Origin of the sequence: Marivita cryptomonadis (assembly GCF_002115725.1) — a bacterium.
Taxonomy (GTDB): domain Bacteria; phylum Pseudomonadota; class Alphaproteobacteria; order Rhodobacterales; family Rhodobacteraceae; genus Marivita; species Marivita cryptomonadis.
Genome location: NZ_JFKD01000002.1, coordinates 1 through 57,671 on the forward strand (window position 1 = coordinate 1; position 57,671 = coordinate 57,671).

Annotated in this window: 52 protein-coding genes (1 of these 52 running past the window's edge); 27 read left to right on the forward strand and 25 right to left on the reverse strand. The window is 58.8% G+C overall.

Going from position 1 to position 57,671, the window contains the following annotated elements; translation table 11 throughout:
• The 7 genes from MCRY_RS23100 to MCRY_RS01855 form a co-directional block, all read left to right on the forward strand.
• Window positions 1–455, forward strand: a 455-nt coding sequence (locus MCRY_RS23100; RefSeq protein ID WP_217808227.1) for a hypothetical protein, incomplete at its 5' end; no start/stop codon positions are given.
• Between the two features lie 481 nt (window positions 456–936).
• On the forward strand, window positions 937–1,551 hold the full coding sequence (locus MCRY_RS01825; protein ID WP_085627776.1) for a ribonuclease D: 615 nt from the start codon (window positions 937–939) through the stop codon (window positions 1,549–1,551).
• Window positions 1,552–1,568: 17 nt separating this feature from the next.
• Window positions 1,569–2,162 carry an LPS export ABC transporter periplasmic protein LptC gene (locus MCRY_RS01830; RefSeq protein ID WP_085627777.1) on the forward strand — a complete coding sequence of 198 codons (594 nt, stop codon included), beginning with the start codon at window positions 1,569–1,571 and terminating at the stop codon, window positions 2,160–2,162.
• Window positions 2,162–2,644 carry a lipopolysaccharide transport periplasmic protein LptA gene (gene lptA, locus MCRY_RS01835; protein WP_085628142.1) on the forward strand — a complete coding sequence of 161 codons (483 nt, stop codon included), beginning with the start codon at window positions 2,162–2,164 and terminating at the stop codon, window positions 2,642–2,644. Before MCRY_RS01830 ends, lptA begins: the two co-directional genes overlap by 1 nt.
• Window positions 2,644–3,402: an LPS export ABC transporter ATP-binding protein gene (gene lptB / locus MCRY_RS01840; RefSeq protein WP_085627778.1), complete on the forward strand. Its 759-nt coding sequence runs from the start codon at window positions 2,644–2,646 to the stop codon at window positions 3,400–3,402. Before lptA ends, lptB begins: the two co-directional genes overlap by 1 nt.
• Before the next feature lie 225 nt (window positions 3,403–3,627).
• Window positions 3,628–4,191, forward strand: coding sequence for a ribosome hibernation-promoting factor, HPF/YfiA family (gene hpf, locus MCRY_RS01850; protein ID WP_085627780.1), 564 nt, complete (start codon window positions 3,628–3,630; stop codon window positions 4,189–4,191).
• Between the two features lie 42 nt (window positions 4,192–4,233).
• Complete coding sequence (locus MCRY_RS01855; RefSeq protein ID WP_085627781.1) at window positions 4,234–4,698, forward strand: PTS sugar transporter subunit IIA; 465 nt, start codon at window positions 4,234–4,236, stop codon at window positions 4,696–4,698.
• Window positions 4,699–4,711: 13 nt separating this feature from the next.
• On the opposite strand, the gene MCRY_RS01860 is transcribed toward MCRY_RS01855, so the two are convergent.
• The 7 genes from MCRY_RS01860 to cysQ form a co-directional block, all read right to left on the reverse strand.
• Window positions 4,712–6,145 (reverse strand): sulfotransferase family 2 domain-containing protein, encoded by a 1,434-nt coding sequence (locus tag MCRY_RS01860; protein ID WP_085627782.1) that lies wholly within the window; start codon window positions 6,143–6,145, stop codon window positions 4,712–4,714.
• Between the two features lie 3 nt (window positions 6,146–6,148).
• Entirely contained in the window at window positions 6,149–7,855 is a 1,707-nt protein-coding gene (locus MCRY_RS01865; RefSeq protein WP_085627783.1) for a DUF5927 domain-containing protein, read from the reverse strand.
• Window positions 7,852–8,838: a glycosyltransferase family 2 protein gene (locus MCRY_RS01870; RefSeq protein WP_409643474.1), complete on the reverse strand. Its 987-nt coding sequence runs from the start codon at window positions 8,836–8,838 to the stop codon at window positions 7,852–7,854. Before MCRY_RS01870 ends, MCRY_RS01865 begins: the two co-directional genes overlap by 4 nt.
• A gap of 67 nt (window positions 8,839–8,905) precedes the next feature.
• Window positions 8,906–10,123 carry a glycosyltransferase family 4 protein gene (locus MCRY_RS01875; RefSeq protein ID WP_138487769.1) on the reverse strand — a complete coding sequence of 406 codons (1,218 nt, stop codon included), beginning with the start codon at window positions 10,121–10,123 and terminating at the stop codon, window positions 8,906–8,908.
• A gap of 49 nt (window positions 10,124–10,172) precedes the next feature.
• A complete protein-coding gene (galU, locus tag MCRY_RS01880; protein WP_085627786.1) occupies window positions 10,173–11,063 on the reverse strand; it encodes a UTP--glucose-1-phosphate uridylyltransferase GalU in 891 nt (296 codons plus the stop codon).
• Window positions 11,064–11,170: 107 nt separating this feature from the next.
• Window positions 11,171–12,415 carry a glycosyltransferase family 2 protein gene (locus MCRY_RS01885; protein ID WP_085627787.1) on the reverse strand — a complete coding sequence of 415 codons (1,245 nt, stop codon included), beginning with the start codon at window positions 12,413–12,415 and terminating at the stop codon, window positions 11,171–11,173.
• Between the two features lie 8 nt (window positions 12,416–12,423).
• Window positions 12,424–13,221 carry a 3'(2'),5'-bisphosphate nucleotidase CysQ gene (gene cysQ / locus MCRY_RS01890; protein WP_085627788.1) on the reverse strand — a complete coding sequence of 266 codons (798 nt, stop codon included), beginning with the start codon at window positions 13,219–13,221 and terminating at the stop codon, window positions 12,424–12,426.
• Window positions 13,222–13,347: 126 nt separating this feature from the next.
• On the opposite strand from cysQ, the gene MCRY_RS01895 reads away from it, so the two are divergent.
• Window positions 13,348–14,178, forward strand: coding sequence for an ABC transporter permease (locus tag MCRY_RS01895; protein WP_085627789.1), 831 nt, complete (start codon window positions 13,348–13,350; stop codon window positions 14,176–14,178).
• Here MCRY_RS01895 and MCRY_RS01900 read toward each other — a convergent pair whose 3' ends face one another.
• The gene (locus tag MCRY_RS01900) at window positions 14,179–14,781 is read right to left on the reverse strand and encodes an alpha-ketoglutarate-dependent dioxygenase AlkB family protein (protein WP_085627790.1); all 603 of its coding nucleotides are present in this window, start codon (window positions 14,779–14,781) and stop codon (window positions 14,179–14,181) included.
• A gap of 208 nt (window positions 14,782–14,989) precedes the next feature.
• Here MCRY_RS01900 and dnaK point away from each other — a divergent pair, with 208 nt between their 5' ends.
• The 3 genes from dnaK (at window position 14,990) to radC (ending at window position 18,991) form a co-directional block, all read left to right on the forward strand.
• Window positions 14,990–16,909 carry a molecular chaperone DnaK gene (dnaK, locus tag MCRY_RS01905; protein WP_085627791.1) on the forward strand — a complete coding sequence of 640 codons (1,920 nt, stop codon included), beginning with the start codon at window positions 14,990–14,992 and terminating at the stop codon, window positions 16,907–16,909.
• 77 nt (window positions 16,910–16,986) lie between these two features.
• Complete coding sequence (gene dnaJ, locus MCRY_RS01910) at window positions 16,987–18,138, forward strand: molecular chaperone DnaJ (RefSeq protein WP_085628143.1); 1,152 nt, start codon at window positions 16,987–16,989, stop codon at window positions 18,136–18,138.
• A gap of 67 nt (window positions 18,139–18,205) precedes the next feature.
• The gene (radC, locus tag MCRY_RS01915; RefSeq protein ID WP_085627792.1) at window positions 18,206–18,991 is read left to right on the forward strand and encodes a RadC family protein; all 786 of its coding nucleotides are present in this window, start codon (window positions 18,206–18,208) and stop codon (window positions 18,989–18,991) included.
• A gap of 7 nt (window positions 18,992–18,998) precedes the next feature.
• Here radC and MCRY_RS01920 read toward each other — a convergent pair whose 3' ends face one another.
• The 3 genes from MCRY_RS01920 to secA form a co-directional block, all read right to left on the reverse strand.
• Window positions 18,999–20,558, reverse strand: coding sequence for a phosphate ABC transporter substrate-binding/OmpA family protein (locus MCRY_RS01920; RefSeq protein WP_085627793.1), 1,560 nt, complete (start codon window positions 20,556–20,558; stop codon window positions 18,999–19,001).
• A gap of 27 nt (window positions 20,559–20,585) precedes the next feature.
• Window positions 20,586–21,554: a hypothetical protein gene (locus tag MCRY_RS01925; RefSeq protein WP_085627794.1), complete on the reverse strand. Its 969-nt coding sequence runs from the start codon at window positions 21,552–21,554 to the stop codon at window positions 20,586–20,588.
• Window positions 21,555–21,658: 104 nt separating this feature from the next.
• Window positions 21,659–24,373: a preprotein translocase subunit SecA gene (secA, locus tag MCRY_RS01930; RefSeq protein WP_085628144.1), complete on the reverse strand. Its 2,715-nt coding sequence runs from the start codon at window positions 24,371–24,373 to the stop codon at window positions 21,659–21,661.
• 174 nt (window positions 24,374–24,547) lie between these two features.
• On the opposite strand from secA, the gene MCRY_RS01935 reads away from it, so the two are divergent.
• From MCRY_RS01935 to MCRY_RS23505, 4 genes are all read left to right on the forward strand, one after another.
• On the forward strand, window positions 24,548–25,399 hold the full coding sequence (locus MCRY_RS01935) for a peptidylprolyl isomerase (protein ID WP_085627795.1): 852 nt from the start codon (window positions 24,548–24,550) through the stop codon (window positions 25,397–25,399).
• A 3-nt stretch (window positions 25,400–25,402) separates the two neighbouring features.
• Window positions 25,403–26,632, forward strand: a complete 1,230-nt coding sequence (gene argJ, locus MCRY_RS01940; RefSeq protein WP_085627796.1) for a bifunctional glutamate N-acetyltransferase/amino-acid acetyltransferase ArgJ — start codon at window positions 25,403–25,405, stop codon at window positions 26,630–26,632.
• Window positions 26,629–27,027: an 8-oxo-dGTP diphosphatase MutT gene (gene mutT, locus MCRY_RS01945; protein ID WP_085627797.1), complete on the forward strand. Its 399-nt coding sequence runs from the start codon at window positions 26,629–26,631 to the stop codon at window positions 27,025–27,027. Before argJ ends, mutT begins: the two co-directional genes overlap by 4 nt.
• A 105-nt stretch (window positions 27,028–27,132) precedes the next feature.
• Complete coding sequence (locus tag MCRY_RS23505; RefSeq protein WP_275296630.1) at window positions 27,133–27,267, forward strand: hypothetical protein; 135 nt, start codon at window positions 27,133–27,135, stop codon at window positions 27,265–27,267.
• A 72-nt stretch (window positions 27,268–27,339) separates the two neighbouring features.
• On the opposite strand, the gene infB is transcribed toward MCRY_RS23505, so the two are convergent.
• The 7 genes from infB to MCRY_RS01980 all read right to left on the reverse strand — a co-directional run bounded on the left by infB (window position 27,340) and on the right by MCRY_RS01980 (window position 39,531).
• The gene (gene infB, locus MCRY_RS01950; protein ID WP_085627798.1) at window positions 27,340–29,838 is read right to left on the reverse strand and encodes a translation initiation factor IF-2; all 2,499 of its coding nucleotides are present in this window, start codon (window positions 29,836–29,838) and stop codon (window positions 27,340–27,342) included.
• The gene (locus MCRY_RS01955) at window positions 29,835–30,497 is read right to left on the reverse strand and encodes an RNA-binding protein (RefSeq protein WP_085627799.1); all 663 of its coding nucleotides are present in this window, start codon (window positions 30,495–30,497) and stop codon (window positions 29,835–29,837) included. The genes infB and MCRY_RS01955 overlap by 4 nt, the downstream gene beginning before the upstream one ends.
• Window positions 30,498–30,526: 29 nt before the next feature.
• Window positions 30,527–32,209 (reverse strand): transcription termination factor NusA, encoded by a 1,683-nt coding sequence (gene nusA, locus MCRY_RS01960; RefSeq protein WP_085627800.1) that lies wholly within the window; start codon window positions 32,207–32,209, stop codon window positions 30,527–30,529.
• Window positions 32,210–32,215: 6 nt separating this feature from the next.
• The gene (gene rimP, locus MCRY_RS01965) at window positions 32,216–32,785 is read right to left on the reverse strand and encodes a ribosome maturation factor RimP (protein ID WP_085627801.1); all 570 of its coding nucleotides are present in this window, start codon (window positions 32,783–32,785) and stop codon (window positions 32,216–32,218) included.
• Window positions 32,786–32,949: 164 nt separating this feature from the next.
• Window positions 32,950–37,032: a translocation/assembly module TamB domain-containing protein gene (locus tag MCRY_RS01970; RefSeq protein WP_171046051.1), complete on the reverse strand. Its 4,083-nt coding sequence runs from the start codon at window positions 37,030–37,032 to the stop codon at window positions 32,950–32,952.
• A gap of 1 nt (window position 37,033) precedes the next feature.
• A complete protein-coding gene (locus MCRY_RS01975; RefSeq protein WP_085627803.1) occupies window positions 37,034–38,824 on the reverse strand; it encodes an autotransporter assembly complex protein TamA in 1,791 nt (596 codons plus the stop codon).
• A gap of 194 nt (window positions 38,825–39,018) precedes the next feature.
• Window positions 39,019–39,531 carry a hypothetical protein gene (locus MCRY_RS01980; RefSeq protein ID WP_085627804.1) on the reverse strand — a complete coding sequence of 171 codons (513 nt, stop codon included), beginning with the start codon at window positions 39,529–39,531 and terminating at the stop codon, window positions 39,019–39,021.
• A 183-nt stretch (window positions 39,532–39,714) separates the two neighbouring features.
• On the opposite strand from MCRY_RS01980, the gene MCRY_RS01985 reads away from it, so the two are divergent.
• Together MCRY_RS01985 and MCRY_RS01990 are read left to right on the forward strand one after the other, a co-directional pair.
• The gene (locus tag MCRY_RS01985; protein WP_085627805.1) at window positions 39,715–39,999 is read left to right on the forward strand and encodes a hypothetical protein; all 285 of its coding nucleotides are present in this window, start codon (window positions 39,715–39,717) and stop codon (window positions 39,997–39,999) included.
• Entirely contained in the window at window positions 39,971–40,675 is a 705-nt protein-coding gene (locus tag MCRY_RS01990; protein WP_085627806.1) for a hypothetical protein, read from the forward strand. Before MCRY_RS01985 ends, MCRY_RS01990 begins: the two co-directional genes overlap by 29 nt.
• 308 nt (window positions 40,676–40,983) lie before the next feature.
• Here the strand turns inward: MCRY_RS01990 and MCRY_RS01995 are convergent, their stop codons facing one another.
• The 4 genes from MCRY_RS01995 to rbfA all read right to left on the reverse strand — a co-directional run bounded on the left by MCRY_RS01995 (window position 40,984) and on the right by rbfA (window position 44,303).
• Window positions 40,984–41,766 (reverse strand): 3'(2'),5'-bisphosphate nucleotidase CysQ, encoded by a 783-nt coding sequence (locus MCRY_RS01995; protein WP_085627807.1) that lies wholly within the window; start codon window positions 41,764–41,766, stop codon window positions 40,984–40,986.
• On the reverse strand, window positions 41,753–43,099 hold the full coding sequence (locus MCRY_RS02000) for a TldD/PmbA family protein (protein ID WP_085627808.1): 1,347 nt from the start codon (window positions 43,097–43,099) through the stop codon (window positions 41,753–41,755). The genes MCRY_RS01995 and MCRY_RS02000 overlap by 14 nt, the downstream gene beginning before the upstream one ends.
• A gap of 66 nt (window positions 43,100–43,165) precedes the next feature.
• On the reverse strand, window positions 43,166–43,924 hold the full coding sequence (locus MCRY_RS02005; RefSeq protein ID WP_409643455.1) for a phosphodiester glycosidase family protein: 759 nt from the start codon (window positions 43,922–43,924) through the stop codon (window positions 43,166–43,168).
• On the reverse strand, window positions 43,908–44,303 hold the full coding sequence (gene rbfA, locus MCRY_RS02010) for a 30S ribosome-binding factor RbfA (RefSeq protein ID WP_085627810.1): 396 nt from the start codon (window positions 44,301–44,303) through the stop codon (window positions 43,908–43,910). Before rbfA ends, MCRY_RS02005 begins: the two co-directional genes overlap by 17 nt.
• An 84-nt stretch (window positions 44,304–44,387) precedes the next feature.
• On the opposite strand from rbfA, the gene dapB reads away from it, so the two are divergent.
• Window positions 44,388–45,206 carry a 4-hydroxy-tetrahydrodipicolinate reductase gene (dapB, locus tag MCRY_RS02015; RefSeq protein ID WP_085627811.1) on the forward strand — a complete coding sequence of 273 codons (819 nt, stop codon included), beginning with the start codon at window positions 44,388–44,390 and terminating at the stop codon, window positions 45,204–45,206.
• Window positions 45,207–45,289: 83 nt separating this feature from the next.
• Window positions 45,290–45,652 (forward strand): dihydrodipicolinate reductase, encoded by a 363-nt coding sequence (locus MCRY_RS02020; protein ID WP_085627812.1) that lies wholly within the window; start codon window positions 45,290–45,292, stop codon window positions 45,650–45,652.
• Window positions 45,653–45,655: 3 nt separating this feature from the next.
• Here the strand turns inward: MCRY_RS02020 and MCRY_RS02025 are convergent, their stop codons facing one another.
• On the reverse strand, window positions 45,656–45,838 hold the full coding sequence (locus tag MCRY_RS02025) for a DUF1674 domain-containing protein (RefSeq protein ID WP_085627813.1): 183 nt from the start codon (window positions 45,836–45,838) through the stop codon (window positions 45,656–45,658).
• A gap of 79 nt (window positions 45,839–45,917) precedes the next feature.
• Here MCRY_RS02025 and MCRY_RS02030 point away from each other — a divergent pair, with 79 nt between their 5' ends.
• The 7 genes from MCRY_RS02030 to MCRY_RS02060 all read left to right on the forward strand — a co-directional run bounded on the left by MCRY_RS02030 (window position 45,918) and on the right by MCRY_RS02060 (window position 54,504).
• Window positions 45,918–47,198, forward strand: coding sequence for an RsmB/NOP family class I SAM-dependent RNA methyltransferase (locus tag MCRY_RS02030; protein WP_085627814.1), 1,281 nt, complete (start codon window positions 45,918–45,920; stop codon window positions 47,196–47,198).
• Between the two features lie 85 nt (window positions 47,199–47,283).
• On the forward strand, window positions 47,284–49,035 hold the full coding sequence (locus tag MCRY_RS02035) for a heparinase II/III family protein (RefSeq protein WP_085627815.1): 1,752 nt from the start codon (window positions 47,284–47,286) through the stop codon (window positions 49,033–49,035).
• Window positions 49,036–49,057: 22 nt separating this feature from the next.
• The gene (gene purH, locus MCRY_RS02040; protein ID WP_085627816.1) at window positions 49,058–50,647 is read left to right on the forward strand and encodes a bifunctional phosphoribosylaminoimidazolecarboxamide formyltransferase/IMP cyclohydrolase; all 1,590 of its coding nucleotides are present in this window, start codon (window positions 49,058–49,060) and stop codon (window positions 50,645–50,647) included.
• Between the two features lie 45 nt (window positions 50,648–50,692).
• On the forward strand, window positions 50,693–51,163 hold the full coding sequence (lspA, locus tag MCRY_RS02045; protein ID WP_085627817.1) for a signal peptidase II: 471 nt from the start codon (window positions 50,693–50,695) through the stop codon (window positions 51,161–51,163).
• Between the two features lie 59 nt (window positions 51,164–51,222).
• Complete coding sequence (locus MCRY_RS02050; protein ID WP_085627818.1) at window positions 51,223–51,753, forward strand: DUF3035 domain-containing protein; 531 nt, start codon at window positions 51,223–51,225, stop codon at window positions 51,751–51,753.
• Window positions 51,754–51,856: 103 nt separating this feature from the next.
• Window positions 51,857–53,200 carry a M16 family metallopeptidase gene (locus MCRY_RS02055; RefSeq protein ID WP_085627819.1) on the forward strand — a complete coding sequence of 448 codons (1,344 nt, stop codon included), beginning with the start codon at window positions 51,857–51,859 and terminating at the stop codon, window positions 53,198–53,200.
• Window positions 53,197–54,504, forward strand: coding sequence for a M16 family metallopeptidase (locus MCRY_RS02060; RefSeq protein ID WP_085627820.1), 1,308 nt, complete (start codon window positions 53,197–53,199; stop codon window positions 54,502–54,504). Before MCRY_RS02055 ends, MCRY_RS02060 begins: the two co-directional genes overlap by 4 nt.
• Before the next feature lie 85 nt (window positions 54,505–54,589).
• Here the strand turns inward: MCRY_RS02060 and dapA are convergent, their stop codons facing one another.
• Entirely contained in the window at window positions 54,590–55,465 is an 876-nt protein-coding gene (gene dapA, locus MCRY_RS02065; RefSeq protein ID WP_085627821.1) for a 4-hydroxy-tetrahydrodipicolinate synthase, read from the reverse strand.
• A gap of 131 nt (window positions 55,466–55,596) precedes the next feature.
• On the opposite strand from dapA, the gene MCRY_RS02070 reads away from it, so the two are divergent.
• Window positions 55,597–57,561: a lytic transglycosylase domain-containing protein gene (locus tag MCRY_RS02070; protein ID WP_085627822.1), complete on the forward strand. Its 1,965-nt coding sequence runs from the start codon at window positions 55,597–55,599 to the stop codon at window positions 57,559–57,561.
• On the opposite strand, the gene MCRY_RS02075 is transcribed toward MCRY_RS02070, so the two are convergent.
• Window positions 57,526–57,671, reverse strand: the 3' end of a protein-coding gene (locus tag MCRY_RS02075) for a DMT family transporter (protein WP_085627823.1). Its footprint extends 721 nt past the window's final position; the window shows 146 of its 867 coding nt (coding positions 722–867); its start codon lies beyond the right edge, outside the window — the gene reads right to left on this strand; it ends in the stop codon at window positions 57,526–57,528. The genes MCRY_RS02070 and MCRY_RS02075 overlap by 36 nt on opposite strands.

Consider the following 57,671-nt stretch of genomic DNA (forward strand, 5'->3'; position numbering starts at 1 on the left):
GGGTGGTTGACGCATGTGCAGTGTCATTGAACACCCTGTTGACCCTTTGCTCGGGCCGCATGCTGGGTGCCGCAGGCATGAAAATATTGGTTGCTCGCCGCGCTATGCTGCGAACAGGATTGATCCGATCAAGAAGAACGGTGGTCAGGTTTTCAGGCTATGTGGCAGATTTCAGCAGACGAACCTTTTGCAACTCCCAAGTGGAAGCACCAACCCCCAAGTGCCTTACGAAAATGCGGCAGGATTGTGACCTGCCAAAGCATGGTATCTTTATGGCGATATGCCTCAATTTGGTCAACTTTCGGAACGGGGGGAAACTTTTTCGTGCATTCCCAGTAAAAAGTTCCCTCTATGCGTGTTTTGCGAGTGTGTCCGTTTTGGAAAAAATCCAGCAATCAATCACATTTTCCAGCGACCCCCTAAAATGTCAGCCCTTCCTGACGTGTCGCTTCTGAGGCATAGATCGACCGAAGAGGAATAGCCCCTGACCCATCCGTTTTGTTGATGGATCGCGGTGGAAAAATGCTGCACGTGCAAGATTGATGACGACTTTTCCGGTTTCAGGTGTCGCGAAAGATAGCCTGCTATCGAAAGATAAGCCGTATGACCTCAAGTATAACCTTTTGGATACTGCCTAACACCTTTGACAATTTGCTCTGACTTTGGAGTTTCTGTGATCGATTGTTTCAAAATTCGTACATAAAGGTCAGAATTTTGGTGCGCAGTGTGATAGCGTGACAGACGATCACAGTGTGAAACAAATTGAAATACTTTTGGTATAATTGAGACTATCTTTAGACAGCGTTTGTCACGATTGAGCCCGAATCATGTCCGAAAAGTCAGAATCAGACGAAAGTGCGGCGAGCTTGGGCAGGTTGCGCCATAATCGGTGAAGGACTATCTGCCTTCAAACTTCTCTGAGCAGGATCGAACGTGATGACCCACACTGTCCATTTCCGTGACCTTCCCGATGACCTTGATTTGGGGCCCGAGGTTGCAATCGATTGCGAGACGATGGGTCTTCACCCGCATCGCGATCGTCTATGTGTTGTCCAGTTGTCCAGCGGAGATGGCACCGCGCATCTGGTGCAGATCGAAAAAGGTCAAACCTCGGCTCCCAATCTGGAAAAGCTGTTGGTGGATCCGACGGTGCTGAAGCTGTTCCATTTCGGTCGCTTTGATATTGCAGCCATGCAGAACGCCTTTGGTGTGGTGACAGCCCCGGTGTTCTGCACCAAGATCGCAAGCCGACTTGTCAGAACGTATACCGACCGTCATGGTCTCAAGGTTCTGCTACAGGAACATCTGGGCATCGATATCTCCAAGCAACAGCAATCCAGCGACTGGGGATCCGAGACCCTGAGCCAAGCACAGGTGGACTATGCAGCGTCGGATGTTCTGTATCTGCACAAACTGCGCGACGCTTTGCTTGCCATGCTCGAACGCGAAGATCGTGCAGATCTGGCGCAATCCTGTTTCGATTTCCTGCCGACCCGTGCACAGCTTGATCTTGCGGGTTGGCCGGACACCGACATTTTCGCCCATAGCTGATCGCGCGGTCATTTAATATGTATTCGCGCTTGATCGCCTGGCTGAAGATCCTGCTTCCGCTGGGTGCACTTGCGCTGTTGTCCACCATCTTTCTGTATTCGCGTGGTCCCGATCCCATAGCGACGATCCCGTTGCTGACGGGTGGGGCGGACCCGACGCTAACTGAACAGATCGGAGGCCCGTTTTACGCGGGAACCACCGAAAACGGGCAAGGTCTGACTCTGGCCGCCCGTCAGGCGCGGTTCAGCAACCCTGAAAGCTCGGGCATGATCGCGGATGACCTGCGGGCGATCATCGACGTGCGTGACGGCAATCGGATCGTCATCGACGCCACGCTTGGCCAGATGGAAGAGGGCGACCGCCTTTTGCTTCGTGACGGCGTCACTCTGGAAAGCAGTTCTGGATACACAGTGCGTACCGAAGGCCTTGATGCCGAAATTGACCGCGTTGCCATTGAAAGCACATCTAATGTCGAAGCGGATGGCCCCGGATTGACCCTGTCAGCGGGAAAACTCCGAGTTGAGGAGGATGAAACCACGCAGGACATTCAGTTGCTGTTCACGGATGGGGTAAAGCTGATATACATCCCGCAACAAGACGGGGCCGAATGATGATCCGAACAGTGATGACCGTACTTGCGGTCGGGGTTGCGAGTTTCGCGCAGGCGCAGGGGACAGAGGTCGCCTTTGGCACCGCGCAGCAAGACACATCGCTTCCAGTTGAGGTCAGTGCGGATTCGCTGTCGGTCTCGCAGAATGATGGATCGGCTTTGTTTACGGGCAATGTCGTCATCGGTCAGGGCGAAATGCGCCTGTCTGCACCGCGCGTTCTGGTGTTCTATACCGAAAACCAAAGCGGGGTTGAACGGCTCCAGGCAACCGGCGGAGTGACCCTTGTTAATGGCGATCAGGCGGCGGAAGCAGAAACAGCCGAATACGAAGTCAATCGCGGCACCATTCGCATGGTTGGTAACGTGCTCTTGACGCAGGGCGCGAACACGCTGGTGTCCGACAGTATGGATGTCGATCTCGAAGCGGGCACCGCCCTGATGAACGGTCGGGTGCGGACCGTGTTCCAATCAGGCGACAACTGATGGCGGGCCCGACCCTCTCTGTCACCAAAGGGGAAAGCGGGCTGATCGTCCGGCATCTGCGCAAGAGCTATAAAAAGCGCGTCGTGATCCGGGACGTGTCACTTGAGGTGCGTCGCGGCGAGGTGGTGGCCCTGCTCGGCCCGAACGGCAGCGGCAAGACCACATCCTTCTATGCGATTGCCGGGTTGGTGAACCCTGAAGGGGGGCAGGTGCTGATCGACGGACAGGACGTGACCTACCTGCCAATGTACCGCCGTGCCCGGATGGGGATCGGGTATCTGCCGCAGGAAATGTCGATCTTCCGCGGCATGAGCGTCGAGGATAACATCAGCGCCATTCTCGACATCAGCCAGCCGGACCGCCACAAGCGGCGCGAACGCTTGGAAGAGCTGTTGGGCGAATTTTCCATCGAACACCTGCGTCGCGCGCCTGCGCTGGCGCTGTCAGGCGGCGAACGCCGCCGTGTCGAGATCGCCCGCTGTCTGGCGGCTGATCCCAAGTACCTGCTGCTGGATGAACCCTTCGCCGGGGTGGACCCGATCAGCGTCGGAGACATCCGTCATCTGGTTGCCGACCTCAAAAAACGTGGCATCGGTGTGCTGATCACCGATCACAACGTCCGTGAAACGCTAGAGATCGTGGACCGCGCTTACATCTTGCATGATGGCAAAGTTCTGATGTCGGGTTCACCCGATGAAGTGGTGCGTAATGAGAACGTGCGCAGGGTCTATCTGGGCGACAGTTTCCGCATCGGATAATTCCCGCGCCATTTTACGGAAACCATTGACACGAAGCCCGCGCAGGATTGAAATGATCGTATGGCGTTTGAACACTCAGACCGTCAAGTTCCGCTCCGCCTGCCACCCCGGCTGGACAATGAAACACAACGGTCAGTACGCCATCTACCTTTTGCTTCCGAACCTGTCGCCCGGCCCTGCCGGTGCAGTTCGGCTGCAGAACCAAAACAATAAAAAGGACATCCTATGCGTTACCAGATAACCGGCAAACAGATTGATGTAGGTGAAGCCCTTCAGACTCATGTGCAGACCGAACTGGACGCGATGTTGGGCAAGTATGCCGGTCGTCCGACGGATGCGACCGTTGTCTTCTCCAAGAGCGCCCACGAGTTTGTTTGTGAGACAGTGGTTCATCTGTCCACCGGTTTGAACGCCACCGCCAAGGCACATGCGACAGAAATCTACGCGGCTTTCGATGCCTGTTGCGAAAAGATGGACAAGCAGCTGCGCCGCTATAAGCGACGTCTGAAGGATCACCACAAGGACCGTACGGAACCAGTTGAACTCTTTGGGGCATCCTCATATATCCTCGCCAGCGAAGTTGATACACATGACGACGAGCCTGAATCGTTGCAGCCCATTATCGTCGCCGAGATGGAGACCAAGATTCCATCCCTGACTGTGGGCGAAGCGGTGATGCAGATGGAGTTGGCAGGACTGCCCGTTCTGGTGTTCCGAAATGACAAAAAGGACGGTGTGAACGTCGTATATCGCCGCGAAGATGGAAACATCGGCTGGATTGATCCATAATACCGATATACGGGCGTCCTGCGTCCCAATAACGAGCAGCACATGAAATTTGCAGACCTTTTGAATTCAAAGGCCGTCAAGGCGGTGACAAGTGCATCCAGCAAGAAGCGCTTGATGCACGATATCGCCGACGTGGCCGAGTCTGCCTATGGCATCTCTGCTCAGCGCGCCGTCGAGGCGTTGCTCGAACGCGAAAGCCTTGGCCCCACCGGTGTGGGCCATGGCGTCGCCTTGCCCCATGCGCGGCTTGATGGGGTTGAATCGGTCGTGGGCGTATTCATCCTGCTGGAAAAGCCGATTGATTTCGAAGCGATCGACCGCCAGCCTGTGGATGTGATCTTTGCGCTGTTCGCACCCGAAGATGCAGGCGTCGAACATCTCAAAGCTCTGGCCCTTGTGTCGCGTACTCTGCGGGATCAAAGCTTTTGTGCGAAACTGCGGGCAAACCCCGATCCGGCCACGCTGCACACCATCATCACCGAAGCTGCTGCTGTCCAGGCGGCGTAAGCAGAGCGGCTGCCTAAGCAGGCATGCGGAAGTCGGAAAATCCAAACATCGTGTAGTCACGCGGATATGCGTCGCGGCATAGCTGATCCAGCGACTGGTCGTAGATCTGCGACAAACGCCGGGTGTTTGCATCTGGTGCGCTGTTAAACTCCGGGGGGGCGGTGACCCCAAGCTGAGCCGCAATCTGCGGCAATGCATCAGGCAGGTCGTCTTCGCGTAAAAGGCGGTCGGGAAGACAAAACTCTGACATCCCTTGAAGGCAGGCCACTTGGCTGGCCCAATGCGCGTCGACACGGATACTGGTCTGGCCGTTCAGATTGGCCCGCAAGAACCGCAAAAAACCCTCGAACGCGGCCTTGTGCGCAGACGGACCATAGCCGGGGTCATTTGCATCCTCTGGCAGGTCCAGACCGTGAGACCGTGCCAGTTGCTGGCGGATTTTGGCAAAGCTGCCCGGCCCAGTGTCCAGGATTTTGTCGCAAAAGGCCGCATGAGCGCGCGCCAAAGGATGACGCAGCACCGTGAAGCGCTGATGTCCGGGATTGTCCTGCAACCAGCCACGCAAGTTTTTCTGATTGAAATTCGTGACCAGTTCGGTCCCCGCACCATCCAGAGCCGCCATCCATGCCGTAACGCTGTCTTCCGGCCCCGAACGGATCGGCAGGTAGAGAAGAGGATGGCGGGCACAGGCAACATAGCTCGGTACAACGGGCCCGCGTCGCGGTTCGAAATTTGGTGTGCGCGTGAGATCAAACCGGTCAAGCGCGCGCAACGCCAATTCCATCTGGCCGTAGTTAACCACTTTATCCGACAAAGGCTGTGGGTTTTGTGGCTTGAGGTTGGCCTGAAAGACATCAGGATTGGCCTGCGCCCCAAGCCAATGTGCAAGCCCACTAAGCACTTCTGTATCGTGCAGGTCGTCATAGCCGATATAAAACGCGCTTTGCCCGGTCACTTGCAATGCGCGCATGACCTCAAGTTGAAAGCTTTGTATCCGGCCCAGATGGCGCTCGAATTCAGGCAGATCGAAATGAGCCTGCGCTTCTTTGCGGTTCTTGACGTTGGTCAGCTTCCATTGATCAGTCGCCCGCGCGATCTTGAGACTGATGTAGCTGTCCAGCGGATTGCGGGTGAGAATGATCTTTGCGCAGCGCGGATCCGACAGGATTGGTGCAAGGACCCGCGGATCATGGTCGTGGAAATAGCGGAACCCACCCAACCCATCAGTCTTTTCACGAATTGCCCGCAAAAGGCGGTCGGGATTGTCTTCGCGCTGCCGGTGGGTGATGCCAAGTATGTCATCGCGGTTCGGATAGCCGATGAAATTGGGGTTGAACGCTTCTCCGTGGCAGGTCACGCCGTTGATCTGGTTCAGGTAATCTTCGAGCAGATTGGATCCTGTTCGCATCTCGGCGAAAACGACAAACAGATCAAACGAACCAGCCACGCGTTACTTCTTCACAAGATAGGGACGGGGGCGCGGTGCGTTCAAAGCAGGGCCTTGGGCAATCGGATCGGCAGGGAAGTCACCCATCAGATAAGGGTGCATCCCCTGGTTCTTGAGGTTCTGCAAGAACTGCCCAAAGCCAGCCAAGTCCACCATTTTGGGCGCTTCGGTCAGGCGCCGGTGCGGTTGCGTACCGATTTCATCCACGATGACCTGTATCGCTTCCATCGGGCTTTCAATGAACTCCGCCATCGTCCAGATGCGCCTGCGGCATTTCGAATAAGGCGACCGCAAAGCATCCAGCATCTCGGTCTCGATCTTCTGCAACTGCGCCGCCTCGCGCCGCAATTCGGCAAAGCTCTGGTTCGACTGGAACAGCGGGATCGCCCAAGCGCCACTGATGACAGAAACCTGTGCGTTCGGGTCCTTGGCGATGTCCCACACAACGTGACGCGTGCTGCTTGGCCCAAGCTGGAAACATTGGCGCTCGCCGCGGGTGTTCCAAAGCAGGTTCGTCAGGAACATCTTGGTGTCGTAGTCGCGCAGCGTCGCGTTGTCGGACAAAGCGCCATTCATCACAGTCTGGCCATCGGCGAAATGCGCCCTGTCAGGCGCAAACAGGTGCCCATGCACCCGCGCGCCTGTGACTTGCGCCAGCCACGGTTGAAAATCGGTGAAAAGCTCTGTGAACCCTTGGAACACAGAATATTTTGCCGCCGTGACACCGTTCTCCCAATCTTCGTTGGGGAAGCGGCTTTGCATATAAAGCCCCGGCCGTCCGCGTGTCCTGCGATCCACCGCCTTGGCGAAGATGCGGTCGATCTTGCCGGGGTTGGGTTCCTGCAGGCTCAACTCCCCGGGTTTGGGGCTCAGGAACGTCTCATACAGGCGGTCGGCGTTGTGCCAGATTTTGCGCGCAACGAAGCAGTCGGACCGACGCAGCAGTTGCAGGTGATCATCATAAAAGATGTGCGGCTTGCCCTGGAAATCGAATTTCGACAGGGTTAGCGACCGGCTGACGATGTTGGTCGAATACAACCGCGACAACGTCTGGAAATAGCTTTCATCGGGGATCCACACATGGCGGAAATAGCGGTCGTAGACCTTGCGCTTGGGGTCTTCGAGGATCGACGCCAAAGTCTGGCGGGTGAGGCACCACCACTGGCTGCCCATATGCGGCGTCAGACCATCGGGGATCTTGCGCTTGTATCCAACCTTGCGCTGCAATTCGACAAAGCGGTCAAACAGATACCGATTGCGCCGCCATGAGAACGGGAACCGCATGGTGAAACGTTCTTCGTCCAAGCCGCCAACCGTCCAAGGGACATCCGCTGTTGTTGCGCTTTCTATGTGATCGGTGCGCGGCCGCGCCTTGAGATAGTCGATCAGTTCCTGAACCGGGCGCAGCGGCAGGCATGACCCAGACGTGAGGTAGACATGGCTGACATCTTCGAATTCGGCCAACATAAGTTCGCTGGCGTCCTGACTGGCCGCGACCAGACCCCACGTGCCCCAGTCGCAGCGATGGCGGCGTGAAAAGCGCACCAAAGGATCATCGCTCAGCCGATCAGTGAAAATCTTATAGCGCTTCGGCGACACAACCTGATCAACATGGATCACCACTGGACAGCCTGCCTTGGTCCAGTGACGCGCGACTTGCTCGGCCCGATGAAGGGCCGTGTGCGCGAGCATGATGATCCCGATGCTCATGCCCAGTTACCCATCGACATGAGGCCAAGAATTTCAAGCTGGCGCCAGTTGATGTATTTCTCTGACCACTTGCACCACAACTCGGGATTATCCTGCAGAGCGTTCGCATAGGCGACGTATTCAAGGCTGCCCGCGTAGTGTTCGCGGCGTTTCAGCTCTTCCATCGCTTTTTCATTGAACGTGCTGATGAACTTGGTGTGCAACAGAACGCCAGACGCTTTTTCACCGCCCCATTCGTCGTACACCTTGTTCAGACCGCGCGGCAAAAGCATGTGGGTCGAACTGGCATAGGCGTATCGATGGTGCCATTTGACCAGCGGGATCTTGTTTAACGCAGGGGCAGCTTCGGGACGGTCGGCAAAGAACACCCGTGCGCGGGGTCCACCCTGAATCCACAGGTTCCCCAGAAGGTGATTGCGTTTCAGCGTGTAATTCCCGGAATCGAACCAAGAGGCGATTTCCATCGGGTTCTGGCCCGCCTGATAAGGCACCGCGTCGATGCGCCCTTTTGGGTACATGTCGACCAGCATCGCACTGAACGACCGGATCGAGGACGCGTCCAGCCAATCCGTCAGGGCTGGCAGGGGACGCGAGTCGCAGAACGGGTAGACGAAGAATTCGTCGGGATCGACCGTCAGACACCAGTGATCATGGCCATATCGGCGCAGCAGCCAGTTCATCCAGTCCATGCCGAACCGGGACCGTTTATAACTTTTTCGGCTGTGCCAAACAGACACGTCGGGCTGCTGGGCTAGCAGTTCGGCGGTGCCGTCAGTGCTGTCATTGTCGACAATAAAGAAATGAGAGACACCCATTTCTCGATAATACTTAAGGAAGTAGGGCAGGCGAACGCCTTCGTTGCGCACGGTGCAGAACAGGAGGATGTCTGTTTTCCGGATCAGATCCGTGCGATTGGACACAGGTTTCAGCTCGCGGCGTTTACGAAACGCGCGAAATCTCCAGCGTTTGCGCTGAAGTCTCAAACCGTATCTTTGCACCACTCCCAAGAGTCAGCTGCCTGTATTTGTGGTCGCACGCCACACGCCAGTATCAAAGTGATGTGAATAGTTGGTTGAAATGCTCCTGCCAAGTCGGAGTCTCTAAAGACATAACCAAGTACCTTTCACCGCTTCGAACCCGACGTCTGTGCGCCAGTTTTTTAATTTCTTGCTGCCAAAGGTAGCAATCAGACGCATCTGCGTAAATAGGTGAGTTGCCGAGGACTTCCTTGAAAACGGGTAAAGGATTGCAAATCAGCGGCACGTCCAGTCGGATTGCCTCGAGAGCCGGATAACCAAAGCCTTCGGCAAGGCTTGGGAAAAGCAAGCCATTACTCTGTTCAAGAAGACCCCACATCTCTTGATCGGACAGGGCGGGAAGCTCGTGCACATTGGACGGAGACTGATCCAGCCGATTGAAAACGTCTTCATTCATCCAGCCTCGGCGTCCGCAAAGAACAAGGTGCGGATCGGTTGCACCGGTAAACCCTTTCCAAACGTCAAGCAGGAAGCCGACATTCTTGCGGGGCTCTATCGTTCCGATCGCCATAAAGTATGGCTTGCCTGTCCAAGACCCGGTTGGCGGAGCATCAACACGAATATCTGGTAGCCCCGGAAGGATAACGCGGACCCGATCTGCCGTCAGATGGCGGGCATAGGACAGAACACGTGTGCGGGTGTCCGATGAATTGCAGAAGACAAAATCGGCATTGCGATCGACCCTGTCAAAAAACGCCCTGAAGGCCTGACGCGATTTTGGAGTTTGAAGCTCCGGCCAGTCCAGCGGGATCGTATCATGTACGTAGACTGCGATGCGAAGCCCTTTGCAGGTGCGCAGGCTATGCACGATCACGTCGTTGAAATTGCTTTGCCCGACATTGAGGAAAACCGCGCCTTCAGGCAGGTTTCGGTTCAGCATCTTTGCCAAGCGTGACGGTATGGCTCGGTCTGTCGCGATCCGGCGCAGGCCAGTTTCCGTATTCGCCCGCGCGGCATCCTGTGTTCGGGATAAGCGGGACAGCAGATCTGACTGTGTCCAGATCGGCTGATCGCAATGGCTTAGCAGTTTGCTGCACCCGTCTTTGTCCAGCAAAAGAAAGCCAAGCTTGGTGCGGACGAGGCCGAAAAGAGGGGCCGGATCGTCAATCAGGTGGTCGATATAGGCCCGTTCGATCCGGTCGATCCCTGTCGGACGCATCCCGGCACGCCGCACTGTCCGCGTGACATCCAGAAGATGCGCAGCTGCAGGGCTATGGACAACGGATGGCACTGGGACACGGCCCCGCGATACGATTTGCCAGACGCGGACGCGTCATGGATCACTCAGCCGCGTTTTCGATGTGCATCACCGATTCAAGGAAACCACGCAGATCGTCCTTGAGTTCATCGCGCGCCAACCCAAAGGCCACCGTTGCCTGCAGGAAGCCCGCCTTGGAGCCGCAGTCAAAGCGCTGCCCCCGGAAGCGGTACCCATAAACTCCGGTGCCGTCGATCTCTTGCGCGATGGCGTCAGTCAACTGGATCTCTCCACCTGCGCCGGTCTTGAGCTTGTTGAGGTTCTTGAGCACTTGCGGATCGAGAATATAGCGACCAATCACAGCGAGGTTGGATGGTGCGTCTTCCACGTTCGGCTTTTCGACCATGTTCTTGACCGAAACCATGGACCCCATGTCTTCCTTGATGTCGAGAATGCCGTAGCTCGACGTTTTCTCATGTGGCACTTCCATCGCGGCGACCATATTCCCGCCGGTTTCCTCGTAGGCTTCGACCATCTGCTGCAAACATGGCTTTTCCGCCGAGATCACGTCGTCTGGAAGCATGACGGCAAAGGGCTCATCCCCGATGAGGCGGCGTGCGCACCAAACGGCATGGCCAAGACCCAATGCCTTGTGCTGGCGCATATAGGCGATGGCGCCGCTTTCCATATTGGTGGCCTTCAAATCTTCGAGGATGTCCAGCTTACCCTTCTTGCGCAGTTCGCGTTCGAGAAGGGGCGACTCGTCGAAATAATCCTCAAGCGCACTTTTCCCGCGCGAAGTAATGAAAAGGAATTCTTTGATCCCGGCAGCGCGCGCTTCGTCGATCGCGTACTGCACCAGTGGCCGGTCCACGAGGGTCATGATTTCTTTCGGCACCGATTTCGTGGCCGGAAGAAAGCGTGTTCCAAGTCCAGCTACCGGGAAAACGGCTTTGGTCACTTTTCTACGCATCAGTCTGCTCCTCCTTTTCGCGTCTTACTGCGCGTCACTCGTTACAATGCATAAGCACACCTAAGTGTACGGCTTTGACGACGAAATAATAAGGACTTTTGTCTAATTTATGTCTTATCGACAAAATTCAGCGGATCAATTGACCTGATGCCTGCCAATCGATCCAATGTCTGACGCCACCGTTCTTCTTTCGAGCTTTTTTGGAACATCGGCTCGGTCCGCATTTCCTTGCCGTAGATCCCGCCCGTGTGGAGCCAGACGCCATCTTGCGTAAACCGGACATGGTGAAAACGCGCAGTCCTTTGGTAGTCCAAGACAGTGACGCGGTTCCCTTGGGCAACCAGATCCCTTGCCTTGGAATGGATGTCCTTGCCGTTGCCGCCCGACGTGACAAGGCAAAGGTCGCCTGCACGCGAGGTGGTAGGTACGATGTCGCCTCGTTCGAGTATGCTCCATTGTACCGGCTGGCGTGTGACACGGCTGCGCCCCGCCGCATATCCAGCGTCAAGGTCACGGATCAACGCCCATGCCCGGTCCGGTGGTAAACCGCCAGTCTGCATATGACGCAGAATCCAATTGCGCCGCTCAGACAGGAACGCGGCCTGCGCTGCATCGCGTTTGGACGTCGGGCTGTGCGTAAGATGAAAGACCGCGGCCGAGGCGGCAATTTCGAAAACGTTGCGCGGTGTCCTGTCCGCCTGTCTGAACCGACTTGCTCCGCTCGCGTGATGCACCACGGCTTTGGGTTGAAAGACGGTTTTGCCCCCCTCCCGAGAGATCCGGTAGCTCAGATCGGTTTCATCGAGATAGAACGCAAAGCGTGTGTCAAAACCACCATGTTCCAATAGGGCGGCACGCCGCAGCGCCATATTCGTTCCATGCAACCGTGGGCGGCAGTGGTCCTTGGGGTGAATGACGACCGGCTCTGAGGGTGCCATGTGAAGCGGGTGGCTGTGGCCTGTGTCATCGACCAAAGCCGCACCATGCTGAACCGAGATCCCGTTGCGACCAAGCGTGATGCCACCGACCTGTACGACTTCGGGATCGGCAAAGGCGAGCGCAAGATGTGCAAGCCATGTCGGCTCCGGCACGGAATCATCGTCCAGAAATGCGATGATGTCGCCCCACGCCGCATCGGCCCCTGCATTGCGCGCTGCCGAGATATTGGCCACATCAAAGCCGATCACCCGCGTGCCCGGCACCGCTTTAGCCACCTCTTCACCTGCTGGGCAGGCGACCACAATCGTCTCAAACCGCGGGTAATCCAGTTGGCCGACAGCCTTGAGGCAGCGCCGCAACCAGTCTGGCCGATGTCGGCTGACGATGATCAGACTGAATGCCGGGGGCTGCATGGCACCGGTCAGACTGGGACGAGATCGACGCCCGGTGCCGAAGCCACGAAGAACGGGTTACCGAAGCCCGGCTTGCCATAGGTCAGGGGCTGCAAATCCTCCAGCCGCAAGACACGGCCTCCCGCGCCATTCAGAACAGCATGGCCCGCTGCCGTGTCCCACTCCATCGTCCGCCCCAAACGCGGGTAGAAATCCGCCTCACCCGTGGCGACAAGGCAGAATTTGAGCGACGATCCAGCGCTTTTGCTGTCCTTGACGGAATAGCGGTTGATGTAATCGTCCGTCGCCTCATCCCGATGCGATTTCGAGGCAACGACCATCAGCGCATCCAGATCGGGCTTCGAGACATGGATCGGCGTTGTGGCCCCGGCTGTTGTCTTGTCGAACGCTCCGCTTTCTTCCACGCTTTGCCCGTTGGCATCGGTATAGAACAATCGGCCCTTGGCGGGCGCATAGACAACACCGCGTGTCGGCACACCGTTTTCGACCAGTGCGATGTTCACCGTGAAATCACCGCGTCGGTTGATGAATTCCTTTGTGCCGTCCAAGGGATCGACGATCAAAAAGTCGCGCACGTCCAGATCATGCGTATCGGCCTGTTCTTCCGTGATCAGGGCAATGTCGGGAAACGTTGCGCGCAACCCGGCCGAGATCAACGCATCCGCCGCCTCGTCGGCCACCGTGACCGGGCTGTCGTCGGATTTGGAGCGGACTTCGAAATCATCGGCGTTGTAAATCTGCATGATGGTGTCACCGGCTTCGAGCGCAAGGCGACGCATCGTTTGCGTCAATTCTTCGTAGTTCATTCGCGTCCATCCTCACGTCGATTGATTTAAAAGCGCGCCTCCCTTATCATTGGGTTAACAAATGTCCGCAACAACAGTCAGTTCAATTGACGGAAAAACGCGGATTGCGGCAGAGGCAGACAACAGATGTTCCAGAAAACGGTGCCGACGAACCGTGCGTCTTCGGCAGTCAACATCCTTGAACTGATCTACCACAATACGGTGCGATCCGTCCGCAAGGCGCATGGCAACGCGTTTATGTCCATCGCGGTCAGCGTGTTCCAGTCGCTGCTCTTCGTCCTCTTTTTCTACATCATGTTCAGCATCATGGGCCTCAAGGGGCTCGCGTTGCGGGGGGATTTCGTCATCTTCCTGCTTACTGGCATCTTCATGTTCATGACCCACAACAAGGCGGTTGGGGCGGTTTTGGGCAGCGAAGGCCCATCAAGTGCGATGATGCAGCATGCCCCGATGAACACGTTTATCTCAATCCTGTCGGGGATGCTGTCGGTGCTCTACATTCAGGTACTTGCGATCATCCTGATCCTGTTCGTCTACGACATTGCCATGAACCCATATGTTCTGACGGAAATCGTCGATCCGGCACCGGTTATGGGAATGCTGCTGTTATCATGGTTTTCGGGCGGCGCTGTGGGCATGGTTTTTTTGGCACTGAAACCATGGCTCCCCGGTCTGACGGCGACATTGTCCAACGTCTACAAGCGGGCCAACATGATCGCGTCCGGCAAGATGTTTGTGGCCAATTCCCTGCCATCCTTCATGATTGCCCTGTTCGACTGGAACCCTCTTTTTCACACGATTGATCAGGCGCGTGGGTTCGCCTTCATCAACTATGTGCCCCGCAACACCAATTGGGAATACGTGGTGTACCTGTCGCTGACGCTTTTGATGATCGGTCTGATGGGGGAATTCTACACGCGCAGGCACGCCTCTGCATCTTGGTCGGCGCGACGCTGATCAGGTCACGACCCGTAGCGTCAGGTTGATCCGCCCCCCGTTCGCCAGCAGGGTCGAGCTGTTAGGTCGGATACGATCAACCCCATGATAGGCGCGGCGGGCTGTTCCAGCCAGAACCACAACATCCCCCGACCGCAGCCACACCGACTCGGTTTTACCTCCACGGGTCTCGTGTCCCATCCGGAACAGCGCATCATCGCCAAGAGAAACAGACACAACCGGCTGTGACAGGTCGGCTTCATCCCTGTCTTGATGCATGCCCATCTTGGCGGTCTCGTCATACCAATTGATCAGACAACATTCCGGCAGGCGCGCATCCGGAACAAGATCGCGCCACATCCGCAAAAGGCTGTCTGGAATCGGTGGCCAGCTTACGCCCGAAGGATGCAGGGGCTCGTACCTATAGCCCTTGCGATCACTGATCCAACCATAGCTGCCTGCCGCGCTCATCCGCACCGACATCGGCGTGCCGCGTGGCGTGACAGGCCGAAACAATGGCGCATGCGACAGAATTTTGCGCAGGTCCGCAACCAGGGCGGACTGCGCATCCTGGGTAAAATATCCCGGGTGAATGGCAAAATCACGGATGCGCAACAGGGTCATGGCCCGAAAATAACCCGCGCATCCGGGAAACACATACCGAATTTTCAGAAAGTCGCTGTAACAGCGGCGCTTGCAGGCGTGTGGATGCCTCCTTATATACCCACCGGACCCGCTGGAGTGTAACGCCAGTGGAATGAAATGCGGGGCGGGATGCCGGAATGGGTCATCGTCTCGTGACATCGCCTTAAGACATGAAGGGATCGAAAACATGGCCAAAGTGATTGGTATTGACCTCGGTACAACCAACAGCTGCGTCGCGATCATGGACGGATCGCAACCGCGCGTGATTGAAAACTCCGAAGGGGCACGCACCACCCCATCCATCGTGGCATTCACCGACGACGAGCGTCTGGTGGGTCAGCCGGCAAAGCGTCAGGCTGTGACCAACCCGGAAAACACCGTGTTTGGTGTCAAGCGCCTGATCGGCCGTCGCAACGACGACGCGGATCTCGCCAAGGACCGCAAGAACATGCCGTTTGAAGTGATCGATGGCGGCAATGGTGACGCGTGGGTGCGCGCTAAGGGCGACAAATACAGCCCCTCCCAGATTTCCGCCTTCATCCTGCAGAAGATGAAGGAAACCGCCGAGAGCTATCTTGGCGAAGAAGTGACGCAAGCGGTCATCACCGTACCTGCCTACTTCAACGACGCACAGCGTCAGGCAACCAAAGACGCAGGCAAGATCGCCGGTCTCGAAGTGCTGCGGATCATCAACGAACCGACAGCCGCCGCGCTGGCCTACGGTCTCGACAAGAAAGAATCCCGCACCATCGCCGTCTATGACCTTGGCGGCGGTACGTTCGACGTGACCATCCTCGAAATCGACGATGGCCTGTTCGAAGTGAAATCCACCAATGGCGACACGTTCCTTGGTGGTGAAGACTTCGACATGCGGATCGTCAACTACCTTGCGGATGAGTTCAAGAAAGCGAACGGCGTCGATCTGACCAAAGACAAGATGGCCCTGCAGCGCCTCAAGGAAGCTGCGGAAAAGGCCAAGATCGAACTGTCTTCGTCCAGCCAGACCGAAATCAACCAGCCGTTCATCTCGATGGACGGCAAGACCGGCCAGCCGCTTCACATGGTTATGAAGCTGACCCGCGCCAAGCTGGAAAGCCTCGTGGGCGATCTGATCAAGGCGTCGATGAAGCCGTGCGCAGCCGCTCTGAAAGATGCCGGTCTCTCGACCTCCGACATCGACGAAGTCGTTCTCGTCGGCGGTATGACCCGCATGCCGCGTGTCGTGGAAGAAGTGACCAAGTTCTTCGGCAAAGAACCGCACAAGGGTGTGAACCCGGACGAAGTTGTGGCGCTGGGCGCGGCGATTCAGGCTGGCGTTCTGCAAGGTGACGTGAAGGACGTTGTTCTGCTCGACGTGACGCCGCTGTCGCTGGGCATCGAAACGCTGGGTGGCGTGTTCACCCGACTGATCGACCGCAACACGACGATCCCGACCAAGAAGTCGCAGATCTTCTCGACCGCCGAGGACAACCAGAACGCTGTGACGATCCGCGTGTTCCAGGGTGAACGCGAGATGGCGGCCGACAACAAGATGCTTGGTCAGTTCAACCTCGAAGACATCCCGCCCGCACCGCGCGGCATGCCGCAGATCGAGGTGACGTTCGACATCGACGCCAACGGCATCGTGTCCGTGTCCGCCAAGGACAAGGGCACCGGCAAGACGCAGAACATCACCATCCAAGCCTCTGGTGGTCTGTCCGACGAAGACATCGAAAAGATGGTTCAGGACGCCGAGGCAAACGCCGAAGCGGACAAAGAACGTCGCGAAATGGTCGAGGCCCGCAACCAGGCCGAAAGCCTTGTTCATTCGACGGAAAAGTCGGTGGAAGAACACGGCGACAAGGTCGACCCGACGACTGTGGAAGCAATCGAACTCGCGATTGCGGCGCTCAAGGACGATCTGGAAGACGAAAAATCGACTGCAGACAAGATCAAGTCGGGCATCCAGAACGTGACCGAAGCTGCAATGAAGCTGGGTGAAGCGATCTACAAGGCGCAAGCCGATGATGGCGATGCCGAACCCACGGCGGCAGATCGGGGTGGCGACGACGATGACACCATCGTTGATGCCGATTTCGAAGATCTCGACGACAACAAGCGCGCCTGACGCTGGTTGGGCGGAACCGATATGGGGCCGGTCCGGACACCGGGCCGGCCTCTTTCGTTCCGTAGAAGGAGGGCATGATGTCCAAACGTGACTACTACGAAGTGCTCGGCCTCAAGAAAGGCGCTTCTGCCGACGAGATCAAGAAAGCCTATCGCACCAAGGCGAAAGAGCTTCACCCGGATCGCAACGCAGACAACCCCAAGGCCGAGGACCAATTCAAAGAGGCGAACGAGGCCTACGAGGTTCTCAAGGACGCCGACAAGAAAGCGGCCTATGATCGCTATGGCCACGCAGCCTTCGAAGGTGGCATGGGTGGCGGCGGGCGTCCCGGCGGATTCAGCGGCGGCGGGCAGGGCGACTTTGCAAGTGCGTTCTCCGACGTGTTCGATGACCTGTTCGGTGATTTCATGGGCGGCCAACGTGGCGGCGGGCGTCAACGCGCGTCACGCGGCGCCGACCTGCGCTACAATTTGCGCGTGACGCTCGAAGACGCGTTTGCCGGGCTGCAAAAGACGATCCAGGTTCCCACATCTGTGCAATGCGGATCGTGTTCCGGATCGGGCGCAGAAGGCGGGGCTGAACCCACAACCTGTCCGACCTGTTCGGGCATGGGCAAAGTCCGTGCGACCCAAGGCTTCTTCACTGTCGAACGCACCTGTCCGACCTGTTCGGGTCTGGGGCAGACGATCAAGAACCCCTGCAAAACCTGTTCTGGCGCGGGCCGTGTTCAGAAAGAGCGCGCCCTATCGGTCAACATTCCCAAAGGCGTGGAAACCGGCACCCGCATCCGGCTTGCAGGTGAGGGCGAGGCAGGTCTGCGCGGCGGTCCTCCGGGCGACCTCTACATCTTTATCGAAGTGGCCCAGCACGAACTCTTCGAACGCGATGGCGTGCATCTACATTGCCGGGTGCCCGTGTCAATGACGGTTGCCGCTTTGGGAGGTAACATCGAAGTGCCGACCATTGATGGGGGGCGCAGCCGCGTCGCAATTCCGGCAGGCAGCCAATCTGGCCGCCAGATGCGTTTGCGCAGCAAAGGAATGCCCGCATTGCGTGGGGCCGGGCAGGGCGACATGTTCATCGAATTGGCGGTTGAAACACCCGTCAACCTGACCGCCAAGCAGAAAGACCTGCTGCGCGAATTCGAAGAGCTTAGCGAAGACAACAACCCGGAATCCAAGAGCTTTTTCAAATCAGTCAAAGGCTTTTGGGACTCTATGAAAGGCTGATTCAACGGCCCCGCCTTGCGTGGGGCCGTTAGAGCTTTGTTAAGGGCTTCTGCGCCATGATCGGCTCATGAATCGGTCTCGCGCAACTCAACTCTCGCTCTTCGAAGCGGCGGCGGTCGCCCCTGTGCAAATCGCGAAACCAAAACCCGTCGCGCCGCCAAAACCCAAACCACCCAAGCAGCCAAATTACGTCGCAGGCCACCGTGAACGCCTGCGTACGCGATTTCTGGTCGGCGGCGCGGAACCGCTCCCCGATTATGAACTCCTTGAGTTGCTACTTTTTCGCTGTCTCAAGAACGGGGATGTGAAACCAACCGCCCATCGCCTTCTCGAAGAGTTCGACGATTTCAACCGTGTTCTGTCTGCCCCGATCGAACGCCTGCAAAAGGTGAAAGGCATCGGCCCGGAAATCGCCCTCGACCTCAAACTGATCGAAGCGGCGACCCACCGCATGTCGCAAGGCAAGGTGCTCAAACGGCCCGTGATCTCAAGCTGGAACGCTTTGCTTGAACACTGCCGCGTGACCATGTCCCATCGCGAAACAGAAATGTTCCGAATCCTCTTTCTGGATCGCAAAAATGTCCTCATCGCTGACGAAATCCAAGGCAAAGGCACGGTCGATCACGTCCCCGTCTACCCGCGTGAGGTGATCAAACGCGCGCTTGACCTGAACGCCTCGGCGCTGATCCTCGTACACAACCACCCTTCAGGGGATCCTACCCCATCAACTGCCGATATCGACATGACAGAAACCATCCAACGCGCCTGCGAGTTGGTGGGGATCACATTGCATGACCACCTGATCATTGGCAAATCGACAGAGGTCAGCTTTAAATCCGAAGGCTATCTCTGACTGGGCTTCACCGAACCCAGATCTCGACTCGACGGTTCACCTGCCGCCCCCAGCTTGTGTCGTCACAGGCCATCGGCATCGCCTCTCCGAACGCATCCGTAGACAGACGCACTTGCGACAGGTCTGCAGTCTCGACCGCTGCTTCGATGGCCTGTTTCACCGCTTGCGCACGCTGCTGGGCGATCCGCAGATTGCCCTCTGCGGGGCCTTCACCGTCAGAGAAACCGACCAACACCAATTGCCGCCCGTCATAGACCCCGGCTTCGATCGCGTGGGCCAATTGCTGAACGTTCGACCGCGATTGCGCATCCAGTCGGGCAGCACCCGCCTCAAACCGAAACGATGTGGACAATCGCCGCAACGGGGCCAACGTGTCGACCATGCGTTTCAGCGCCGCCAAACCGTTCTCTCCGTCGGCCACGCGAATGGCATTGGCAAAGCGGTCACCTTGGGCATTCAGGCTGATCTCTTCCGGCGCCTGATCCACGAACCCAGCGCGCCGCGTGATGATCTGGGCTGGTCCCGTCCGTGTGTACGCAAGGAATTCCCGCGCGAGCTTGGGCAAACGCCGGGCTGGGATATACAGAAACATCGGCGCGGTGAGCGGGTAGTCCTCGGTCTTTATGGTCAGCCGGTTGGCACGCAACTGAAACCCGCATGTTCCGGTGAGCGCGAGCGGCTTGCTGTTTCCGATTTCGGAATAGCTGGCCACACCAAGCGCAAGCTGGTCACGTGCGACAGCCTCGGCAAGGGAAGCATTGCTTGGGTGCCGCGTCACATCGTCGATCAGTGACAGGCCTGCCAGTTGCATCACTCTGTCTTCGACCGCTTGGGCGATACCGGATTGTGCGTCGCGCATATGGATTGAAATCGGTGCATCTGCCCCACCCAAGGTCCGCCAATTGTCGATGTCACCGGCAAGAATACGCGCAAGGTCTGACACGGATACCGCCGAAACCGGATTTGTCGGAGACACGATCACCGTCATCGCATCCAACGCCAGAACGCGGCTGCGATTTACGTCATCAAGTTCACCAAGGCCAACCTCGGCGGCCAGCGCCAGCTCACCACTGCGGATTTCGCGCAGGGCCATCACCAGATCGGCCTCGTCTGCCAACAGATCGGCGAAACCCTCATCGGTACTCGACACGCGAAATCGGAACCGCCCGACAGGAGTATCGCCATCAGGGGTGGACAAGATATATTCGAAATGGGTGTCGTCCTGCTTGATCCGCTCGGCCTTGAGCCCGGTCTGAAGGGCAAACCCCTCGACCAGCGCAGGCATCATGACCTCACCGATTGTCGAAGACCCGGAAATCGACAGCTCTGCAACAAAGTCGGTCAGCGAAGGGCACCCCGGCCCCTCGCACAGAACACCGGACCCGTCGACGGTGAGTTCGCCATACTGTGTCTGGACACGGTAATACTGGCCATCGAAGCCCAATAATGTGCCGGATAATTCGATTGCACCATCCTGCGACCGAAGTGTCACATCATCGGCGCGAACCGCGGCACCATTCACCACAAGGAAAAGTGCGGCCCAAAGCACCGCACAGAACTGTTTCATCTCACAAAGAGCCTTTGACCCGCTCGCTTATTTTGCAGCGATTGTCAGGTCTTCGACAAGATTTTTCAACAGCAAGAAATCCCCTACCGCGTCACATCCCGGAACATCGATTGTCAGTTCCTTTGAACTCAGCTCGGCACCACTGCGGATTTCGAGCGTTTGCGCCTCGACGCTGCTGTTGCAATTCGACGCAAGGATTTCGGTTTCGATGGTCAGCGCGACAGTGCCCGAGGCCTGCGTCATACCCGATGGAAAGGTGTAGACTTCGGCCACGAGCGCGTCTGGTGCGTCCACTGTGCCGAGAGTTGTCAGAAACCCGCCCTGTCCGGTCGCTGCACGCGCTGCATCACGGCTGGAGCCGTGCCAGACGTGACCGTCTGTAAAGTACTCTGCATCGAATTCCCGCGCATGCAGTTGCAGCCCGGCATTGCCGCGCCATTGCAGGACAACGCGATCATAAAAGGGCACCGAAATCACTTCAGCCATGGCAACAGAGCCGCCGCCGTCAAGGAAAGACGCGATCACCAGCGCCTGTTCTGCAAGGGCAGGGATATCGATCGACAGGCTGCCATCGGGTTGCATCAATGTCGTGAACATCAGCCCACTGTGATGCAGCGTCACCCGTTCGCTGCCGTGACAGGGTGCGGTGATGTCGATTGCCATCATGGCACCGGCAATGGGCGTAGCGGTCATGCTGACCTCGCAGGCGAACCCTGTTTCCACTGGGGCCTCGGGCACCAGAATCTCGGTGGTTTCGACTGTGCTGGTGACCGCCGCTGATACGACGTGATCGGGCAGCGATTCCACCACGGGCATATCCCTCGGCAGAATGTTGCGTGGCGTAGAAGACACGGGTTGCACGTCGGATACGACCACCGGCGCCAGTTCAGCGTTGCGCGGCGGCTGCGACGACGGCAATGACTGCATGACGGCGCCAATCCCGAGGGCGGCGCAGAGCGTCACTGCGGCAATGCGCACTGTGAACTTCCGGTCCATGTCAGACTCCGTTGCACTTATTACAACGGTCTATGTGACAGCCGATTGGGGTGCGCCTAAGGCGTCGGTTTGCTTAGATTAAGACGTCATTGTGGCGGACGGCTTCAGGCCAGCCGTCCGTGACAATGCTTGAACTTCTTGCCCGAACCGCAAGGGCACGCGTCGTTGCGGCCGGGGTTGCCCCAGGTCGTTGGGTCGGTCTCGTCAAAGGCCTCTAACGCGGCTTCTGCATCAACCGGCGGTGTTTCGCCCTGCTGCGGGTCGGCAGCTTCTGCCGCTCGTGACATCGCCGCTTGCTGTGCTGCCATCTGCTGCAGCATGGCTTTCTGCTCTTCCTCGGTCATTGGACGCACTTGGCCAAGCTGTTTGCTTACGTCCTCGCGCAGCGTGTCGAGCATGGATTCGAACAGTTGGAATGCCTCAGACTTGTACTCGTTGAGCGGGTCACGCTGGGCATAGCCACGGAAACCAACAACCGACCGCAAATGCTCCAGCGTCAGCAGGTGCTCGCGCCACTTGCTGTCGATGGTTTGCAGCAGAACCTGTTTTTCAATCTGGCGCATGGTGTCGGGGCCAAAGGCTTCGGCCTTTTTCGCCATCATCTCGTCCGACGCCGTTTCCAGACGCTCGCGGATCACCTCGGCATCAACACCTTCCTCGTCGCCCCATTCCATCACAGGGGCCTCCACACCGACCAAGTCTTTGATCGCGGTCTGCAATCCTTCGGTGTTCCACTGATCGGCATAGCTTTTCGGCGGAATATACGTGTCGACCAGATCGTCGATCACCTGGTGCCGCATGTCCTGCGCGATCTCGGACAGATCCTGCGCTTCCATGATCTCCCGGCGCTGGCTGAAGATCACCTTCCGCTGGTCATTCATCACGTCGTCGAACTTGAGCAACTGCTTACGAATGTCAAAGTTGCGCCCTTCGACCTTGGCCTGCGCACGTTCCAGCGACTTGTTCACCCATGGGTGCACGATCGCCTCGCCCTCTTTCATCCCCAACGTCGACAACACCTTGTCCAGACGTTCAGACCCGAAAATACGCATCAGGTCATCATCCAACGACAGGAAGAACGACGAACGGCCCGGATCACCCTGACGGCCCGAACGACCGCGCAACTGGTTGTCGATACGACGGCTTTCGTGGCGTTCGGTCGCCAGAACAAACAGGCCCCCGGCCGCTTTGACAGCTTCTTCATCGGCAGTATGGCCTTCTTCGATCCGTTTCCGGATCGCCTCGGGATCACCTTCGGGGTCGGCGGCAATTGCCTCCATGATCTTGAATTCGACATTGCCGCCAAGTTTGATGTCCGTTCCACGACCGGCCATGTTGGTGGCGATAGTAACCGCGCCCAACTTGCCCGCATCGGCAACGATCTGCGCTTCCTGCTCGTGCTGGCGTGCGTTCAGAACATTGTGCTTGAGATCGGCTTTGGTGAGCAATTGGCTCAGCATTTCGGACTTGTCGATCGAGGTGGTGCCCACAAGAACCGGCTGGCCCTTGGCATGCGCCCCTTTGATTTCCTGCACGATGGCGTCGTATTTTTCCTGTGCTGTACGATACACCTTATCGTCTTCGTCAATCCGCGCGATCTCGCGGTTTGTCGGCACTTCGACCACACCGAGCCCGTAAATTTCGGCGAATTCGGCGGCTTCGGTCACAGCCGTACCCGTCATGCCCGCCAGTTTGTCATAAAGGCGGAAATAGTTTTGGAAGGTGACCGAGGCGAGTGTCACGTTCTCGGGCTGAATCTTGCAGCCTTCCTTCGCTTCGATGGCCTGATGGAGACCTTCCGACAGGCGGCGTCCCGCCATCATACGCCCGGTGAATTCGTCGATCAGAACGACTTCGTTGTCGCGAACGATGTAATCCTTGTCTTTCTGGTACAGCTTGTGCGCCCGAAGACCCTGATTGACATGGTGAATGAGCGTGGTGCTTTCCGGATCGTACAGCGACTGGTCATCTGGAAGCAGGCCAAGCCCGTGCAACGTTTCTTCCAAAAATTCGTTGCCTTCGTCGGTGAACGTCACGTTCCGTGTCTTTTCGTCCAATGAGAAATGTTCTTCGGTCAGCGACGGAATGACGGCATCGATGGCGACATAAAGCTCGCTGCGGTCCTGTGCAGGACCGGAAATGATCAACGGTGTCCGTGCCTCGTCGATCAGGATCGAATCCACCTCGTCGACAATCGCCATGTAGTGATCGCGCTGATACATCTGCTTCAGCTCGGACTTCATGTTGTCGCGCAGGTAGTCAAAGCCAAGTTCGTTGTTCGTGGCATAGGTGATGTCACAGGCATAAGCCGCCTGCTTTTCTGCATCTGGCTGGCGTGGATAAACCACCCCCGTGGTCAGACCCAGCGCGCCATAGACCTTGGCCATCCATTCGCTGTCACGCTTGGCAAGGTAGTCGTTGACCGTCACGATATGCACGCCGCGCCCTGTGAGCGCGTTCAGATAGGCCGGGAAGGTCGCCACAAGCGTCTTGCCTTCGCCCGTCTTCATCTCAGAGATATTGCCCTGATGCAGGAAAATCCCGCCCATCAGCTGCACATCGAAGGCCCGCAGCCCCAGTGCACGTTTCGCCGCCTCACGGCAATTCGCAAACGCCTCGGGCAGCAGCGCATCCAATGCCTCACCGTTTGCATGGCGCGCCTTGAACTCGGCCGTTTTCTCGATCAACTGCGCATCGCTCAGCTTTTCGAAGTCCGCTTCCAGTGCGTTGACTTTCTCAACCAGCGGGCGGGTCGCCTTGACTTTACGGTCGTTCGGCGTTCCGAACACCTTGCGCGCGACTTTACCTAATCCCAGCATGCACTCACTTTCAGCTTTGACATCTTCGTGTGCGGCATCTGCTTGCTCGCCTCGCACACAGCCCATATGTCACAGGGGAACGACTGGCTTCACAGCGCCTTGAGGCGATGTAAGGTCAGGGCAATTCACTGTCAATGTCGCCCCCACGGTACGGGCGGCTCTGAAAGGATAAACATGACGAATCTCATCACGAAACTCTCCGCAAGCGCGTTCGCCCTGATGCTGGCTCTGCCGGTACAGGCGCAGGATACGCTGACGGCAGACTCGGTGGTGGCCACGGTCAATGGCACCGAAATCACGCTGGGTCATATGCTTATGGTGCGGGCGTCTCTGCCGGACCAGTATCAGCAGCTTCCCGATGACGTGCTTTGGGACGGCATCATGGACCAGATCGTTCAACAAACCGTGCTCAGCCAGCAAGACAGTGGTGAAGAGACCCGCCGCGTCCGGGTTGCACTCGAAAATGAACGCCGTGCGCTGATGGCTGCGCAGGTGATCGAAGGCCTTGTGTCTTCTGCCGTCACCGATGACGCCGTGCAAGAAATCTACGAACAGACATACCTGCAGGCGGAACAGGCCGAAGAATTCAACGCCTCGCACATCCTTGTCGAATCCGAGGAAGAAGCTGCAGCTATCGTCGACGAACTGAACGGCGGTGCAGATTTTGCCGAAGTTGCCCGCGCGAAATCCACCGGCCCCTCTGGCCCGAATGGCGGCCAGCTTGGCTGGTTTGCCGCAGGGATGATGGTGCCGGAATTCCAGACCGCCGTCGAAGAGCTTGAGGTCGGCGCGATCTCCGGCCCGGTGCAAACGCAATTCGGCTGGCACGTGATCATTCTCAATGAAAAGCGCACCAAAGAAGCGCCCGCGCTCGACGCAGTACGCGGCGAGATCGAAAATCAGCTCAGCCAGCAGGCGGTCACTCAGAAAATCGACGAACTGACCAACGCGGCCGAAGTTACCCGCACCGCCAAGGAAGAGGTCGACACTTCTGTCCTGAGCAACATTGGTCTTCTGGAGGAATAAGAATTGGCCAAGATCACATCGGTTTCGCCCCTCGCACCCGCCAGCTTTCCAAAACTGCCGGTTATCAAGGGGGCAAGGTTTTCAACCGCTGCTGCAGGCGTCAAGTATGCCGGACGAACCGACGTGATGCTGGCCGTTCTTGATCCGGGCAGCTGCGTGGCGGGCGCGTTCACCAAATCCGCCACGCGGTCGGCCAACGTGCTGGATTGCCAGTCGAAAATCCGGCTTGAGGACGAAGGTGGTGCCGCCATCATCGTCAATTCCGGCAATTCCAACGCCTTCACCGGACGGGCAGGGGACGAGAGCGTTCAAGCCATCTGCGCCGAGGTCGCCCACGTAACCGGCTTGCCTTCCAGCCGTGTCTTCACAAGTTCAACTGGCGTGATTGGCGAACGCCTGCCGCATGACCGCATCAAGGCCAAAGTCGAAGAGCTTTACGGCAACCTCGATGAGGCCGGTCTGCCGGGTGCCGCCAAGGCAATCATGACCACCGACACCTTCCCCAAAGGATCGACCACCAGTATCGACCTGCCGGACGGTACCGTCACCATCGCGGGCATCGCCAAAGGCTCGGGCATGATCGCCCCGGATATGGCGACGATGCTGGTTTATATCTTCACCGACGCCAAGATCGCGCAGTCCGATCTGCAGACGCTGGTCTCCGAGATCAACGAAAAGACCTTCAACAGCATCACAGTCGACAGTGATACCTCCACATCGGACACGCTATTGGTGGCCGCAACTGGCGCATCCGACGTGACCGTCACCCCGCAGGACGCTGCCTTCCGCGATGGTTTGCACCACGTCATGCAAGACCTTGCTCATCAGGTTGTCCGCGACGGCGAAGGTGCCACGAAGTTCTTGGAAATTACCGTGACCGGTGCCCTGAACGATGCCGACGCCAAGACACACGCCATGTCCATCGCCAACTCCCCGCTGGTCAAAACCGCGATCGCGGGGGAAGATCCCAACTGGGGCCGCGTCGTGATGGCCATCGGCAAATCCGGCGCACCCGCTGACCGCGACACGCTCAGCATCTCTTTTGGCGATGTCAAAGTCGCTTCAAACGGCTGGGTCGATCCGGACTACCGAGAAGAGCAGGGTGCGGCGATCATGAAGCAGGAAAACATCTCCATGACCGTCGATCTCGGCATGGGAACCGGGACGGCAACCGTCTGGACCTGTGACCTGACCCACGGCTACATCTCGATCAACGCCGATTACCGGTCGTGAACGTCGTTCTCGTGTCTGCCGTTGCGCTCATCGACCCCGATGGGCGCATCCTCTTGGCTCAACGTCCCGAGGGCAAATCCATGGCCGGCCTGTGGGAATTTCCCGGCGGCAAGGTTGAACCGAACGAGACACCGGAACAGGCGCTGATCCGGGAATTACAAGAAGAACTGGGCATCGACACTTGGGAAAGCTGCCTTGCCCCACTCACCTTCGCCTCGCACAGCTATGAGAAATTCCACCTGCTGATGCCGCTGTTTGCCTGCCGCAAGTGGAATGGCACCCCCGAATCACGAGAAGGCCAAGCGCTGAAATGGGTGCGTGTGAACCAACTCAAAGACTATCCGATGCCGCCGGCGGATATCCCTCTTATCCCGATCTTGCGGGATTGGCTCTGATCGAGGCGCTTTTTTCCCCGCAATCGGCTGCAGCGACATTTTTTTCTGGCAATGAAATTAGCAACAATCTATCCACAAACTGTCAGAACTTGGGGGAGATTTGACATGCTGAAAACAATCATCATCGGAAGTTGCATGTCTGTGCAGGGTATTTTGGAAAAAACCCTGCCCGACGGGCGTATCTCTGTCCGTGTCGGAAGCCGGATCTTCACTGGTCTGCCAGTCGCCACATCAGGCTGAGACTTTTCTTAAACGCAAAAGAAAAAGGGCAGCGGTAACGCTGCCCTTTTCTGTTTCTGGGACCCTGCTGGATCAGGCCAGCGTACGTTCCACTTCCTGACGCTCGAAAATCTCGATGACATCGCCTTGGCGAACATCTTCGTAGTTCTCGAAGGCCATACCGCATTCCTGACCCGACTGCACTTCGGACACTTCGTCCTTGAAGCGCTTGAGCGTCTTGAGAGTGCCTTCATGGATCACGACGTTGTCGCGCAACAGGCGCACACCAGCGCTGCGGCGGGCCACGCCTTCGGTGACCAGACAACCGGCAACCTTACCGACGTTCGACACCTTGAAGACATCCTTGATCGTGGCGTAGCCGATAAAGGTTTCTTTGATCTCGTTGCTCAGCAGGCCAGAGGCCGCTGCTTTCACGTCATCCACAAGATCGTAGATCACGCTGTAATAGCGAATCTCGACGCCCTTCTGATTCGCGGTGTTCCGTGCCGACGCATTGGCACGCACGTTGAACCCGATCACCGGACAGCCCGACGCTTCGGCCAAACCGATATCGGTTTCGGTGATCGCACCTACGCCAGAATGCAGCACGCGCACGCGGACTTCGTCGTTGCCGACCTTTTCCAACGCCTGAACAATCGCTTCGGCAGACCCCTGCACATCCGCTTTGACCAGCACCGGAAGCTCGGAGACGCTTTCGTCGTCCTTTGCTTTCTTCATCAGCTGTTCAAGCGTCGTTGCAGCACCCAGTGCCGCACGCTTTTCCTTGGCGACGTTTGCACGGTATTCCGCGATCTCGCGCGCCTGCGCTTCGGTCTCTGTCACGTTCAGCACGTCACCCGCTTCGGGTGTGCCGTTCAGACCCAGAACCTCGACAGGCACCGACGGACCGGCTTCTTTCACGCGCTCACCCTTGTCGTTGATCAGCGCACGGACCTTGCCGTACTGCTCGCCCACAACAAAGATATCGCCCTGACGCAATGTACCGTTCTGAATCAGAACCGTCGCCACCGGGCCACGACCCACGTCCAGCTGCGCTTCGATCACCGCACCCTGGGCTGCCCGATCCGGGTTCGCCTTGAGTTCGAGGATTTCCGCCTGCAACGCAATCGCTTCGAGCAGCTCAGGAAGACCCTGACCAGTATGCGCCGATACTTCGACGTCTTGCACGTCACCGGACATCTGTTCCACAACCACTTCGTGTTGCAGCAGGTCGGTCCGAACCTTGGTCGGGTTCGCGCTTGGCTTGTCAACCTTGTTGATCGCCACGATCATCGGCACCTTGGCCGCTTTCGCATGCGCGATGGCCTCGATGGTCTGCGGCATCACGGCGTCATCCGCCGCAACAACCAGAACAACGATATCCGTTACCTGAGCACCGCGCGACCGCATCGACGTAAACGCCGCGTGGCCCGGAGTGTCGAGGAACGACAGAACTGCCCCATCTTTTGTGGTCACCTGGTAGGCGCCGATGTGCTGCGTGATCCCGCCCGCCTCGCCAGAGGTGACGTTCGCGTCGCGGATCGCGTCGAGCAGCGATGTCTTGCCGTGGTCGACGTGACCCATGATCGTGATGACCGGAGGACGTGGCTTGAGGTCTTCAGGCTTGTCGCTGACTTCCTTGATGACGTCTTCAACATCCGACGCGGAAACGCGGGTCACCCGGTGGCCGAACTCTTCGATCATCAGTTCCGCTGTATCGGCGTCGATCGTCTGGTTCTGCGTCGCCATGATGCCGTTGTTCATCAACGCCTTCACAACATCGCCCACACGCTCTGCCATCCGGTTTGCCAATTCGGCAACCGTAATCGCTTCGGGCAACTGCACGGCACGCACGACTTTTTCGCGCGGCTGGTTGCCACCCATGGCTTTCTGACGCGCACGCTCTTGCTTGCGCTTCATCGCCGCCATTGATTTCTGACGACCGCCTTCGCCTCCCAAAGCCTGGTTCAGCGTGAGCTTGCCGGAACGGCGTTCGGAATCGTCACCTTTGCGACGACCGCGATCTTCGCGTTCACGGTCCACCTTGCGGGGGGCTGCTTGCGACGGCTTAGCACCACCACCGCCACCGCCACCGGCAGGCTGGCGCGCGGCAGGAGCTTCGCTCGGACCGGCCGCAGCTTGCTTGGCCGCTTCTGCAGCTTCGCGCGCCTTGCGCTCTTCGTCTTCGGCTTTCTGGCGGGCGCGTTCTTCAGCCTCGCGCTGTTCGCGCTCCTTGGCTTCTTTTTCCGCGCGCATACGATCGCGTTCTTCGGCGCGGGCTTTCTCTTCGGCTTCGCGCTGTGCGGCTTCTTCGCCTTCGCGGGCCTTCGCTGCCTGAAGGGCCTTCAGCCGGCGTTCCATCTCCGCGTCGGAAATTCCTGCGGGTCGCTTGCTCCCGGCCAAGCTCATGGCCGTCGTGGCAGCACTGCCCGCGGCTGACTGGGCCGCACCGGGTTTCGGCACCACAACGCGCTTGCGCTTGGTCTCCACCACGACGTTCTTCGTCCGTCCGTGGCTAAAGCTCTGCTTTACGTTCCCTGACCGGGGACCGCCGCGCAAACCCAAAGTCTTTTTGCCGTCGTTATCGCTCATTTAGCTCTTTTTTCCTTCCCAGCGGCCCCTGCCGCTGTCTTTGCATCAGACGTTCCGATGCGAAAGCCCTTCAATCTTTGGGCTTCCTCTACAACACGTTGCGTGAGTCCACCAGCGCCAAGCGCGGCATGTATCACAGTTTGTCGCCCAAAGGCCATTCCAAGCTCATCCGCCGTGAGCCAACCTATGTAATGGCCGTAATGCGGAGTGCTGAGTTTCGATTTCCCACGACTCGATCCGTCTTCCGCCTGCAAAAGCACCTCTGCGGTTTCCTTGGACAGGGCATCTTTGACCTTTTCATAGCCAGAAATTTCATAGCCAGAAATCGCCACGCCGGATTTGCGACTTAGACTTATCAGATCGACAACACGACGCGCAAGCTGCTGTTCAAGATCGGAAACAAGTGTCTCGGACAAGCGCAATTGCGTTTTCGCCGCACGATGAAACATGTTCTTTTTCAGCGCAGTTTCAAGAGCAGCGCGCGTTGCGCTCACCCAAATCCCCCGACCCGGCAGTTTTTCTGCCAGATCGGGAACAAGCTGATCCTCGGGGCCGACGACAAAGCGGATCAGTTCGGCTTTCGGGCGCACCTCGCCGGTCGCAATGCATTTGCGTTCCGGTCCGCTGTCCCGATCTTTGTCTTTGCCACCGCGTGTCACGTGTGTCGTCGTCCTTCCGTCAGGGCAGGTCAGACCTGCTCTTCTTCCACATCGCCCAGTTCTTCGTCTTCGGCCTCTTCTTCAAGCTCGGTCGGATCGACCCAGCCCAGAAGCACGCGCGCTGTCATGACCAGATGCTGCGCCTCTTCAAGCGACATGTCGAACGGCTCCAGCAGACCTTCGTCCTTGTGCCGTTCGCCGTTCTCGGTGGTCCATCCACCAGCCAGTTCCCAATCCGCACAGGTCGCAAAGTCTTCAAGCGTTTTGACGCCGTCTTTTGCCAGCACTTCAAGCATCTGAGGCGTGAGCCCTTCGAAGTTGATCAGGCTGTCTTCGGCACCCAAAGCGCGGGCGTTGTCCAAAGCGGCTTTTGCCTGGGCCTCAAGGTTCTCGCGGGCACGGGTCTGCAATTCCTCAGCAGTGCCTTCGTCGACACCGTCGATGACCAGCAATTCGTCAAGCTCGACATAGGCCACTTCTTCAAGGTTGGTGAACCCTTCGGACACCAGCAGCTGGGCAAAGAACTCGTCCAGATCAAGCGTGTCCATGAACAGCTGCGTCCGCTCTTCGAATTCTTTTTGACGACGCTGCGATTCTTCTTCCTCGGTCATGATGTCGATATCGAGGCCGGTCAGCTGCGACGCCAGACGCACGTTCTGACCACGGCGACCAATCGCGAGGCTCAGTTGCTCGTCCGGCACAACAACCTCGATCCGCTCGGCATCTTCGTCCAGAACCACCTTGCTCACCTCGGCAGGCTGCAACGCGTTCACAAGGAAGGTCGGCACATCTTCGTTCCATGGGATGATGTCGATCTTTTCGCCCTGAAGCTCGTTCACAACGGCCTGAACACGGGAACCACGCATACCCACACAGGCACCGACCGGGTCGATCGAATTGTCATAGGAAATCACCGCGATCTTGGCGCGCGAACCGGGATCGCGGGCTACAGCCTTGATCTCGATGATGCCGTCATAGATTTCCGGCACTTCCATCTTGAACAGTTCCGCCATGAATTCCGGTGCTGTGCGCGACAGGAAGATCTGCGGCCCACGGGTCTCGCGGCGCACATCCTTGATGAAGCAGCGAATGCGGTCCCCATTGCGATAGCTTTCGCGGCCGATCTTCTCGTTGCGGCGCAGGATGCCTTCGCCCCGGCCCACATCGACGATGACGTTGCCGTATTCCTCGCGCTTGACCACACCGTTGATGATGGTGCCTGCACGATCTTTGAATTCTTCGAACTGACGGTCCCGCTCGGCTTCGCGTACCTTCTGCAAAATAACCTGCTTTGCAGATTGCGCGGCGATGCGACCCATCTCGACCGGAGGCACTTCTTCGACGAACGTGTCACCCACCTGCGCCGCGCCAGAGAATTCCGTGATCGACTGTCCGTCGCGCAGCCAGACCGCGTTCTGGGTCGACTTTGGAGCGAGGAAATACGGCTTGGCACTCTCCGAGGTGAATTCGGCCTGGTAATTCTCAAGCTCTTCATCTTCGACCACGGTGCGCACGCGGGTGAACGTCGCGCGACCGGTCTTGCGGTCGATCTTCACGCGGATGTCCATTTCCGACCCGTAACGCGACTTGGCCGCACGCGCGAGGCTCTCTTCCATCGCTTCGACAACCAACCCTGGGTCGATCATCTTTTCACGCGCCACCGCTTCGGCGGTCTGCAACAGTTCCAACTGGTTGGCGGAGGTGATTGCCATCGGTTCTTACTCCTCTTCGGGCCCTTCGGCCTCAATCACGTCGTCAAATTTTTCTTCTTCGAAGCCTTGGGCTTTCCGCGCCTTCAGCATTTCCTTGATCAGCTCGTCGGTCAGAACCAGCTTGGCATCGGTCAGCCAATCGAACTTCAGCCCGACAGTGCCCTCTTCGATATTGATCAGTACTTCGTCACCCTCAACCCCGGCCAGTACGCCCTTGAAGCGCTTGCGTCCGTCGATCATTTCGGATGTTTCGATCTTGGCCTCGTAACCTTCAAAGGTCTCGAAATCCTTGAGGCGGGTCAAAGGTCGGTCGATCCCCGGCGACGACACTTCCAAAGTGTAGGTATCGAGGATCGGATCTTCGACATCCAGCGTCGCGCTCACGGCGGTGCTGATGGCGGCGCATTCATCGACTTCGATCCCGCCTTCGGGGCGTTCGGCCATGATCTGCAATGTGGCCAACTTGCCGCTCATCAACCGGATACGCACCAGTTCAAACCCCATGTCTTCGATGACAGGGGCGATGATCTCGGCCAGACGTCGGTCCATCGCGGCTTTGGCGATCAGGTCAGACATTGTCTCGTAGGTCTCCAGACACAAAAAAACGGGCGCGCGGCCCGTTGAAGAATTCGGTGGGTGCCGACTTTCGTCAACACGCCGCTGTTGAGGTGCATATACGGAGCGTGCTCCGAGTCTGCAAGGGCTTTCGTGTGCGCCGCGCACAACGGCGCGGCCGCACCTCAGTAATCCCGTTCAAAGAAAACCCCGAGCGACGAATTGCCGGTATTGTCCACGCTCCCCCGCGCCGTGATATCCGAGGTCACATCAAGGTTCAGATTGATCTCGGCCCGCCCGCCGCTTTCGACCACCACATCCGAATAGATGTTGTCCGAGATGTATTTGCCCGCACGCACTGCCGTGCCGCCATCCTCGGTCTGGCTCACGTCCAGATCATCCAGCCCAAAGCCATCGCGCAGTCGCGACAAAAGACCCATTCCGCCGCGCCCCGCCAAAGTGGCGACCGCATTGGCAAGTTCAAGCGCCTGCAACGCCGACAGGTTCGACAGGTTTCGCCCGAACAAAAGCTGCGCCAGCACTTCGTCCTCGGGCAGTTCCGGGCTCGAGGAGAACGATATCTCCGGCGACGACGCGGGCCCGTCCAGAATGACCATGACAGTGATCCCGTTGGCATTTGTCTCGGCAACAAACCGTAGCACCGGGTCGAAACTGCCGCTCATCTGGATCCGCCCCTCGTCCAGCGTGAACCGCTGATTGAGAATATCCAACCGCCCGCGCACCAATTCAAAGCCGCCCTGTGGGATAATGTCCGAGGTTGGCCCTGTCAGCCGCAATTGTCCCGCCAGTTCGGCATCCAGCCCGCGTCCGCGCACAAACACCTGTCCCGGCGCGGTCAGCGTGATATCGAGCCGCGTGCTCGATGGCCCGCGCGCTGCTTCTACAGCAGTATCCTGCGCCGATGTGATCCCGGCCCGGTCCAGCGTCCGCATGACAGGACGTGTCGCGCCAAGATGGTCGATGGGGGGGATCTCTCCCAAAGCGGAAACGCCCGAAGATGGCACCTGAATCTCGGTCTCGTTCAACCGAAGATCGCCGCTCACCAGCAGATTGCGCCCAATCGGCCCATTCAATGAGACCGTTCCATCAACGCTGGTGTTGTACAGATCGGGGTCGCGCACGCCAAAACGGTTAAGCGTAGCAGTGATGCTGGCGTCCAGAGTGGACAGCCCCAGACGACCGCCCACATCGACGGACCCGCCATGGTTGCCCTGTGCCGACAATCCGATCTGCGCCGCACCATTGCTCAGCTGAATTTGTCCAGTGATCGGTGTGAGGATGATCCCAAGAGTAGGTGCGCTGAACTCCGCGCCTTGCGGTGTGATCGTGCCAGACAGGCTCGACACCCCAAGAGGGCCAGACACCCGCAAATCCAAGGCCGCCTGTCCGTTCAGACGCCGCGGCGCGATAAACACATTGGCAAGCCCCAGTGGCGCCGCGCCATTGATTGACAGATTGGCGTTGCCACCATTGGCCACACGCCCATCCGCGGCAAGCCGCGTGCCGCCCGGTCCGTCCAGATCGACATCCACCAGGTAGCCATCGCTTTGCTGTCCAACCGTGCCATCGACAACCAGCGCACCTTGGAAATCCGGTGCGATCAGTCCGACATTCGCCAACCGCGCGTCGATTTCCAGATTGCTCAACGGGCCGTTCACCCGCGCGCTGATTTCGGGGTTCTGCACATCCGCTGAAAGCCGCGCCAATGCGCCGTCTTGCCCGGTTGCGCCAACCTCAAACCGTGTCACCCCAGCCAACAACTGGTCCACGGTCGCATTGCCGATACCAAGCCCGCTGCCCTGACCGCGTGCGGTCACGTCGAAATCACCAGCGTCCTGATAGGCTCCGGTCACGTCGATGGTCGCCTGACCCCTAAGGTTCTGCCCGGCCAATCCCGACAACGGCGCAAGGCTGTCGGCCACCAGAGACAGCGCAAATTGTGCGTCCGGCGCACTAAGAGCTTGTGTGATCATCGCTGATCCGGTGGCGTCGATTGCCCCGGTCGCCAGCCCAAAAGACTGCACCGTCAACCGCTCTGAAGCCTGCACCCAGTCAAAAGTCGTGGTGATTGTCGGGTTGCTTCCGATTGCTTGGGCAAATCGCGCATCGCTCAGACGCAATGCCGATCCGGCCAGGCGCACGTCGCCCCCCACAGACACCAAACCACCATCTTCGGATTGTGCGATGTTCCCGTTGCCTGCCAGCGCCAAAGTGGTTGCAGAGGCTTGCGGCGTCTCCAGATCCCGCACGGCGACTTCGGCCTGCCATGCGCCGTCCGGCCCACCTGTGGCAGTCACGTCCACCGTGCCATTCGTCAACGTCAAACCGCCGCCAAACGGCAGACGCACGGGCTGTGACTGGTTCGAAAGGTCAGCCGTAAGTTCAAGATTACGCAACGTTGTGCCCGACAGCATGACCGATCCGTCCAGCACGGCTGCACCATCGGCTTCGCCCGGATACACACGGTCCAGATTGCTCAGAACGCCATCGAACCGAACTGACGTATCGCCGCTGGTGATTTTGCCCGTCGCTTCCAGATTTGCCGCAGGCGTCACGACACGCGCGGACCGGATCGTTGTGCCGGTCTCGTCCCGGCGCACATCAACCCGCGCCGAGCCGACGCCGGTCAACAGCCGGTCTGCCACGTCCTGACCTACCGCAAGGTCCAAGGTTGTGCCGTCCACAACCATATCGATCATGCCCGAAATCGGCCCAACAGTACCATCCGCCTGCAAGTCGATCCGACCGCCCAACGGCCGCCCGGCAATCGCGGAAAATCGGGTGATGTCCTCGGCAACCAATCGCAGATCAACAGCCAACGGCATCGCATCTTCCGATGTCCAGGTCGCGTCGCCAGTCAGCCCGTATTCTGTGCCGTTGGCCTCAAGCCCCGTTACACGGATCGGTTGACCGCTTTGATAATCGACACGCGCCGCACCCGACAATTCAGACCCAACCGCCTCTGCCAAGGCCGGGTCGGCCAAGGCCAGCGTCTCTGCGGCCCAAGTCAGGTCCAATGCGAACTGCCCATCCTGCTGCGCAAAGCTCTGCTGGTCGATCTGCCCGCGCCCCGTGATCGACAGCGAATCCAGCGTGGCATCTGGGCTGACAAAACCGTCGAGCCGGGCATCAAAGGTCAGAACTCCGTTCAACGCTGCATCGAAGGTCACCGATGCCACTTGCGTGTCGCCACCACCGAACGGCAGCACAACAGGCCCGCCCTCAGGGTTCGCGATTCGCCCCTCGGCATCCAGCGCCTCCAGCCATCCGGTTTCAGAAATCGCGGCACTGCCGCTCAGCGACAGGGCATCGGCCGTCAACGCGAATTGCGGCAAGTCGATCCGACCGTTCGCCTCGCGCATCACCCGCGCCTGCAACCCGATATCTGTGCCGAAAAACGCACGGGTTTCCTCGGTCAAAAGCGGTGTTGGGTCCCCAGTGATGTCGACCCGCACATCCCATGTGCCGGTCTCTTGCGGCGCAAGGATTTCGACCGTCCCGGTGATGCGCGGTTGATCATCCGTCGCCAACGCGATCGCCGCTTCGAAATCGTCGACCATGCCTTCACCCTGAACCGTCAGCGCCACCGATGGCGCGCCGGGGACACCCAGCAGCGTGGCCGCCAGCCCACCAGCGGCCTCTTCAGCGTTCAGATCAACGGACAATTGCCGCGAGGACGAATCATAGCTGGCTGCCAGTGCGATTTGCGATTGCTGGCCGTCGACCCGCTCGAGATTGAGGTCAAGGTCGGCCCCACCCTCGGCAAGGTCGGCGGCCCCGGTGATGGCGAACTCGGCCGCCTCTCCCAAAAGTGGTGCGCCCAATTGCAAAGAGCCAACCGCGAAGCGCTCGATCCGCACTTCAACGGGCAATTCGGGAATGCTGAACGGCTCTGCCTCTGCGCTGGGCAAGTCTTCTCCGGCATCCGGCGCCCGCGACACCACAACGGTATCGGCGCTGAACGATGTCACATCAACGATGCCACGCAGCAATGCGGCCCGCCGCCAATCCAGAACGATGTTTTCCGCCCGGAACCATTCGCCCTGATCGTCAGAAATAACGATGGATGCAATCGTCGCCTCGCTTGACAACGCGCCTTGAAAGCCACGGATGCGCACATCGCGTCCTGCGCCCGACAACGCGTCCTGCAACAGGCCCGCCAAGTATCCGGGGTCTTCGTCACTGTCCTGTGCAAAGCTGGCCAGCGGCCACCACAGAAAGACAAGAAGCGTCGCGATAAAGCGCATATCAGAAAGCCTGACCAATGCCGATGTACAGTTCATAGTCCTTGCCCGCGCCATCTCCGGTCACAGGCGTTGCGATATCCACCCGAATGGGGCCGATCCCGGTGTTGTAGCGCAGACCAAAACCGGCCCCGGCATGCCAGTCGCTGTCTCCGCCGAAACCGCTTTCTTCGGTGATCATGCCCGCATCATAAAACCCGACCAGACCGATATTGTCCCGTACCTTGGCGCGCAGTTCGGCTGACACGGCGGCAAAGCTTTGACCGCCCGTAAACGCGTCATTGTCCAGCGTGACACCCAGCGATTGATACGGCACACCACGCACCGTCCCGCCGCCGCCCGAGTAAAACAGATAGTCGGGAACTGTGTCTTCAAGACTTGGCCCCCAGACCGACCCGATCTGTGCCCGTCCCGCCAGCACGAAACGATCTTCGGCTCCGAACCCGAAATAGGCGCGCGCATCCGACGTAACGCGTATCCCGTTCTCGGTTTCGTCCAGCCCAAGAAAGGGCGTGCTTGTCGCAGAAAGATAGTACCCGCTGCTTGGGTTCAACGAATTGTTCCGCGTGTCATAGGTCGCGCCGAAAGTCGCAAGCAGCAACTGGAATTCGCGTTCTCCAAACGCGTCTTCCGTATCAAGATACCGATATCCCAAACCGAACGACGCGGTCAGCTGATCAGAAAATCGATGCGACAAGCCCGCGATCACACTTGCTTGGTTGCTGGTAAATCCCGGTTCGTTCAACCGCTCGATCCCGGCAGTCAAATAGAACTCCGTGTCCGGAGTGAACGTTGCGGGTCGACCATAGGTCAGCGTCAGCGCGTAATCCATTTCGTCGGTATCCGTGCCGATCCCGGACACCTCGCCTTCGACACGCAGCCGCTCGGCCCCTTGGAACAGGTTGCGATGCAGCCAGAACGCGCTGACCTTGCCACCCTCCTGTGTCGACACCTCGGCCCCAAAGCCAAACCGCCGCGGCTTTTGCTCGGCCACCTGCAACGCAAGGTCCAGCGTGCCGTCCGTATTCGGAGTATCGGCTTCGGACACCGCAACCGAACTGAACACGCCGGTATCGCGCAACCGCCGTTCCGCGTCCGCAATCTCCTGCGGGTCAAACACCTCACCTTGCGGCAAGCCTGCGATTTCTCGAATCCGTGTCCGCCGCACCCGGTCATTGCCCGTCACCACCACGTCGCCAAACCGCAACTGCGGCCCCGGTGCAAGGCGCAAGCGCACGTCCAATTCGCGATTGGGATGGTCTGCGACGATCTGCTGGTCCTCTAGCCGTGCCTTGGCATGGCCGACAGTGCGCCAGCCCGTCACACCCGCGCTCACCGCGTCCCGGATGGGGGCTGTGCCCGCGCGTTCGCCTGTCCTGAACTCGGGCGGAATCTCGGTGCCTTCGGCCAATGGCGCAATCTCGGCGCGTCCATAGCGAAACCTTGGGCCCGGATCGACCTCGATCAGAATTGTATTGATTGATTGCGGTGCCTCAAATGGCGAAATCCCTGCCGCCTCGCGCCCGTCGACAGTGATTGAGACAGTGGGCGAGAACCGTCCGCCCCCGTAAAGCGCTGCCACGATCCGTGCATAATCGGCCTGCGCGGCCGCGATCAACGCCTGCGGTGTGGCATCCTCGGCATCCACCAACGCATACAAGGACATCGCGTCCTTAAGCTCGCTTCTCAAATCGTCGCTGCCGCCAGAGACGTTAAGATCAAGGTTCTGTGCCGCGCCGATCCCCGGAACGGCGACCCATGCCGCGCACAAGATAGTGCGTGTCAGATGGTTCATTTACCCAAAACCTCGTGCTTTGCCTGAGTTCAGCTTAACAGCCCAACGACTCACCGTGCAAACGGGTTCCACAGATCGGGCCTCACAATTCCGGCAAAATACGCCCCGACATGAAAAAGCCCGCATAGTGGGGGCCACCATGCGGGCAAGGTGCGGGGAACCAAGGACCACAGCCCCCGCAAATCTGGCGCTTTTCAGTAGCGCGCCAGCGTGTATCCACGATGCCGGAGGCAGGGCAGGGCATAGGCCCGGGCCTCACCGCGCCGGGTTTCAACGGTCATGCGGCACGCTTTGGGCAACGTCCGGGTGCTGATATTGTTGCGCTCAAGACAGCGGCCCATCACGACCCGCCCAACGCGCCCACCTTCGATCTGGCGCACACAATTGGCAGGCAGCATGTCTTTGTGACGCTGCTTTACATCGCGGGGCACGACTTTCGGGGTTGGCTTTTGCTGCGTGTAGACCGGTTGCTTGGAAACATGTCCGGGGCGGTGGTCTGGAACATAGTGCCGAACCTCTTCTTTCTTCTTGTCCCGGCGATCATCGTCGCGTGAATTCTGGATCGCCTTGCCGATGATAAAGATCGTCGCAGCCCCCGCCAAAAGCTTGGCGATGTCCTCTTCTGACGCGGCGCGGGCAGGTGCGGCGGAAAGTGCAGCGATTGTGGTGGAAACGGCCAGAACGGCTGCGATGAATCTGCGTGACATGGTGGGGTTCCTTTCCCTGTCGGTTAAGCCTGAGATGGCGTCGTCGGGGGCAGGGGGGATGGCCCGCTGCCTCTGACATCCATCTCGGCTGACCCTGCAAAGTCAGGCAATATCGCCCCCTCGTTATGCGATAACCGTGCGGTCGTTATTGAATTTCTCTGGGCTTGGTCGCAGGGTGATCGCATGAAACACGCGCTCCCCTTTCTGCTCCTCGCCGCGCTCTGCATGCCCGCCGCCGCACAGGCGGTGTGTTATGCCGATTACAAGGCGAAACAGGACGCCCCTCTCCGGCTGCACTACGGTGTGGCCGAGATTTCAGAACCCTGCACCTCGGCCTCTGCGCAGGATCAGTTGCAGACCCGTCTTGCACAGGCGGGCTGGACGCTGCTCAATGTGGTGTCGGTATTTGATGAAACAGGGTTAGCCGAAAGGAAAGACAGTGCCGGACCAAACTACCTCCGTTACTGACGCGCGCCGCTCTGGCAGCCGCCTTGTGGTGATCGGCATCAGCGGGATCGTGGCGCTTTTGGTGCTGGCGGGCGTCTTTCTTGTTCTGACCTTACCTGACGCCAATGCGTTCAATTCGAGGGTCGAGCAGATCTTTGTTGAAAACGACGACCTGACGTCACAGGCTGAGGTCAAGCTTCTAGAAATCCTCGCCCAATCCGGCACTGCGTTTTCCGACACGCTGGCGGGCTACCGCACGACGATTTTCGTGCTCTTGGTCTTTGCCACCGCCATGCTGATTGCAGCGCTTGTGTTCCTCGTGATGCTGGTGATCCTCAACCGCCGTATGGCGCAGATCGAACGGTCGGGCATTCAGGTCAATTCCTTGATCGTCAGCCGCGAGGAAAACACCGTCTATCTAAACACGATGGGGTTCAAACTGACCGACGCGATGATCGAAACCATCTCGATTCTCGCCGAAGCCCGTCTTGACGACGAATTGCTCTCCGGTGCCCAGATTGAAGCCATCATTTCGGGCCGCTCCGAATCCGATTGCGATGAGGCCGCAGGCGCCACCCGGATCAAGCGCTTGCGCGATGGGTTGGGCAACCAATTGGTCAGCGAACTGCTGATCAAGAACATCGCCCGCCGCGGTTACATGCTCGCCATCGACAAGGATGTGATCGAGGTGCTTTGACAGACTCGACGCGCCGCGATTTTGTCGGCTAACCCGACTGCCGCATTTTGCATCCTACCGCCACATCACGTGGCTCTCATTTTGAGGGCCAACGGGCGCTCACTCCAAGCTTTGCGCCAACGCCAGCAAAATCGGGAAACCGTACGGATGAACCGTACGGCTTGATAAGACAATCCGTACGGTCTTACGTGCCGGTCGGGTGAAAGGGCGCACTCCGGCGCTCCAACCACAAGCCCTTGTTGTCAGGCACCGTGAACCCCATACCGAACCGTACAACCAGCCACCGCAAACCGTACGAAACAGCCGAATTACCCGGTATAGACCAGCCTTTCAGCGATCTTTTCGTGCAATTCCGCACCCGCGCCGACCACACCGGCAGTCTGTGGCACGACGTTGTTAAATCGCAACGCCTCACCCTTCCGGTCCGTTACTGTTGCCCCGGCTTCGGACAGGATCAACGCCCCTGCCGCAATGTCCCATTCCCAGCTTGGACGGAACGTCAACATCGCATCATAGCGCCCTTGTGCCACCAGACACAGCCGATAGGCCAGCGAGGGTCGATGCGACCGGGCGAAGTCCGGCACGGCGTCGCGCCAGTGTATCTGGTCCATGTTCGGCTTGGTCGCCAAAACCCGAGCAGCGTGAATATCACTGATATCAGAAACACTTAGCGGATCTCCGTTGCAGAACGCACCCTGCGTCCTGCCAGCGGAATACATCAAATCCATTTCGGGAAGGTAAACGACACCCTGCGTGACGACGCCCTGATTGACGACCGCCAGCGAATGTGCCCAAGTGCTTTCGCCTTTGACAAAACTGCGTGTTCCGTCGATCGGATCGACAATGAACACCCTGTCCCGGTCCAGCCGATCCGGCGTGTCGCGGGTTTCTTCGCTCAGCCAGCCATACCCGGGCCGCGCCGCGGTCAACGCCTCGCGTAGTGCCCGATCCACGGCGTAATCGGCTTGTGTGACTGGCCCCGCGTCGTCAGGTTTATGCTCTACTTCCAAGCCCTTAGCCTTGTGGTAAAGGGCGATCTCACCGGCGTGACGCGCAGCGTCGATCAAAAGGTCAAGATCACTCTCCGGCAAGCGTCAGACCTTCCACCAGCAATGACGGGACCACCCGGCTCAGCCAAGGGCGTGCATCATTGGCCGGTGTGATTTTCTTGAGCATTTCTATGAGGTTACCTGCAATGGTCACACCGCTTACGGGATAGGCCACTTCGCCATTCTCGACCCAGAATCCAGCCGCACCCCGCGAATAGTCACCGGTATTGGGGTTGATGGTGGAGCCGATCATCGAGGTCACAACCAGCCCTGTCCCCATCTCTTTGATCAAACCGGCGCGGTCAGTAACCCCTTGGGAAAGCGCGACATTCGACACGCTGGGCGACGGCCCGCCCGTTGTTCCACGCGCGGCGCCGGCGGTGGATTCCAGCCCCAGCTTACGCGCGGTCGCCAGATCAAGCGTCCAACCCGTCAAAACCCCGTCCTTGACGATGTCCCGCTTTTGCGTCGCCAATCCTTCAGCATCGAATGGGCGCGACCCGCCGACCCGCACGCGATTTGGGTCTTCGGTCAGGCTAAGCCCTTGTGGCAGAACCTCTTTTCCTAGCAAATCCAATGCCCAAGACGACCGTCGCGCAATCGCAGCGCCATTGGTCGCCATCAGAAAATGTCCGATCAGCGACGATGAAATACGTTCATCGAACAACACCGGATACGCGCCGGTTTTGGGCTTGCGCGGATTCATCCGTTCCAGCGTGCGTTCCGCCGCCGTTCGTCCGATCTCGGCAGGCGACCTCAGATCGTTTTGGAAAATCCGCTGATCCCCGTCATAGTCCCGCTCCATCCCGGTGCCGGTGCCCGCAATCGCCACGCAGGATGTGGACCGTGATGAGCGTTGGTAGCCGCCAGAAAAGCCATTGCTTGCAGCAAGATAGACCTCTTGCGACCCGTACCCGGCGGACGAAGCCGATACTTGCGTGATGCCGTCCAGATCCAGTGCCGCAGCCTCCGCATCGCGCGCATCCTGCTCCAGCTCGGCAGGTGAAGGCTCTGGGGTCGGATCGTAAAGCTCAAGCCAGTCCGACGCCCGGTTCTGTGCCAGCTGGCTCGGATCAGCCAAGCCCACATACGGATCTTCCGGAGCTTCCCGTGCCATGGCCACGGCACGCTCTGCCATGATCGCAAGACTGTCCGCCCGCACATCCGAGGAAGATACGTTGGCAACCCGCTGACCAACGAAAACACGCAGACCGATATCGGTTGCTTCCGACCGCTCTGCCTGTTCCAGAACACCGTTGCGCACGTCGATGGACATCGAATTGCCCCGTACAGCCAGCACATCGGCTGCATCGGCCCCAGCCTCTTTGGCGCGCTGCAACAGGCTTTGCGTCAGGTCATCAAACGTGTCTGTCATGGGGCCTCCGGTGCCAATGGTCGTGCCGCAGAGAGGTAGAGCGGCGCGCGTGTCACCGCAACCCTGCTAGCGGCCTAGCGGGGCAACCACACCCACAATCGGCCCCAGCCAACGCCCGAAGTCCGATCGGTTCAGCTGCGGCGCATGTAGACGCGAGACGCTGCCATCAAGGAATAACGCGTTCGGCACGCCAAGGTCATCGCGGAAGATGCGGCCGAATTCATGAAACGTAACTGATTGATCGGATATAACAAAAACCACGCGAACCCCATCTTCCGAAGTGCCGACCCCATTGCGGATATAGCGCGATGTGCTGTCCTTCAGAAATCTTGGGTGCAATTCCCCGTCGATGACCAGCATCGGGCCGGACTGCGTGGCAAAACGGCAGTCGGGGCGCGCCGCGTCATAGGTCAGCGTTTCGATCACGTCGGCGCGGTCGTTCTGAATGCAGAACACACCATTCGGCAGCAGCCCGAAATTGCCCGGCCCCGCGTTGGGGATGACGCGCATGATCTCTTGACCGTCCTCAATGTAATGCCCAACTGGCGCGCGGTCATTGTGATACATCCCGCCATTCATGCCAAAGATCAGCGTTTTGCCTTCGTTGGCCAAGGCGCCATCAATGGTCGAGAACTGTCCGTATTTTTCACCCGAAGGCGCGTCAAGAAACAGCCGCAACTCGTCCACCCGTGGGTCGACCTCACAGGCCGTATAGGCGAGCCCGTCAAAGCTGCGCTCCGAACAGGTCACCTCGGCCTGTGCCGAAAGTCCGCCGATCGCAATCAGCGCAATTGTAACGAAGGCTGTCTTAGCTTTCGATGTCACGGCGCACATCGTCCTGTTCGAACATGCGGCGGGTATCGTCCATGCGGTCGAACGTATCGTCCAGCTTGAACCGCAATTCCGGAGAGAACTTCAAGGTGAGGTTCTTGGCGACCACACGACGCAGTTCGCTGCGATTGCGATTGAGAAGCTCGAGGACATCTTCCTGTCCCTTCCCGCCAAGAGGCACGACATAGGCCGTGGCCATGCGCAGGTCTGGCGACGTACGCACTTCGCCCACTGTGATGGAGTATCGGTTCAGGTCGGGATCGTGAATGTCACCGCGAGTCAGCACATCGGACAATGTGCGGCGGATCAGTTCGCCCACACGCAGCTGACGCTGGCTGGGTCCCTCAGAGCTGTGAGATCGGTTTTTTGCCATATCCGGCACATAAGCCGTCTGGCGGCCTTTGCCAAGCAGGGGGGCAGCCGCTATTGAGGCGGAAATCCACTTGCGGAGAGTGTCATGAGCGAAGAAATCGGAGTCGTCGTCACCGGAGTGTCCGGGCGGATGGGGCAGATGCTGGTGAACGAGATCGCCAAACACCCCCGGATGCACCTTGCCGGTGCTGTTGAACGTGCGGGTCACGACTGGGTGGGCAAGGATGTAGGCACCGCGATGGGTGGCGCTGCGATGGGCGTCATCGTTGCGGACGACCCGCTTGAATGTTTCGCGCGCGCACAGGCGGTAATCGATTTTACCGCACCTGCGGCAACGGTCGCATTTGCCGAATTGGCCGCACAGGCTCGGGCGGTGCATGTGATCGGCACCACCGGTTTGTCCGAGGATGATCTGACCAAGATCAAGGCCGCAGCGCGTCATGCCGTCGTGGTCCGTGCGGGCAACATGAGCCTTGGTGTGAATTTGCTGACCGTGCTGACCCGCAAGGTCGCAGCAGCCTTGGACGAAGACTATGACATCGAAGTGATCGAATATCATCACAACCAAAAGGTCGATGCGCCATCTGGCACTGCTCTGATGCTGGGTGAAGCGGCCGCTGAAGGGCGCGGTGTCGATCTGCGTGATGTGTCCGACAGTGGGCGCGATGGCATCACCGGGGCGCGCAAGCGGGGCGATATCGGTTTCAGCGCCATTCGCGGCGGCGACATCGTCGGCGAACACGACGTGCTTTTCGCGGCGGCAGGCGAACGCATTACCTTGCGGCACGTTGCCAGTGACCGCGCGCTTTTCGCTCGCGGTGCTTTGAAAGCAGCGTTGTGGGGGCAGGACAAAGCACCGGGCGAGTATGATATGCTTGACGTGTTGGGGCTGTCTGACGACTGATCACGCGTGCGTTACGGGAACTTCTTGATCCATTCGTGCATTTCTAGCGTATCTTTATGTAAAAGATATGCCCGGAGGATTTCATGTCGAACCGTTTTGCCATCGCCATTGCTGCTGCCGTGACATTCGCTGTGCCTCAAATTGCATTGGCCGAACTGAAACGTGTCGAGAACAAATCCGAATTTATGTCTCTGGTGCAAGGCAAGACGCTGTCGCGCCCCTTGGTGCGGTTGAATGTGTCGCCTGACGGCAAGATCACCGGGCGTGGCGCCACATGGGATGTCACAGGGTCGTGGGATTGGAAGAACGGGTTCTTCTGTCGTGACCTGAATTGGGGGGGCGATGAACTTGGCTATAATTGCCAAGCGGTGCTTGCCAACGGGTCAGAGGTGCGGTTCATCGCTGATCAGGGCGCAGGCCAAGCTGCGGATTTCCGTCTGCGCTGATACTTAGAAGTCGATCGCGAGACCGCCCTTTTCCCAATCTCCGTAGCGCACAGGCTCAGGCCCGTCACGTCCGCCCAATTCTTTTGGCATAGGCTGGTCTGCGGCCGCTTTCTTGCGGCGCTCTTCTGCTTCGGCCAAAGCGCGTTGGGCGGCAGGGGGCAGGTCTTTGGGTGTGTCAGTGCTCATCGCGGTCTTCCATATCGCTTGCCTTTGATATACGCGCCTTCCGGTCCGGGACAACCCCGGCCCGCCACAGGATCGTTACGTGCCCGCACCCGCTTCTCCCCGCCTTGTCGCTCTTGATGGGCTAAGCCAGATTGTCGGCGAAGGCCGAATGTTGTCGGATGTCATCAGCGATCCGGTCTGGCAAGAGCTGAGCCCACCGGAACGGGCGACAGCGCAACGTCTGATTTCGGAAACGCTGCGATACCTGGGACGCGCTGATCACCTGCTGACATCGAACCTGCAACGCCAGCCACCTCTGCGAGTGATGAACCTGCTGCGTATGGCGACGGTCGAATTCATGACAGGCGGTGCAGCGCATGGCGTTGTGAACGAGGCGGTAAAGCTTGCCGGTCGCAATAAGAAAACCGCACCGATGAAGGGGCTGGTCAACGCGGTTCTGCGCAAGATCACGGTGCTTGATGCGACCGAATGGGACAAAGCACCGGATACCATGTTGCCGAAATGGCTGCGACCCAAGCTGGCAAAGGCATGGAGCAAACCTGTCGTGGCGCAAATCGAACGCGCCCATGCGGTGCCGCCGCCTGTGGATGTGTCGGTCAAATCCGACGCTGCAGACTGGGCGGAAAAGCTGGGTGGCACGCTTCTTCCGACGGGGTCGGTTCGGATTGCTGCTCGGGGGCAAGTGTCGGCGCTTGTGGGGTTCGATACCGGTGACTGGTGGGTGCAAGATGCGGCTGCCGCCTTGCCGGTTCAGCTGCTGGGGGACGTCAGCGGAAAGCGGGTCTTGGATATTTGCGCCGCGCCCGGTGGGAAAACAATGCAGCTTGCCGCCAAAGGTGCGGAGGTGACTGCGCTTGATATTTCCGAAGCCCGCATGGCGCGGCTGACCGAAAACCTTGCGCGTACCAAGCTGGCTGCCAAGACTGTGGTTGCTGATGCGCTGTCCTATGAGGATGGACCCTTCGATGCGATCCTGTTGGACGCGCCGTGTTCGGCAACCGGCACGATCCGGCGGCATCCCGACCTGCCTTATGTCAAAACCCTGACGGGGATCGACGATCTGGTCAAACTTCAACGCGCTTTGCTGACCCGCGCTCTGGGTCAGATCGCCCCGCATGGAAGATTGGTCTTTTGCACGTGCAGCTTGCTGCGCGAAGAGGGGGAGGACCAGATCAAATGGCTTCTGTCCCAGAATGACGATATCGAAATCATACCGCCTCATGCCCCTAGTCTCGACCCTGCGTGGATCAGTCCTGAAGGCGGCGTGCGTCTGCGCCCAGATTATTGGGCGGACATGGGCGGAATGGACGGTTTCTACATGGCGATTTTGCAGCGCAAAGGCAAAGCATCGCCCGCGTGACAATTGCACCGTGACTCGATTCATTCGCGCGGCTATGGTGTCGGCATAAGAACGCTTGCGTAAACGCAAGACAGAGGCAGAGCTGATGTTCCGACTGGACGCCGCAAAACGGGCGCAGGCCCGGGTTTTGAACCGTGTTCATGCACGGCTGTCCACGCGTGCCAAGCCCGCAACTGCGTTTGTCGCCCAGCCTGAACCAAGAACCGTCGGATCTTATGCGCGGGGACGGCAATTGACAGCGGGAAACCTGCTTTTTGCCGGACATCTGGTCGAAGCGCCTGGCGCGATCCTGTGGGACATCGCGCCACCGGACGATGTGTTTCTTGAAGAAATTCACGGATTTGTGTGGCTTGACGACATGGCCAGCGTTGGTGATGCAGCTACTCGAAAGACCGCGCAAAGCTGGCTGTTTGAATGGATCGCGCGATACGGCAACGGCTCCGGTCCCGGATGGACCCCAGAATTGGCCGGGCGCCGGGTCATTCGCTGGCTGCATCACGCGATCTTTGTACTAGGCGGTTGTACCCCGGAACAGTCGCGCGCGTTCTTTCGGTCGATTGCGCAGCAGACGATCTTTCTCAATCGCCGGTGGCACAGCTCTACGCCCGGCTTGCCTCGGTTCGAGGCGCTTACCGGATTGATCAGCGCCGGACTTTCGCTGCAAGGCATGGAGGCGCAGGCTGACCCTGCGATCAAGGCGCTGGGACAGGAATGTGCCCGTCAGATCGATGATGCGGGTGGTATACCGACGCGCAATCCCGAAGAATTGCTTGAGGTGTGCACGCTGTTGATCTGGGCGCGCGACGTGCTCGAGGATACCGCGCGGTCGCCGGAATTGTCGCATATTCAAGCCATCACACGGATAGTGCCGACCTTGCGCGTACTGAGACATGCTGACGGTGGGCTCGCCCGCTTTCACGGCGGTGGACGCGGCGTCGAAGGGCGTCTGGACACGGCATTGGCAGCAGCCAACACAAAGGCACAGGCGCCCAAAGGCCTTGCAATGGGCTATGCACGGCTTTCGGCAGGACGCACCACCATGGTGATTGACGCGTCTGCCCCGCCGGGAGGACAGGCAAGCTTCAATGCCCATGCGTCGACCCTTGCATTCGAATTAACCTCAGGGCGTCGCCCGCTGATTGTGAATTGCGGATCGGGATCGACTTTTGGCGAAGATTGGCGCCGGGCCGGGCGGGCAACGCCGTCCCATTCCACATTGTGCCTCGATGGGTTTTCTAGCTCTCGGCTTGGCAGCACCTCGCGCGTTGGCACGATCGAGCGGGAATTGCTGGACGACATCCCGAAAGACGTTCCGATCGAGATGTCCCGTGCGATGGATGGTGTGCGGTTCGAAGGCGGGCATGATGGCTATCTCAAGACCCACGGTTTGACCCATGCGCGTATTCTCGAATTGACCTTCGATGGGCGCGGTGTGGTAGGCGAGGACTTGTTGATCGCGTTGGAGGGTCCCGGCAAAGCCCGGTTTGATCAAAAGCTTGAAGACAGCCGCCTTGCAGGCATCCCCTTTGACATCCGGTTTCATCTTCATCCCGAAGTCGACACTGCCATCGACATGAACGGAACTGCCGTCAGCATGGCACTGCGCAGCGGCGAGATTTGGGTATTTCGCTTTGAAGGGCGCTGCGATCTTGCGCTTGAACCGTCTGTTTATCTTGAAAAAGGCCGGTTGCGGCCCCGCGCGACCAAACAGATCGTTTTATCTGCCCGCGCAATGGAGTATGCGACCCGCGTTCGCTGGTCGCTGGCGAAGGCTCAGGAAACCGCAATTGCGGTGCGGGACTTTGTTCAGGACGATGCGACAGAGCTGCTGAACTGAACATCTGGGACCTATCGCTGTCATGACCAATCTCGCCCCCCTTCGCCGCGCGCTTCTGTCCGTTTCGGACAAGACCGGACTTGTTGACCTTGCCAAGGCGCTGGATGCGCGCGGCGTCGAGCTATTGTCCACGGGTGGATCGGCCAAGACGTTGCGCGACGCGGGTGTACCGGTCAAGGACGTGGCCGAGGTGACGGGCTTTCCCGAAATGATGGACGGCCGGGTCAAGACGCTGCACCCGATGGTGCATGGTGGCTTGCTGGCGCTTCGCGACAATGACGCCCACGTAGGGGCGATGACCGAGCACGGCATTGGCCCGATCGACCTTTTGGTGGTGAACCTTTACCCGTTCGAGGAAACCGTCGCCAAAGGTGCCGATTATGACACCTGCATCGAAAACATCGACATCGGCGGCCCCGCGATGATCCGCGCTGCGGCCAAGAACCATGCTTTCGTGACCACTGTTGTAGATGTCGAGGATTACGACGCTTTGCTGGCCGAACTGGATGCGAACGAGGGTCAGACCACGTTGGCCTTTCGTCAGCGTCACGCCCAGATCGCTTACGCGCGCACCGGCACCTATGATGCTGCGGTCAGTTCATGGATGGCGGGTGCCATCGGTGAAGAGACCCCGCGCCGCCGTGTGTTTGCCGGAACGCTCGCGCAGCCGCTGCGCTATGGTGAGAACCCGCATCAGGGCGCGTCGTTCTACCACGATGGCTCGGCCCGTCCGGGGGTTGCCACAGCGATTCAGCTGCAGGGCAAGGAACTGAGCTACAACAACATCAATGACACCGATGCGGCATTTGAACTGGTGTCGGAATTCCTGCCGCGTGACGGCTTTGCCTGCGCGATCATCAAGCACGCCAACCCGTGCGGTGTGGCAACAGGCCGGACGCTGAAAGAGGCGTATCAAAAGGCGTTTGACTGCGACCGTACTTCAGCTTTTGGCGGGATCGTCGCGTTGAATTCTACCCTCGACGGTGAGACCGCCGAAGCGATTGCCGAGATCTTCACAGAAGTGGTCATCGCCCCCGGGGCGCACCAGGATGCCAAGGATGTGTTCGCCAAGAAAAAGAACCTGCGTTTGCTGACAGCGCCGGGTTTGGCCAACACCGCAGAGCCGGGAACGGCGTGGAAACAGGTGTCGGGCGGTATCCTTGTGCAGAACCGTGACAACGGTCGGATCAATCTGGATGACCTCAAGGTCGTGACCAAGATCGCGCCGACAGACGAGCAGATGCGTGACCTGCTTTTCGCCTGGACCGTTGCAAAACACGTGAAATCGAATGCCATCGTCTACGTCAAGGACGGCGCGACCGTGGGTGTCGGCGCGGGTCAGATGAGCCGACTGGACAGCGCCCTGATCGCCGCCAAGAAGGCCGAACGCATGGCTGAGGCGCTGGGCCTGCCGGAACCACTGACCAAAGGCAGCGCGGTGGCGTCCGACGCGTTCTTCCCGTTCGCCGATGGCTTGCTCGAAGCGGCAGCGGCTGGCGCGTCTTGCGTTATTCAGCCAGGCGGATCAATGCGCGACGACGAAGTGATCAAAGCGGCTGACGAGGCCGGTCTGGCAATGGTGCTGACGGGGATGCGCCACTTCCGGCACTGAATTTGACCATCCGGTAAAATTCCGGAGCAGGGCAAAGGAGACAACATGCGTCTGGTGGCGATTGTCGCGGCAGCGATCTTTCTTCTGGATCAACTGACCAAATGGCTGGTGGTACATGTGATGGATCTGGCCCGCGTCGGCGCTATCGACGTGTTTCCGCCTTACTTGAATTTTCGCATGGCGTGGAACACAGGCATAAATTTTGGCCTGTTGTCCGGACAGGCGGATTGGACGCGCTGGGTACTGATTTCGGTCGCAATGGGAATAGTCCTCTTCGTGCTGGTGTGGATGCGCCGTGATCCGCCGGGGCGTATAGGGCTGGTCTTTGCGGGGCTGCTGATCGGTGGAGCGCTGGGCAATGTGGTGGACAGGGTCCTTTATGGCGCTGTTGCAGATTTCTTGAACATGTCCTGTTGCGGCTTTACCAATCCTTATGCCTTTAATGTCGCGGACATTTCTGTGTTTATTGGGGCGATTGGGCTCGCGCTGTTCTCGGGTGGGAAAAACGCCTCGTGACGAGTGCGGCTTCATGCGTTAAAGCAGGGTTGAGGCGAAAACGGAGGCGGGCAGACAACATGATGCCGCGCGCATTGATCATACTGGCACTGGTGGCGTTGACCGCTTGCGGATCTCGTCAGGACACGTCGGATCGGGATACCAATCTGCGCCAATTGCGCAATCCGGGTGGAACTCCCGAGGAATTCTCGATTGTGCCTCCGAAACCACTGGAAGCGCCACTTAGCCTGACCGAATTGCCGACACCGACTCCGGGTGGCACAAACCGAACCGATCAGACGCCGCTGAAAGACGCGGTCGCTGTATTGGGCGGTGCGCCGTCACGACTGGATGTGGGGTCGGGTATTGGTGCCGGGGATCAGGCGATCGTCGCAAGCGCATCCCGGTTTGGTCGTGCACCGGATATTCGGGAACAGCTTGCCGCCGAAGATCAGGCGTTCCGGGAGCGTCGTCGCCTCTTCAACTGGCGTTTGGTTCCTGAAGATACCTATAACCGCGTCTACCGCGGGCAGGCGCTTGACCCATATGGCACTCTTGAAGCTGCGCGACGGGCTGGTGTTCTGACGCCATCTGCTCCGCCGGAACGCTGACAGACGTTCTCCCGCGCAATCGGGAACCGCTCACGAAACTGTTGAAGCGCTTGAAGTTGGCCGTACGCAACGTACGTTACTTCCAAACGGAGGAGAATTGCCGATGCGTCGCCTGATAGCCCTTGCGGGGGCGTGCGTTCTTGCTGCTGCGCCTTTGCGCGCCGATACGATCGAAGATCAGGTTACCACGTTCCAGCTTGAAAACGGGATGGATGTCGTGGTGATCGAAGACCACCGCGCGCCCGCCGTGGTGCACATGGTCTGGTATCGTGCTGGGTCGGCGGACGAACAGCCCGGCGTTTCCGGTGTTGCGCATTTCCTTGAGCATCTGCTTTTTAAAGGGACCGAGAAACTGGCCCCGGGCGAATTCAGCGAGACTGTCAAAGCCAATGGCGGCACCGACAACGCGTTTACCAGCTTTGACTACACTGCGTATTTCCAACGCATTGCGGCCGACCGACTTGGGCTGATGATGGAGATGGAAGCCGACCGGATGAAAAATATCCAGCTCGACCGCGAGGATATCCTGACCGAGCGTGACGTGATCATTGAAGAGCGGAACCAGCGGGTCGAAAACGATCCCGGATCGCTTTTCCGCGAACAGCGTATGGCGGCGCAGTATCTCAATCACCCCTACGGCACACCGATTATTGGCTGGCGCCACGAGATGGTGAACCTCGATCTGGATGATGCGCTGGCCTATTACCGCCAGTTCTATTCGCCAAACAACGCCGTACTGGTCGTGGCAGGAGATGTTTTGCCCGACGACGTTTTAGCGCTGGCGCAAGAACATTACGGTCCGATCCCGCGCAACGAGGCACTGCCAGAACGGGTCCGCCCGTCCGAACCGCCGCAGATGGCCGAGCGCCGGATATCCTTTAGCGATCCACGGGTGGCGCAGCCCTATGTGATGCGCACCTATCTGGCACCAGAACGGGATTCCGGCGATCAGCGGACGGCGGCGGCGCTGACTTTGCTGGCCGAAGTGCTGGGTGGGTCGCAAACGTCGGTCCTGCCTCAGAAGCTGCAGTTCGAGGAAAAGCGCGCTGTCTATGCAGGGGCTTTCTACAGCGGGCTTTCTCTGGACGACACGACCTTTGGTGTGGTCAATGTGCCCGCGCAGGGTGTGACGCTGGAAGAGGCCGAAGCTGACATGGACCGCGTCATCGCGGACTTCATGGAAACCGGCGTCGACCCTGCTCAGCTTGACCGGATCAAGTTTCAACTGCGCGCGTCACAGGTTTACGAGTTGGATAGCTCCAATTCGCTTGCCAACCGCTACGGCGCTGCGCTGACCTCTGGTTTGACTGTCGAGGATGTGCACGAGTGGCCACGTATCCTGCAATCCATCACACCAGAGGACATCCTCACCGCCGCGCAGGAGGTGTTCGACCGTAAAAATGCCGTGACCGGGTTTCTCCGCACGGCCGAGGAGGTGACGCAATGAAGGTCTTTGGATCGCTGATCGCATTCATGTTGCTGGTTGCTGCCCCACTCCGCGCAGAGATCGACATCGCTGAAGTCACCAGTCCCGGTGGCGTCACAGCCTGGTTGGTGCAGGAAGAGTCGATCCCCTTTGTCGCACTCGAACTGCGATTTAAGGGTGGAGCGTCGCTTGATCTGCCGGGCAAGCGCGGCGCAACGAACCTGATGGTTGGGTTGCTCGAAGAGGGTGCTGGCGATCTTGATTCGCGTGCGTTCTCTGAACGTGCGGAATCGCTGGCGGCCAGTTTCGACTTTGACATCGGAGATGACGCGGTGTCGATTTCGGCCCGTTTTCTGGTCGAAAATCAGGACGAGGCTTTGGCGCTTCTGCGCGATGCCATCACTCAGCCACGGTTTGATCAGGATGCGATCGACCGGGTGAAAGCTCAAATTGTTTCGGTGGTCCGGTCTGACGCGCAGGACCCTGACAACCTTGTTGGGGTTGCGTTCGACACCATGGTCTTTGGTGACCATCCCTATGGCTCCGCAATCGAAGGCACGGAAGACAGCATTGCCGCTTTGACGCGAGACGACCTGATCGAGGCGCATAAGGGGGCCTTGGCCCGTGACCGAGTTTATGTCGGAGCGGCGGGTGACATCTCGGCGGAAGAACTGGCGGTGGTGTTGGACAAGCTGCTGGTCGATCTGCCCGAAACCGGCACACTACAGGCCGCGGCAGTCGACGTGTCCACAGAGGCTGGTGTCACTGTTGTGCCATTCGATGTCCCGCAATCGGTTGCGATCTTCGGGCATGAGGGCATTGCGCGGGACGACCCGGACTTCTTTCCGGCGTTTGTGCTGAACGAAATTCTTGGTGGTGGCGGGTTTGAGGCGCGGCTCATGGAAGAGGTCCGCGAAAAGCGTGGTCTGACCTATGGTGTCTACAGCTACCTTGTACCCAAAGATCATGCGTCGCTGTATCTCGGCCGCGTGTCGAGCGCCAATGACCGTATCGCCGAAGCGATAAAGGTGATCCGCGATGAATGGTCCAAGATGGCCGAGACCGGAGTAACCGAGGAAGAGCTTGAGGTTGCCAAGACCTATCTTACGGGGGCGTATCCGCTACGCTTTGATGGAAACGGGCCTATCGCGAACATCCTTGTCGGAATGCAGATGGATGATTTGCCAGTGGATTACGTCAACACGCGGAATGCCAAGATCGAAGCTATCACGCTTGACGATATCAAAAGGGTTGCCGCGCGTGTGCTCAAACCTGAGGCGCTGCATTTTGTGGTTGTTGGACAGCCCGAGGGGCTCGATTCCTGAATTTTACCACTTGGTAAAAACGGAAAGGCCGCGCTCTCAAGGCGCGGCCTTTTTGGTTCTGACTAGGTCAATCGCAGTAATCTGCTCAGTTCAGCAGTCCGGCATGGCGCAGGCCGTTGTCGATCAGGTCGCGCGTTGGCTGTGATACCGGGAACAGCGGTGCGCGCATCTCTTCGTCACACAGGCCCAGACGGCTCATGGCGTATTTCGCACCACACAGCCCCGGTTCGACAAAGATACTGTGATGCAGCGGCATAAGCCGGTCCTGAATCTCGAGAGCGGTGAGGTAGTCGCCGGCCAGCGTCGCCTCTTGCATCTGCGAACACAGCGCCGGGGCCACGTTCGCTGTGACCGAGATACAGCCAATACCGCCCTGCGCGTTGAAACCGTGCGCTGTGGCATCTTCGCCCGACAGTTGGACAAAGTCCTTGCCGCAGGTCAGGCGTTGGGCGCAGACACGGGCCAGATCTCCGGTGGCATCCTTGACGCCAATGATGCGTGGCAGTTTCGCCAATTCGCCCATCGTTTTGGGCAGCATGTCGACAACCGACCGACCGGGAATGTTGTAGATGATGATCGGCAGCTCGCAGCTGTCATGCAGCATGGTAAAGTGCCGGATCAGCCCGTCCTGTGTCGGCTTGTTGTAGTAAGGCGTGACCACAAGGCCTGCCTGTGCGCCTGCCTTTTCGGCATGTTTCAAAAACCGGATCGCCTCGTCAGTGTTGTTCGAACCCGCACCGGCAATTACCGGGATGCGCCCGGCGGCGGCTTTGACCACGAAGGTCACGACTTCTTCGTGTTCCTCATGAGTCAGGGTCGGGCTTTCACCTGTGGTGCCGACGGGGACAAGCCCGTGGCTGCCCTGAACGACATGCCAATCCACGAGTTGTTTGAGCGTGTCAAAATCCACTGCACCGTTTTTGAACGGTGTGACCAGTGCAGGCATCGACCCTTTGAACATCGTCACGCTCCTTTTTCGTGTGTGGCGCTTGCGCCGTTGCACCCGTCCCGCGAATGTGAGTTGCAGGTCGCGGGGTGCGGGTTATCCTTTAGCGAGCCGTCTATCCTGTTTCATCGGAGAAAATGCAAGCCATGTTTCGGCGTATCGCGATCCTGACGGTGGTTCTTCTGTCGCTACCACTTGGCCTTCTCGCGCAGGGAAATCCCCGGCCACTGGAACGGGCAATTGACCTTATGCGCGACGGCAACTGGGCCGCAGCCCAGATCGAAGCCCGTGGTGACGGGCAGGCGGCGCTGGATGTGATCCTGTGGCACTATCTGCGCGCCGGGCTTGGATCGCCGCGCGAGGTGCAGGATTTTCTGTCACGCAATGCCGATTGGCCGGGCCTGCCGTTTCTCAAGGAAAAGAGCGAAGGTGCCATGGCGTCGGCACCTGCCGATGCGATCCGCGGGTTCTATGCCGATCATATTCCTGAAACTGGAGCGGGTGCTTTGTCGTTGGCGCGGGCTTTGTTAACGGCTGATGATCGCGCTGGGGCCGAATCCGTGGTTCTGCGGGCGTGGACAAGTCTGACGCTCACATCAGATGAGCATGACGCCTTTCTTGCGAGTTACGGCGATTTGCTCAAGCCGCAACACGTGGCTCGTCTCGATGCGATGCTTTGGCGGGGCAGTGCTGGAAACGCACGTGCGATGTTACCTCTTGTGGATGAGGATTGGCGTGCGCTGGCCGAAGCGCGCATGGCCCTGCGTGAAGACGCCTCTGGGGTCGACACCCTGATCGACGCAGTGCCCGCCGCGTTGAGCGCAGATGCCGGGCTGGCCTATGAACGGTTTGCATGGCGTGTGCGCAAGGGTCGGACAAATGATGCAGTAGAACTGCTGCTGGAGCGGTCCGCGTCGCGCGCAGCCTTGGGGCGGCCGGACATCTGGGCGCGACAGCGAGATGATCTTGTTCGCCGTCTCATGTGGGACAAGCAGTATCAGACGGCGTACGACATGGCTGCGGGTCATCATCTGGAGGAAGGGTCTGCTTTTGCGGATCTGGAGTGGCTGGCCGGGTACTTGTCTTTGCGGTTCCTCGACAGGCCCGAGCGTGCAGCCCAGCATTTCCGCGATTTGCGCGGCGGAGTGGAATCTCCGATTTCGCTGGGCCGTGCCGGGTATTGGCTGGGCCGAGCGTTGGAGGCGGCTGGGGATGCAACGGGCGCAGCACAGGCCTATGCGTTTGGGGCGCAATACCAGACATCATTCTATGGCTTGTTGGCTGCCGAGGCGGGTGGTTTGCCGCCGGATCCTCTTTTGGCAGGCACCGAAGTGTTCCCGGATTGGCGCGACGCGCCCTTCACGCAATCCTCTGTGTTCAGCGCTGCAATCCTGCTGCTCGATGCCGAGGAAAAGGTACTGGCGGAACGCTTCCTCACACATCTGGCCGAGTCGCTTGACCGGACACAGATTGGGCAGATGGGACAAATGCTGGAGGATCTGGGCCTGCCGCATGTGCAGGTGATGCTGGGCAAGCGGGCGGCGCAATATGGGCACGAGGTTCATGCGCCTTACTACGCTTTGCATCCGCTTGCGCAGGTTGAGCATCCAGTGCCGACCGAGCTTGTTCTGTCGATTGCGCGGCGCGAATCCGAATTCGATCCGGGTGTGATTTCGCCGGTGGGCGCGCGGGGGCTCATGCAGGTGATGCCGCGCACGGCGCAAGAGGTCGCCGGGTGGCTGGACGTCGAATATTCGGAAGGCAAGCTTTTGACCGACCCGGTCTACAACGCGGTGCTTGGGGCGACCTATCTTGAACGCCTCGCACAACAGTTCAGCGGCAATGCGGTGATGATTGCGGCGGGCTACAACGCCGGGCCAAGCCGCCCTGAGCGTTGGATGGTGGAGCGAGGCGATCCACGGCGTGGTGAGATGGATATCATCGATTGGATCGAGCACATCCCCTTTACCGAAACCCGCAACTACGTGATGCGCGTCACCGAAAGTCTACCGATATACCGTGCCCGGCTTGGGCTTGACCCACATCCGGTGCCGTTTTCGGAAGAGCTGAAGGGATCAACCCTTTTGCCGCTGACGCCAGAGGGTGAATAGGCCCGCGCCCACAATCAGGCTTGCCCCGAAGACAACGTTGGGGCGGATCGCTTCTCCAAAAACCATGATTCCAAGGCTCGCTGCGAAGGGCAGTTGCAGGTAGGCAAAGG

What these genes read in the sequence shown, in the direction of transcription:
- hpf (WP_085627780.1), top strand. Translation starts at nt 3,628, where the DNA reads ATGCGTTACCAGATAACCGGCAAACAGATTGATGTAGGTGAAGCCCTT.
- MCRY_RS01900 (WP_085627790.1), bottom strand. Translation starts at nt 14,781, where the DNA reads ATGACCCTGTTGCGCATCCGTGATTTTGCCATTCACCCGGGATATTTT.
- MCRY_RS01935 (WP_085627795.1), top strand. Translation starts at nt 24,548, where the DNA reads ATGACGAATCTCATCACGAAACTCTCCGCAAGCGCGTTCGCCCTGATG.
- MCRY_RS01855 (WP_085627781.1), top strand. Translation starts at nt 4,234, where the DNA reads ATGAAATTTGCAGACCTTTTGAATTCAAAGGCCGTCAAGGCGGTGACA.
- rimP (WP_085627801.1), bottom strand. Translation starts at nt 32,785, where the DNA reads ATGTCTGACCTGATCGCCAAAGCCGCGATGGACCGACGTCTGGCCGAG.
- MCRY_RS01980 (WP_085627804.1), bottom strand. Translation starts at nt 39,531, where the DNA reads ATGTCACGCAGATTCATCGCAGCCGTTCTGGCCGTTTCCACCACAATC.
- MCRY_RS02025 (WP_085627813.1), bottom strand. Translation starts at nt 45,838, where the DNA reads ATGAGCACTGACACACCCAAAGACCTGCCCCCTGCCGCCCAACGCGCT.
- MCRY_RS01975 (WP_085627803.1), bottom strand. Translation starts at nt 38,824, where the DNA reads ATGAACCATCTGACACGCACTATCTTGTGCGCGGCATGGGTCGCCGTT.
- galU (WP_085627786.1), bottom strand. Translation starts at nt 11,063, where the DNA reads ATGCGTAGAAAAGTGACCAAAGCCGTTTTCCCGGTAGCTGGACTTGGA.
- MCRY_RS01895 (WP_085627789.1), top strand. Translation starts at nt 13,348, where the DNA reads ATGTTCCAGAAAACGGTGCCGACGAACCGTGCGTCTTCGGCAGTCAAC.
- lptB (WP_085627778.1), top strand. Translation starts at nt 2,644, where the DNA reads ATGGCGGGCCCGACCCTCTCTGTCACCAAAGGGGAAAGCGGGCTGATC.
- MCRY_RS01825 (WP_085627776.1), top strand. Translation starts at nt 937, where the DNA reads ATGACCCACACTGTCCATTTCCGTGACCTTCCCGATGACCTTGATTTG.
- MCRY_RS02060 (WP_085627820.1), top strand. Translation starts at nt 53,197, where the DNA reads ATGAAGGTCTTTGGATCGCTGATCGCATTCATGTTGCTGGTTGCTGCC.
- radC (WP_085627792.1), top strand. Translation starts at nt 18,206, where the DNA reads ATGAATCGGTCTCGCGCAACTCAACTCTCGCTCTTCGAAGCGGCGGCG.
- MCRY_RS01925 (WP_085627794.1), bottom strand. Translation starts at nt 21,554, where the DNA reads ATGGACCGGAAGTTCACAGTGCGCATTGCCGCAGTGACGCTCTGCGCC.
- secA (WP_085628144.1), bottom strand. Translation starts at nt 24,373, where the DNA reads ATGCTGGGATTAGGTAAAGTCGCGCGCAAGGTGTTCGGAACGCCGAAC.
- dapA (WP_085627821.1), bottom strand. Translation starts at nt 55,465, where the DNA reads ATGTTCAAAGGGTCGATGCCTGCACTGGTCACACCGTTCAAAAACGGT.
- MCRY_RS01985 (WP_085627805.1), top strand. Translation starts at nt 39,715, where the DNA reads ATGAAACACGCGCTCCCCTTTCTGCTCCTCGCCGCGCTCTGCATGCCC.
- dnaK (WP_085627791.1), top strand. Translation starts at nt 14,990, where the DNA reads ATGGCCAAAGTGATTGGTATTGACCTCGGTACAACCAACAGCTGCGTC.
- purH (WP_085627816.1), top strand. Translation starts at nt 49,058, where the DNA reads ATGACCAATCTCGCCCCCCTTCGCCGCGCGCTTCTGTCCGTTTCGGAC.
- nusA (WP_085627800.1), bottom strand. Translation starts at nt 32,209, where the DNA reads ATGGCAATCACCTCCGCCAACCAGTTGGAACTGTTGCAGACCGCCGAA.
- MCRY_RS01970 (WP_171046051.1), bottom strand. Translation starts at nt 37,032, where the DNA reads ATGCGCTTTATCGCGACGCTTCTTGTCTTTCTGTGGTGGCCGCTGGCC.
- MCRY_RS23505 (WP_275296630.1), top strand. Translation starts at nt 27,133, where the DNA reads ATGCTGAAAACAATCATCATCGGAAGTTGCATGTCTGTGCAGGGTATT.
- infB (WP_085627798.1), bottom strand. Translation starts at nt 29,838, where the DNA reads ATGAGCGATAACGACGGCAAAAAGACTTTGGGTTTGCGCGGCGGTCCC.
- MCRY_RS01885 (WP_085627787.1), bottom strand. Translation starts at nt 12,415, where the DNA reads ATGCAGCCCCCGGCATTCAGTCTGATCATCGTCAGCCGACATCGGCCA.
- MCRY_RS02000 (WP_085627808.1), bottom strand. Translation starts at nt 43,099, where the DNA reads ATGACAGACACGTTTGATGACCTGACGCAAAGCCTGTTGCAGCGCGCC.
- cysQ (WP_085627788.1), bottom strand. Translation starts at nt 13,221, where the DNA reads ATGAACTACGAAGAATTGACGCAAACGATGCGTCGCCTTGCGCTCGAA.
- lptA (WP_085628142.1), top strand. Translation starts at nt 2,162, where the DNA reads ATGATCCGAACAGTGATGACCGTACTTGCGGTCGGGGTTGCGAGTTTC.
- MCRY_RS02055 (WP_085627819.1), top strand. Translation starts at nt 51,857, where the DNA reads ATGCGTCGCCTGATAGCCCTTGCGGGGGCGTGCGTTCTTGCTGCTGCG.
- lspA (WP_085627817.1), top strand. Translation starts at nt 50,693, where the DNA reads ATGCGTCTGGTGGCGATTGTCGCGGCAGCGATCTTTCTTCTGGATCAA.
- MCRY_RS02050 (WP_085627818.1), top strand. Translation starts at nt 51,223, where the DNA reads ATGATGCCGCGCGCATTGATCATACTGGCACTGGTGGCGTTGACCGCT.
- MCRY_RS01830 (WP_085627777.1), top strand. Translation starts at nt 1,569, where the DNA reads ATGTATTCGCGCTTGATCGCCTGGCTGAAGATCCTGCTTCCGCTGGGT.
- dnaJ (WP_085628143.1), top strand. Translation starts at nt 16,987, where the DNA reads ATGTCCAAACGTGACTACTACGAAGTGCTCGGCCTCAAGAAAGGCGCT.
- MCRY_RS02070 (WP_085627822.1), top strand. Translation starts at nt 55,597, where the DNA reads ATGTTTCGGCGTATCGCGATCCTGACGGTGGTTCTTCTGTCGCTACCA.
- MCRY_RS01865 (WP_085627783.1), bottom strand. Translation starts at nt 7,855, where the DNA reads ATGAGCATCGGGATCATCATGCTCGCGCACACGGCCCTTCATCGGGCC.
- MCRY_RS02035 (WP_085627815.1), top strand. Translation starts at nt 47,284, where the DNA reads ATGTTCCGACTGGACGCCGCAAAACGGGCGCAGGCCCGGGTTTTGAAC.
- rbfA (WP_085627810.1), bottom strand. Translation starts at nt 44,303, where the DNA reads ATGGCAAAAAACCGATCTCACAGCTCTGAGGGACCCAGCCAGCGTCAG.
- MCRY_RS01920 (WP_085627793.1), bottom strand. Translation starts at nt 20,558, where the DNA reads ATGAAACAGTTCTGTGCGGTGCTTTGGGCCGCACTTTTCCTTGTGGTG.
- MCRY_RS02020 (WP_085627812.1), top strand. Translation starts at nt 45,290, where the DNA reads ATGTCGAACCGTTTTGCCATCGCCATTGCTGCTGCCGTGACATTCGCT.
- dapB (WP_085627811.1), top strand. Translation starts at nt 44,388, where the DNA reads ATGAGCGAAGAAATCGGAGTCGTCGTCACCGGAGTGTCCGGGCGGATG.